We start from the raw sequence: 49,864 nt of genomic DNA, 5'->3' as shown, positions 1-49,864 counted from the left end.
ATGGTCAAGCGCGACGCGAAGCGCGGGCTGGCGTCGCTGTGCATCGGCGGCGGGATGGGCGTCGCACTCGCGGTCGAGCGCGGCTGAGCAGGGCCTCGCGCAGAGGTCTGACGACGATGTCGCGCGCGTGCGGCGCCGGCCTGCGCCGCACGCGCGCGAAACGGTTTTCGCGCGGAACAAGCAACCAACAACAAGCGTGATGTTCCGGTGCACGCCTGCCCGCCAAGGGTGGGCGCGCACCCCAGCGGTGGGGCGACAGCATGTGCCATGTCGTCGCTCCGCGTCATTGACTACTTTCTTTGTCTGTAACTTATAGGATGACTAAGCGAATTGCAGTTGTGACAGGTGGAATGGGCGGTCTCGGTGAAGCGGTCAGCATCCGGTTGCACGATGCGGGTCACCGGGTCGTCGTCACGTATTCGCCGAACAATGCCGGCGCCGATCGCTGGCTGACCGAGATGCACGCGGCCGGCCGCGAATTCCACGCGTATCCCGTCGACGTAGCCGATTACGACTCGTGCCGGCTGTGCATCGAGAAGATCGCCCGGGACGTCGGCCCGGTCGACATTCTGGTGAACAATGCGGGCATCACGCGCGACATGACGCTGCGCAAGCTCGACAAGGTCAACTGGGATGCGGTGATCCGGACCAACCTCGATTCCGTGTTCAACATGACCAAGCCGGTCTGCGACAGCATGGTCGAGCGCGGTTGGGGCCGCATCGTCAACATCTCGTCGGTCAATGGCTCGAAGGGCTCGGTCGGCCAGACCAACTATGCGGCCGCGAAGGCGGGCATGCACGGCTTCACGAAATCGCTCGCACTCGAGATCGCGCGCAAGGGCGTGACGGTGAACACGGTGTCGCCGGGCTACCTCGCGACGAAGATGGTGACGGCGATCCCGCAGGACATCCTCGATACGAAGATCCTTCCGCAGATCCCGGCGGGACGGCTCGGTCAGCCGGAGGAAGTCGCGGCGCTGGTCGCGTATCTCTGCTCCGAGGAAGCGGGCTTCGTGACGGGCTCCAACATCGCGATCAACGGCGGCCAGCACATGCACTGACACGCGGCGGCCCAGGCGGCGTTCGCGCGCGTGTCCGGGCCGCGCTCCCGCTGTATCCAGCGCCGGGGCGGCGCGCACGCGCGCGGCCCCGGCCTCGCATTCCGGAGGACGCATGGGCGACACCTGGATGGGACTCGCGATCGGCGGCTCGGCACTGGCCGTCGCGCTGACGATGGCGATCGCGCTTCACTGGCTGGAGCGGCGCCGCGCGCGGCTGCTGCGCAACTTCGATCATCGCGATTGCTGGTTCGTCGCGTACGGCAAGTGCCTCGCGCGCGGGCCGGCGCGTCGCACCCGCAGCGGCGCGAGATGACGGCGGCGGTGCGGCGGCGCGATTCGCGCGTCGTGCCGCACCTCGCGCATCCGATCGGAGGTGCGCGTACCGCCCGCGTTCAATCGCTCTTCTTCTGCGCGCCGTCGCCCGAATCGCTCTTGTGGAAGATCCGCTTTGTCGTGCGCTTGGTGGCATCCCAGCCTTCGCGCGACGCATGCGCGATGCCGTGGCCGACCGTCTTCGCAGCGCTAGCGGTCGCATGACCGAAGCCGCGTGCGACCTCGCCGGTCTTGTGGGCGGCTTCCTTCGAATCCCGTTTGATGTCCTGCTTCACTTCGGACATGTCCGCGTGCGCGATCGGGCTGATCAGCGCGAGAACGAGCGCGGTGCTAATGAACTGACGTGCTTTCACGACCTGATTTCCCTGGGCAAATTCATCGGGGATCGGCGTCGCCGGCGGGCGACGGACGAAATGCGCCGGCCGCCGATGCATCGAGCATCACGGCGGCACGGCCGCTGAGCAGCATGCGCTCGCCGCAGCGCAGCGTGAAGCCGTACAGCACGGAGCGGCCGTCGCCGCCGATGCGCTCGGCCTCGATGGTCAGCGGCAACTCGAGCGTGTCGAGCCGGCCGACGAATGCGTCGACGTTGCGCACGCTGGCGAGATAGCCGACGCGCGGGCGCGTTTGTTTCGTTTGTTCCGGCTGCTCCGGCTGCTGCGTGCCGAGCAGCGCGCCGTGCACGGCCATTGCCTGCGCGGCATATTCGATTCCACAGACCGACGCGAGCCGGCCTTGCGAACGCAGCGGATTGTGCGGATCGCGATGGCTCGTCGCGCTGCAGCGGATTCGTGCGGCATCCCATGCGTCGACGCGATCGAGCAGGCACATCGCGCCGTCGTGCGGGATATGCGCGGCGATCCACGCGCGATCGGGCGTGAGCATCCGTGTCGATGCGGGCGTGGTCATTGGGCGTGCTCCGCGGCGCCGTCCTGCATCGCGACATCGACCTGCACGCGCGTATCGGGCAGATAGTCGAGCACGATGCGCGCCGGGCGCTGCGTAGCGAGCGCATCGAGCAGCGGCAGCGCGCGTGCGGCCGGATTGCCGGTGCGCAGCGCTTCGAACCCGGCGTTTGCGAGCGTGGTAGCCGGTGCGTCGGTCAACCGCGCGTCGATGCGCGCGAGCGTGCGCTCGGTCGCGTCGGGTGCGAGCACGAGTGCGACGCCGAATGCGTCGACGATCGGCCGTACCGCGTGCAGCGGCTCCGGATAGTCGGTGTCGTACGCGATCAGCAGGACCGGAACGCGGTCGACCACGACCTGACACAGGCTCTCGAGCAGGCCCGCGCAAAAGCTGCCGTCGTGCGCGCACAGCACGTTCGACGTCGCCATCGCGTGCGCCGCGATGCTCCAGTAGCCGGCCGGCGCGTTGTGCACCGAGTTGTGGAACCGCGTGGGCGACAGTTGGCGATCGTCGCCGGAGAGCGTTTCGCAGATCGCGTGGCAATTCTGACCGTCGCCGCCGGATGCGCTGAACACGGTCGCGAGCGCGGCTGCGTCGCGCCCGCTCGCGGCCGCCGCCTCGTGACCCACCGCGAGCGCGACGCGCACGACGGGGCCGGTGCGGCGGCGTTCCGCCGGCGGCAGGCCGGCCGGCGGCGGCAGCACGGTGCGCTCGCTCGCATAGGCTGCGCGGCCCGCGAGCACGTCGGCCGCGTGCGGCCAGTCGTTCAGTCCCGGCCCGATCAGGCCGACGCTTTCGATGAAGGCGGTCAGCATCATGTCGGCTCCCGACGGCTGGCAGGTTCGGCGCGGCCGAGGATCAGGCTGCAATTCGTGCCGCCGAAGCCGAACGAATTGGACAGGACGGCGCGGATGCGCGCGTCGCGGCTGGCGAGCACGTAGTCGGCGCCCAGCGCCGGGTCGGGTTGCGTCGTGTTGACGCCGGCCGGCACGAACTGTTCGCGCAACGCGAGCGCGGCGACGACGGCTTCGAGCGCGCCGGCGGCGCCGAGCGTATGGCCGGTCGCGCCCTTGGTCGAGCTGCACGGCGTACGCGCGAGCAGCGCGCCGACCGCCCGGCTTTCGGCGGCATCGTTGCTGGGCGTCGCGGTGCCATGCAGGTTCACGTAGTCGATCCTGCTCGCGTCGAGGCCGGCCGATGCGAGCGCCTGTTCGATCGCGATGCGCGCGCCGAGTCCTTCCGGATGGGGCGACGACATGTGATGCGCGTCGCTCGATTCGCCGATGCCGAGCAGCAGGATCGCGTCGTCGTCGAGCGCGGCGGGCGAATCGGGTACACGTTCGAGCAGCGCGAACGCGGCCGCCTCGCCGATCGAGATGCCGTCTCGCGCGACGTCGAACGGCCGGCACGGCCGGCGCGACAGCAGTTCGAGCGAATTGAAGCCGTACAGCGTCGTCAGGCACAACGAATCGACCCCGCCGACGACGGCCGCGTCGATCAGCCCCGCGTCGATCATCCGGCGCGCGGAGCCGAACACCTTCGCGCCGGACGAGCACGCGGACGAGATCGCCGTCGCGGGCCCGTGCAGCGTGAAATACGCGCGCACGAACGCGGCGACCGAATACGGATTGTGGGTGTGCGCATAGCGGAACCCGGCCGGCAGCGCGCCGCTTGCCGGATCGCGGTGCGTGTACGCGCGTTCGGTTTCGAGGATCCCGGACGTGCTCGTGCCGATGAACACGCCGACGCGCGCCGCGCCGTAGCGCGATATGGCCGCCGCGACGTGCGCGTCGAAGCCGTCCTGGACGAGGCCGAGTTGCGCGAGGCGGTTGTTGCGGCAGTCGAAATCGGCGAGATCCGAGCGCACCGGCTGCGCATCGACGCCGTCCACGGCGCCGATCCACGTGTCGAGGTCGGCGCGTTCGAAGTGGCACGGCACGAGGCCGCCGCGCGCGTTGCGCAGCGCGTCGAGCGTCGCGTCGAGGCCGCGGCCGATGCAGCTGGTGGCGGTGAAGTGCGAGAGCAGGAGAGGTTTCACGAAGGTCGCATCCGGTGGCCGGAACGGGCGCCGCAGCGAGGCTGGCGGGCGCGCCGGGCATGATCAGATTTTATCAAACGGGGGTGTCGCAATGCCCGTCCGGCCGGGCGGTCCGGGCTCGAGCGCGGCACGCAGCGTGATCCAGTGCAACTGCGCGTCGGCGGCCGCGCGCAGCACCGCCGGCAGCACGTCGAGCACGATCGGCTCGCCACGCGCATCGCGGGCCGCATGGCCGTCGTGCACGAGCAGGATGTCACGCGGTGCGAGGTCTTTCAGCAGGCGGCGCGTGACGGTGCCCGCGTCGAGTGCCCGCGTGTCGAAGCCGCGCCGCGTCCAGCTCGCGAGCTGCAGGCCAAGCTCGCACAGCACTGGTTCGAGAAACGGATTGCGCAGGCCGGCCGGCGCGCGGAAGAACCGCGGGCGCGTGCCGGCGATTTCGGTCAGCGTCTGTTGCGCGGCCGCGATCTCGCGCCGCAGTGCGGCGGGCCCTGACAGCGAGAACGTATGCCGGTGCCGCTGGCTGTGATTTTCGATCGCATGGCCGCGCGCGACGATCGCTTCGATCCACTGCGGGTGGCGGCGCGCGAGATCGCCGATGCAGAAGAAGGTTGCGCGCGCATCGTAGCGGTCGAGCAGGTCGAGCACGCGCGGCGTGACGTCCGGGTCCGGGCCGTCGTCGATCGTCAGCGCGATCCGGCGGCCGGCGCCGGCGGGCAGGCGCGTCCAGTTCGGGCCGAGCAGCGTGCTGCGCGGCCACAGGCCGGCGGCGGTCAGCGCGAGATGCGATGCGACTACGCCGCCGGCGGCCCACGTCCACGCGGCCGGCAGTGCGACCACGGCCGCGAGCGCGCCGACGTGCAGCGCGGCGGTGCCCGTAATCAGCGGCGTCGGCTTCCAGCGGCGCGCGTCGTCAACGGACGACACGGATGAGCGCACGTTCATGCACGACCTCCGGTCGGATGCGGATGCGAGCGACCGGCGTGCGGCGCGAGAATCGCCGCGAACGCGAGCGCCAGCATCGCGCCGGGGCCGACGGTCAGCCCGAAGGTTTCGAGCAGCGGCACGCGCGACAGCGCGAGCAGCCCGAAGCCGGCGACGGTCGCTAGGTTTGCGATCAGCAGCGATACGAGCGTGTACGGCGTGACCGGCTGCGCGTCGTCGCGCTTGCAGAAGAACAGCGCGTAGTTCGAGCCGACCGCGACGATGAGCAGCATCCCGACGAGGTGCAGGATCGTCAACTGCACGCCGGCGAGCGCGAAGCCCGAGGCCACCACCAGCACGGCCGCGACGAGCGGTGCGAGCGCGTGCACGACGCGTCGCGGCGAGCGCAGCGCGATCAGCAGCAGCACGGCGATCGCCGCGAAGCCCGCGAGCGACAGCCGGATGTCCTCGTGCACGTAATTTACGTACAGGCGATCGGCCTCGGCCTTCATGTCGACGAACAGCGCATCGGGCACGCCGGCGCGCGCGACGGCCGTGCGGATCGGCGCGGCATCCAGCCCGGGCGACGGCTGCGTGGCGGTGTGCGCGATGTCCGGTGCGCGCAGCGGCAGCATCGCGCTCCAGCGGCCGGCGTGCTCGGTCAGTAACGCGTCGACGGCAAGCGCCATCGACGTGCCGCGCAGATCCGCTCGCGTGAGCAGCGGCGCGTGACGCGCGGCGTCGACATCGGCGATGAACGGGGCGAACAGCCCGGGCTTGACCTCGATCGGCTGGTTCTCGACCGCGTCACGCATTCTCGCGGCAAGCACGTCGGGCGCCGGCAGGCTTGCCTGGCGCGCGCGCTGCGCGGCGTCGCTCGGCAGATAGCGCGCGGGACTTTCGAAGCCCGCGAGCGCACCGCGATCGACGAGCGGCTGCAATTGTGCGGCGACCCGTTCCGCGCGTTCGAGCGCAGCCTGTTCGGTCGGCGCGGAAATCACGACGAGGTAGCGCACGTCCGGTGCGCCGACGTCGGCACGCAAGCGCGCATCGAGCGCCTGCGCGCGGGCGGGAACGGGGCTCAGCGCGGCGAGCTCTCGGCTCCACAGGCCGCCTCGATGCAGCACGAGCGTCGCGCACGCGGCGAGCACGAGCACGGCGAGCGGCCAGCGCAGCCGCGGCGCTGCATCGGCCGCGCATGCGAGCACGGCGCCCACGCGCGACACGTCGCGAATCGCGGCGTGCTCGCCCCGCAGGTGCGGCAGCACGAAGCGCGTGACGAGCGCGGCGGACGTCAGCCCGGCGATCGAATACAGCCCGAGCTGCACGAGGCCGGGGAAGCCCGAGAACAGCATCGACGCGAAGCCGCACACGGATGTCAGCACGCCGAGCCGGATCGTCGGCCAGTATGCGGCGATCCATGCGCGCGTCGCGTCGGCGGGCCGTTCGGCGCCGCGCGCCGCACCCGGCGCCGATTGCACGAACAGGTAGATCGAATAGTCGACGGCTTCGCCGATCAGCGTCGTGCCGAAGCCGAGCGTCAGCCCGTGGACCGTGCCGAACGCGATGCTGACCGCGGCGATGCCGACCGCAACGCCCGTCAGCACCGGCAGCAGCCCGAGTGCGAGCGTGCGCGGCGAGCGATACAACGTCAGCAGCAGCGCGACGATCAGCACGACGCTCGCCGTCGACAGCCGCTCGACGTCGTGCCGGATCGTGTCGCGCGTCTCGACCGAGAACACGCCGGGCCCCGTCAGCGCGAGCGTGTAGGCGGCCGGGTTCGGCAGCGCCCGCGTCGCGGCGGAGAACGCGCGGCGCACCGCGTCGATCGCGCGTGCCTGCGCATCGGTGTCGGAGCCGGCGGCGGCCGTCTGCACGACGAGCACGGCGCGCGTGCCGTCGCGCGACGCCCACACGCCGTCGCGCATGGCCGGCTGCGCGCCGCTGTCGAACTGGTCGACGAGCGCACTGACTTCGCCGGTCGGGTCGCGCGGCAGCATCGCCTTCGCGACGAGGCCCGCCGACGAGCTCAGCAAATCGAGACTGTTGCCGAGCGCCTGGTGCAGCCCGTCGGCGCTGAAGCGCTGCGGCGTGACCGTCGGGCTTAGCAGGTAGCGATGGTCGAACACGTACTGCTGGTCGCGCGTGTCGTTCACGGCCTCGCCGTTGTTGACCGCTGAGAATTGCCGGTCCGCGCGCAGCGTGCCCGCAACGCGGCGCGACAGCGCGGCGCGCGTGGTCGCGTCGCCGCCGTCGATCGCGACGAGGATCAGCCGCGACACGATGCCGTCGCGCAACTGGTCGACGAGCACGCGCTGCCCGGCGCTCGGCGCGCGCGGCAGAAATGCGGACAGGTCGGCCGTGAAGTTCGCGCGGGCAATGGCGATCCCGCATGCGACGAGTGCGAACAGCCACACGAGCACGGCGCGCCGCTGCCATGCGGGCACGCGGCGAGCGACGGGGGCGGGCGGCCGGGCGCGTTCGTCCATCTCGTCCATCAGTTCGCGGCGACGGGTTGCAGGCGCATCAGCGAATGGTCGCCGTCGGCCTGCCGGATCGCGACGCTGCGCAGCGTGTCGCGCGTGCCTTCGAGCATGATCGTGCTGACCGCCTTCAGCATCCGCGAGTCGAGCGGCGTGAGCGTCAGCGTCCAGTCGTCGCCGCGTCCGGCGAGCGCGACCTTGTAGACCTGCTCGAGCGCGAAGCGGTTGCCGGAGAGCGTCGCGCGAATGCTGTCGATGAACGCGCCGAGTTCCGGGTAGCGTGAAAGCGCGAGCGTGTACTTGTGGTTGTTGCGCTCGACGGTGAGCATGTCGCCGTCGACGACGAGATGTTCGGGCTTCGGGCTCAGCGTGTGCTTCTCGAGATGGTCGGGCGCGACGAACACGAGCTCTCCCGACGATTCGATCGGTTGCGCGGCGATCGACAGGGTCTTCGTCTCGGTGAACGTGGCGCGGCCGGACTTGTGCTGCGCGAGCGTGGACATCAGCCGGTCGAGCGTCCACGCCGAACCGGTGTCGGCGGCATGCGCAGGCATGGCCAGCGCGACGGCGGCCATCACGGCGAACGCGCGCATTGCGCGGCGCAGCGCGAGCGGAAGCAAGGAGCGGTGAACGGCGGTCATGCGTCTAAGTCCCTTGTGGCGGTCAGGTCGGTATGCGCGCGCGCCTCGTCGTGGTGCGCGGCGGTCTCGCCGCTCCGCCAGAAATCGAAATAGTTGAACCAGTTGTACGGCGCCGCGCGGCAGTACCGGTCGAGCATCGCGACGTAGCGCGCGAGCGCCGCGTCGACGGCCGCCGCGCGCGCGTCGCGGTGCACGGCGGAGAAATCAGCGAGCGTCTCGAAGTGCACATCGTAGCGGTTGCCGTCGCGGTAGAGGCCCGTCATGAAGAGCACCGGACGCCGCAGCATCGCGGCCATGTACAGCGGCCCGAGCGGAAATGCGGCCGGCGCGCCGAGCAGCGGCAGCCGCCGCAGCGACGCGGCAGCATCGTCGAGCAGCGTGCGGTCGGCCAGCATGCCGACCATGCAGTTCGCGTCGAGCCGCTCGCGCACCTTCAGCATCGAATCGACCTGTCCGAGCGGAATCACTTCGGGCTTCGCGGCCGGGTTGACGGCGGCGAGCGTCGCGTTGATCTTGCGTGCGTTTTCTTCATACATCGTGACGACGACGCTCAGGTCCGGACGCGTGCGGCCGATCGCGCGCACGACTTCGAAGCTGCCGAGGTGCGCGCCCATCACGAATGCGCCGCGCCCGCCGGCGAGCGCGGCGTCGACGAGCGTTGCGCCGTGCAGCCGGATGTCGAACAGGTCGAAGCGGCCGTTCATCAGGTAGATGCGGTCGTGGATCGTCGCCGCGAACGTGAACACGTGACGGTACACGTCGCGCCAGTGTGCGGGACGGCCGAGCGCGCGGCGCAGGTAGTCGCGCGACGCCGCGCAGGCGGCCGGCGAGAACAGCACGAAATACGCGGCGACGACGTGCAGCACGACGCGCGACGGCCGTCGACCGAAATGCAGCGAGATCCACGTCATCGCGCGCAGCAGCGCGGCGTTGCTGCGCTCCTGGCGCTCGGCCCACGCGGTGCGTTTCATGGCTGCGCGCCGTCCTGCGTGTCCGGCGGCGCGGACAGCATGCCGGTCGCGACGTCGCGCGGGCCGACCCGCAGCGTGAAGCGGATCGCACCGCCGGCCGTCGCATCGAACGCGAGGTCGACCGGTTCGCCGGGCGCGACCGGGCTCAGGAATTTTGCGGAAGCGAGCCGCCACGTGTGCAGCGGGCGGTTCAGCGAAGCGCCGAGCGCCGCGATCGCGTGATCGAGCAGCACGACGCCCGGCACGATCGGATGACCGGGGAAATGACCGGGCAGCGCCGGATGATCGGCGGGAATCGTGAACGCGAGCGGCCGCGCGTTGGTCGCGGCAGTGCGCGCGTGCCGGGCGACGAGTGCGGCGAGCACGTCGCGCGGCAGCTTGCCGGTCTCGTTGCGCGGCAATGCATCGACGAACACGAGCGGGCGCGGCATGAATGCGGAATCGATCCGTTCGCGCAGCGCGCGCTGCAGTTCGGCTGCGGCAAGCGTCGGCGCGACCACGAGCGCAACCAGACGCGTGACGGATTCGCGATCGGCATCGACGTCGGCTGGCACGGTGTCGTCCGGCATGAAGAACACACCGTCGACGACACCGGCAATCGCGTTCAACTGATGATTCAGGTACGCGAGCGACGTGCGCTTGCCGGCGATGTTGACGAGGTCCGCCTTGCGGCCGTGCAGCAGGAACCGGCCGTCGCCGAGCAGTTCGAGCGCGTCGCCCATCGGCACGGGCGTCTCGACGTGCCCGCCCGACACCCATACGGTTGGCCCGCCGTCGTCGCTCGCATGGCCGTGATCCGCAGCGTCATGCGTGTCGCGTGCGTCGAGCCTGATCTCCGGGAACAACGACCACGCCGCGCCCTGCGACGTGCGGCGCGTGGCGATCTGGCCGGTCTCGGTGCTGCCGTAGATCTCGACGAGCGGCGCGTCGAGCGCGGCTTCGGCTTCACACGCGAGCTTTTCCGACAGCGGCGCGGTGGCCGACAGCACGAGCGCGGCCGGCGGCAGCGCATGGCCGGCCGACAGCAGCGCGCGCAGGTGGATCGGCGACGTGACGAGTACACGCGGCTGCGGGATGGCCTGCAACTCCTCGCGAATGTCGACCGGGTAGAACGGCTGGCGGTTGCTGAACGCGAGGCCGCCGATCAGCGCGAGCAGCACCGTCGATTCGAAGCCGTACATGTGCTGCGCGGGCACGGTGCCGATCAGCGTGGCAGCGTCGCCGTCAAGCAGGCCGAGGCGGTCGGCCGCGGCGCGCACGCAGCCGACGAGGAAGCCCCAGGTCTTGCGGTGCGGCACCGGCGCGCCGGTCGAGCCGGACGTGAACACGTACGCCATGATCCGCGCCGCGTCGATCTGCGGCACCACGAAGTGGGTGTCGTCGTCGGCGGCGAGTGCGGCAGGGGCGGCGTCCGGATACGCGAAGCGCGGCAGGTCGATCGTGCAGTCCGGCGCGTCGTGCAGGCAGAACGCATCCGGCGCGAACGACGCGAGCTGGCGCACCGTTTCCGGCGTGTGCGTCGACGGCAGCAGGCTGATCCTGCCGGCGACGAGCGCCGCGCACAGGCTGACGGCGAAGCGGTAGCGGTCGCGGCACACGTTGAATACGTGGCCGCCGGCGGGCAGCGCGGCGGCCACGCGCACGACGTCGGCGACGAACGCGCGCACGGTGACAGGCGTGCCGTCGCGCCAGGCGATCGTCTGGTCCGGCGAGGAATGGAATACCAGCGGGTGAGTCGGCATAAATCAACGGAAACGGAAGGCGGTGACCGGCGCGGTCGCGAGGCGGTGCCGCACCGGTCGTGAATTCATCGTGACGGCTGCGTCGACGCGCGGTACGCACGCACCGCGTCGATCATCCGCGGGCGCGTGTCGTCGGGTAGCGCGAAGCGCCGGCACGCATGCTCGGCGGCGAACATCACGGCGACGAGCGGCAGCGACAGGTAGTTCGCGAAGGTCGACCACGCGACGATCGGCGCAGTCGCGAACATCAGCGTCGACACCGCGGCGATCGCGACGAAGAACAGCGTCCACGCGAGCGTGATGCGCCGCGTATAGCGTGCGACGGCAGGCGTGATCGTGCCGTGGATCATCGTCGCGAAGCGTGTGCAGAGCGGCACCTGGCCGGCCGCGAGCGTGCGGCCGAACAGCAGCGCCATCGCGAGGTTGAAGCTTGTGTGCTCCAGATACAGACCCCATTCGAAATGCCACTCGAGCGGCATGCGTGCGGCCCATAGTGCGGCGGCGACCAGCAGCCACGCCGGCACCAGCCATGCGCGTCGCGGCGAGCGCAACGCGGCACCGAGCGCGAGCAGCAGCGGCGGCACGAGCGCCATCGCGAGGCCGAAGCCGTGTGCGCCGGGCGTTGCGGCCGCATGGTGCGCGCCGATCTGCCAGGCCGTCACCGCACCGACCGCGCCGACGCCGCGTGCGACGTTCGACAGCGTGCTCATTGTCGCGCTCCATGCGTGCCGGGCAGGCGTGCGTTGCCGGCGGTCGCGGCATGGCGGCAACGCGACGAACAAAGCGGCGAGTGAAGCTGGGCGGAACGGTCGAACGGGCGCGGCATGGCGGCTGGGAACATCGGACGGATCGAGGCCCGGACGCAATCGTCGGGCTGTTAAATATCATATGAATGGCGGCCGGGCAGGTGCGTCGCGCGGCTGTCGTGCACGCACATTTTAGGGCCCCGGCACCGCGGTTCGGCGCAGGCGCGGCCGGGTTTTGTAACCGAATGTATGGCAGCGCGTCGAACGTTTCCCGATGACGATTCGTTTACATCCGAAGCGGCTCAAGCGTCTCGTGCGATCCGGTCCCGACAGGGGGCTCGGCGGGGCCCTTCAGTCTGTAACCATTCGCGGTATACGCACCGGTACCCATCGTCTAGAATCCGCGTAACTTTTACAAACGATCCCCAAATTACGCAGGCGGGGAAGCCGGCAGACGCCGGAGGGACGGAGATTTGCACGCGCCGGGCGTGCACGACAGTTGCCGTTTCCGGGCGCCTTCCGCTGCCATGGGCCGCCTGCCCGCAAGCATGATGAACGCACTGGAACAAGAGCTCGCCACGCTGATCATCGGCGAACTGAATCTCGAAGACGTCCCGCTTGATACGGTGACGGCCGGGACCCCTCTGTACGGCGAGGGCTTCGGGCTCGACTCCATCGACATCCTGGAAATCGCGCTGCTGATCTCGAAGAAATACGGCTTCGAGCTGCGCTCGGACAATCCGGACAACAAGAAGATCTTCGCGACGCTCGGCGCGCTTGCCGGGTACGTCGCCGCCCATCGCACGAAGTGACGGCGGCGCGCGCGGTCACGACGCGGTACGCGGAGGATGACGGCATGCGGCGGCGGTCGCCTAGCGACACGCCGCCGCGTCGATCGAGGTGGAATGCGATGAACGGAGCAATTCGATGCGGGCGCTCGTAACGGGCGGCAGCGGCGCACTCGGGCAGGCGATCTGCACGGCGCTCGCGCAGGCCGGCCATGAAGTATGGGTGCATGCGAACCGCAATCCCGCGCAGGCGGAGGCGATCGCGCGGCAGATCGTCGCGGCCGGCGGTACCGCGCACGCAATCGCGTTCGACGTGACCGACGCCGATGCGACGCTCGCCGCGCTCGCGCCGTTCATCGACGATGCGCCGGTGCAGATCCTCGTCAACAACGCGGGCATTCACGACGACGCGCCGATGGCCGGCATGTCGCGCGAGCAGTGGCGCAGCGTGATCGACGTGACGCTCAACGGTTTTTTCAACGTCACGCAGCCGCTGTTGCTGCCGATGATCCGCACGCGGCGCGGACGGATCGTCAATATTGCGTCGATCGCCGGCGTGACCGGCAACCGCGGACAGGCGAATTACGCGGCCGCGAAGGCGGGGCTGATCGGCGCGACGAAGTCGCTGTCGCTGGAGCTTGCGTCGCGCGGCATCACCGTGAACGCGGTCGCACCCGGCATCATCGAATCGCCGATGGCCGAGCATGCGTTTCCCGCCGACCGGATCAAGCAGCTCGTGCCGGCGCAACGCGCGGGCCGGCCCGACGAAGTCGCGGCGATGGTCGCGTATCTGGTATCCGATGCGGCCGCTTATGTGACCGGGCAGGTGTTGTCCGTCAACGGCGGGCTCGCATGACGACGCGCGCAGCGTCGGATTGACGCGACGCAACGGCGCGCAACGCGGCGCGTCGTAACCGTGGTGCCGCAAGCCTGCGCCGCATAGTGAGGAAATCGAAGTGTCAGTGCATCCAGTCGACGCCGAACGGCGAGCGTGTTCCCTGTCGTCTGCCACGACTGCGGTCGTGCGCGGACACATGGCAGCCGGGCGCGCCGCGGACGGCGGCAACCGTGCGTTGCGACTCGTCCAGATCGATCACGCACGGCTGGCGGCGCGCCTGCACGATGCGCAACGGCGCGGCGATGCATTCGATCGGATGTTTCCGGGCGCGCTGGGTGCGGTGTGTATCGGCGCGGCCGGCACGACGACCGACGGGATGGCGCGCCTGCTGACCGATGCCGCGCCCGACCTGCCGCTCGCGCCGGTGCAGATGGCGCTGCTCGACGCCGGCGGCCACGCCAGCACCGGTGCCGTCTGCGAAATCTGGCAGTGCGACGCGCACGACCTGCGCAGCGAACAGCGCGGCGCGCTGCGGTACCGCTACAGCGAAACGGCGGGGCTCGTGTTCGGCAGTATCGTCGTGCAGGAAGCGACCGATGCGACGGATGCGGATCGCGACGGCGGCACGCCGCTCGAACGGGCGACCCACGATGCGTACCGCGCGCTGTTCGACGTGCTCGATACGCTCGGCATCGCGCATCCGCTGCGGATCTGGAATACCGTGCCGGCGATCAACGCGCAGCAGTTCGGAATCGAGCGCTATCGTCAGTTCAATATTGGCCGTCAGCGCGCATTCGACGCGTGTCGCCGTGCGCTGACGGGCGGCGTGCCGGCCGCCTGCGCGCTCGGCTCGGTCGTGCCGGTCGAGGGCGACACGCCGCCGGCTGCGCCGCTTGCGATCCATTTCATCGCGAGCCGCACGCCGGCCGATCCGGTCGAGAACCCGCGCCAGATCAGCGCGTATCACTATCCGGCGGAGTACGGCCCGCGTGCGCCGACGTTCGCGCGCGCGGCAGCATGGACCGACGGCGAGGTGCCGCCGCTGCTGTTCGTGTCGGGCACCGCCAGCATCGTCGGGCATCGCACCGTGCATCGCGGCGACGTCGTCGCGCAAACGCGCGAGACGATCGCGAACCTGGCCGCCGTGCTCGAGCAGGCCGCGCGGCAGGGGCACGGCCCGTTCACGCTCGCGGATCTGAGCTATCGCGTCTACGTGCGCGACGCCACCGATGCCGCGGCGCTCGCCGCGATCGAACGCGTGCTGCGCGATGCGGCCGGCCCCGACGTGCGGCCGCTGTTCGTCCACGCGGACGTGTGTCGCGACGATCTGCTGGTCGAGATCGAGGCGAGCGCCGGGCATCCGCTGGAGCAGTGGTCGTGAAGCGCGCGGGCCTGTCGCTGCGCGAACCGTCGACGCGCGCGGGCGGCGTCGACGAAGCCTGTCCGCGGTCGCCCGCAGGTCATAAACTTTTGTCAGGATCATCGTCTTCGCAATCGGCCGTTCCCATGTCCAAGCTGCACGCTTCGTCCACCCATCTCGTTCTGATTCCGAGCTACAACCCGGGCGCCAAGGTCGACACGACCGTGCGCAATGCCCGTGCGCAGTGGAATCCGGTGTGGGTCGTCGTCGACGGCAGCACCGACGGCAGTGCCGAGCGGCTGCAGGCGATGGCCGAGCGCGATCCGGGGCTGCGCGTGATCGTGCTGCCGGAGAACCGCGGCAAGGGGGCCGCGGTGCTCGCGGGACTCGACGCGGCCGCCGCGAGCGGCTTCACGCACGTGCTGACGATGGATTCGGACGGCCAGCATCCGGCCCAGCTGATTGCCGATTTCATGGCCGCGTCGCAGGCGGCGCCCGAGGCGATGGTGCTCGGCCTGCCGAAGTTCGATGCGAGCGCGCCGCAACTGCGCGTGCAGGGCCGCAGGCTGTCGAACGCGTGGGCCGACCTCGAGACGCTGTGGGCCGGGATCGGCGATTCGTTGTACGGCTTTCGCGTGTACCCGGTCGCGCCGCTCGCCGCGATCATGCACCGGCAGCCGTGGATGCGCGGCTTCGACTTCGATCCCGAAGCGGCGGTGCGACTGTGCTGGGCAGGCGTGCAGCCGATCCGCATAGAAGCGCCGGTGCGCTACTTCGGCGAGCACGAGGGCGGCGTGTCGCATTTCCACTATGGCCGCGACAACGCGCTGCTCGCATGGATGCATCTGCGGCTCTTCGCCGGTTTCGTCGCGCGGCTGCCGATGCTCGTCGCGCGACGGCTGACGCGCCGGTCGCGCGCGCCGTTCAGCCGGTCGCCGGGCCGTGGCGATTGACTGCATTTTCGTCAACAATTCGCCGGACGATCGGGCATGACGTGTCGAATGGGTGAGTAATCAAATTGTCATTGGATGTAAACGACTGGTAATTTTCTGCCGGATTATGCAAAATCGCCGCTCCCAACTACAACTACCGAGGGATCCGGGATGCATATCAAGAAAGCGGCGGCAGCATGTGGCGTGGCGTTCCTGTTGAGCGCGTGCGGCGGGGTACAGAGTCTCGACGCGAACAGCCTGACGTCGGCGGGGACCAGCCTGTTCAAGGCAGCGACGCTGTCGGACGCGGACATCGCCGCCCTGTCGAACGACTCGTGCAAGGCGAGCGACGCGGAATCGAAGATCGCGGCACCGAACAGCGCGTACTCGAAGCGTCTGACGAAGGTGATGAAGGGCTTCGGCGACATGACGCTGAACGGCCAGAAGGTCAACTACAAGGTCTACATGACCAAGGACGTCAACGCGTGGGCGATGGGCAACGGCTGCGTGCGCGTGTACAGCGGCCTGATGGACATGATGAACGACGACGAACTGCGCGGCGTGATCGGTCATGAAATGGGCCACGTCGCACTGGGTCACTCGAAGAAGGCGATGCAGACGGCCTATGCGGTCAGCGCGGCGCGCAGCGCGGCCGGCGCGGCGTCGCCCGGCGTGGCGGCACTGACGAGCTCGCAGCTCGGCGACATCACCGAGAAGTTCATCAATGCGCAGTTCTCGCAGACGCAGGAAAGCGCGGCCGACGATTACTCGTTCGACCTGATGAAGCAGAAGGGCATGAACCAGAAGGGCCTCGTCACCGCGTTCCAGAAGCTCGCGCAGCTCGATGGCGGCCAGAGCTCGATGATGAGCTCGCATCCGTCGTCGGCGAGCCGTGCCCAGCACATCCAGGATCGCATCGCGAACGGTAGCTGATCGCCTCGTGCGGCGCCGGTGCGGTCCGCTCCAGCGTCCGGCACGATGAAGAAAAACCCCACGCTCTTCCGGGCGCGGGGTTTTTGTTTTTCGGGGATGCGTGGAGCGACGGCGCGGCTTACGGCACCATCCCCGGCAGCACGTAGGCCTGCACGAGCGTGATCAGGCCGACGATTACGACGAACAGCAGGCTGTGACGCACCGTGAAGCGGAACAGCTCGGACTCCTTGCCGACGAGGCCGGTCGCCGCGCAGGCTACCGCGATCGACTGCGGCGAGATCATCTTCGCCGTGACGCCGCCCGTCGTGTTCGCGGCGACCGCGAGCGTTTCCGGCACGCCGAGCTGGTGCGCGGTCGTTTGCTGCAGCGAGCAGAACAGCGCATTCGACGACGTGTCCGAGCCCGTCAGGAACACGCCGAGCCAGCCGAGGAACGGCGAGAAGAACGGGAACGCGGCGCCGGTCGCGGCCAGCATCAGCGCGAGCGTCGACGACATCCCCGAGTAATTCGCGACGAACGCGAACGCGAGCACGAGGCCGATCGACAGGATCGGGCGCGTGAGTTCCGAGAGCGTTTCGCCGAACGTGACGAGCGCATCGCGCGGCTTCATTCGCAACAGCACCATCGAGATCAGCGCGGTCACGAGGATCGCACTGCCGACCGCCGACACGAGATCGATCTTCAGCACGGCCTCGAGCGCCTTCGGCGTCGCGGCGATCGGCGCGGTTTTCACGACCAGCTGGTCGAGCCCGGCCACATGGAACTTCAGCACGGTCGATGCGAGCGCGCCGTGCGCGGCGAACAGTGCCTTGAACGGCGCGATGCTCCACACGGTGACGACGGCGGTCAGGATCAGGAACGGCGACCATGCGCGCACGGTCTGCGCAAGCGTGTACGGCGACGCCTGACGGCTCGTGCGCGCACCCGCGCCGTTGCCGCCCGCGCCGAACCCGCCAAGCGCCGCGCCGCCGCCCGAAGCGACGATGCCGCCGGCCGTCTGCTTCGCGCTGCCCGGCTGCCACACCTTCAGGAAGGCGGCGAGCGCGACCAGGCTGACGAGCGACGACGTGATGTCAGGCAGCTCGGGCCCGATGTGGTTCGACGTGAAGTACTGCGTGATCGCGAAGCTGCCGCCTGCGACGAGCGCGGCCGGCCACGTCTGCCGCACGCCGCGCAGCCCGTCCATCATGAACACGAGCCAGAACGGCACCGCGAGCGACAGCAACGGCAACTGGCGCCCGGCCATCGCGCCGATGTGCATCGGGTCGATGCCCGTCACCTGTCCGGCGACGATGATCGGAATGCCCATTGCGCCGAACGCGACCGGCGCCGTGTTTGCAATCAGACACAGTCCTGCCGCGTGCAGCGGCTTGAAGCCGAGGCCGACCAGCAGCGCGGCCGTGATCGCGACGGGCGCGCCGAAGCCGGCGGCACCTTCGAGGAACGCGCCGAACGAGAAGCCGATCAGCAGCATCTGCAGCCGCTGGTCGTCGGTGATCGACAGCACCGATGCGCGGATGACGTCGAACTGGCCGGTCTTCACGACGATCTTGTACAGGAACACGGCCGCGACGATGATCCACGCGATCGGCCACAGGCCGTACGCGAAGCCGAAGCCGGCTGCCGCGAGCGCCTGCGGCACGGGCATCCCGTACGCGAGGATCGCGACGCCGAGCGATAGCAGCAGCGTGATCGCGGCGGCGACGTGCCCCTTCATCCGCAGCGCGGCGAGCGCGACGAAAAAGAAGATGATCGGAATTGCGGCGACGAACGCCGACAGCCCGAGGCTGCCGAGCGGGGTGTAGATCTGATGCCAAACCTGCATGGGTGTCTCCTCCATGGATTTCTATTGGTACGGGTTTGAAAACGGATGGGTCATTCGGGCTGGCCGCGTGCGCGCAGCAGGTCGGACAGGCTGCGCGGCGCGGGCGCGAGCGGCGTGCGGTGCTGGGTCCAGCCCATCTGCTTGGCGGGCGTCAGCGCACGCAGCCGCGTCGCGGTCCAGCGGAATGCGCGATACGCACGCGGATGCGCGAACGCACCCGACCAGAAGCGCCACACGAGGTCTTCCGCGCGGTTGTAGTTCGCGCCCTGGCCGCGCAGCGGATGCGCGACGGGTTCGTCGGGCTTGCGGTTCGCCTCGGTGCGCAGCCGCACGAGCAATTGCGGGATCGGAATCCGGACCGGGCACACCTCGCCGCATGCGCCGCACAGTGTCGACGCGGTCGGCAGATCGGCTGTCGCGTCGAGACCGAGCAGGTGCGGCGAGATGATCTTGCCGATCGGGCCCGGGTAGGTGGTGCCGTATGCGTGGCCGCCGATGCGCGTATAGACGGGGCAGTGGTTCATGCATGCGCCGCAGCGGATGCACTGCAGCGTCGCGCGCAGTTGTTCGTCCGCATACGCCTGCGTGCGGCCGTTGTCGAGCAGCACGAGATGCAGCTCGCGCGGGCCGTCGCGTTCGCCGTCGCGGCGCGGGCCGGAAATCAGGTTGAAGTAGGTCGTGATCGCCTGGCCGGTCGCCGAACGCGTGAGCAGGCTCGACAGCGGCACGACGTGCTCGAGTTTCTCGACGACCTTCTCGATCCCCATGATCGCGACATGCGTGTCGGGCACCGTCGTCGACAGCCGACCGTTGCCCTCGTTCTCGACGAGCCATAGCGTGCCAGTGTCGGCCGCCGCGAAGTTCACGCCGGACAGCCCGATGTCGGCCTCGGCGAACGCGCGGCGCAGCGCGCGCCGGCCGGTCTGGATCAGCTCGTCGACGTCCTCCGTGTAGCGCGTGCCGGGGATATGCTGCTCGAACAGCCCGGCGATGTCGCCGCGCGTCTTGTGGATCGCCGGCATCACGATATGCGACGGCTTCTCGCCCGCGAGCTGCACGATGAACTCGCCCATGTCGGACTCGATGCAGTCGACGCCGTGATCCGCGAGGTAATGGTTCAGCTCGATTTCCTCGCTCGCCATCGACTTGCCCTTGATCACGCGGCGTGCCTTCTTCGCCTGCGCGATGCCGAGCACGATCGCGTTCGCGTCGGCGGCCGTCTCGGCCCAGTGCACGTGGACGCCGGCTTCGGTTAGCTTCGCTTCCAGCCGCTCGAGCAGCGACGGCAGTTGCGCGAGCGCATGCTGCCGCACGGCTTCGCCGAGATCGCGTAATTGCTGCAGCTCGGTGTCGTCGGGGAACTGGGTTGCGCGCTTGCCTTGCAGGAAGTCCATCGCGCCGCGAAAGCTGCTGCGCAGTGCCGGATCGTCGAGCGCGGCGCGCGCGCGGGCCTTGAAGTCGCCGGGGGCGACGAATTGCAGCGGTTGGTCGCTCATCGCGGCAGGTCCTGGCAGGCGGTTGCGGTCGGTTCGGCGGCCGGTTCGGTGACGATCACGACCCAGAGGTTGCGCGGGCCGTGCGCGCCGTACGCAAGGGTCTGCTGGATGTCGGAGGTTTTCGACGGGCCCGACACCAGCACGACGTTGGTCGGCATGCCGGCGTGCCAGCGTTCCGCATGCACGGCCGCATGAAGGTCCGCATGCAGCGTGTTCGCATGCACGAGCGCGACGTGCAGCGGCGGCACCAGCGATACAGTGCGCGGTGTGCCGGGATCGGGGGCGAGCACGACCGTGCCGGTTGCCGCGATGCCCGAGCGCGCGACGGTGAAGCCCGCATCGATCGTGTCGAACAGCTCGGCCTTCCACGTGTCGATCGGACGGTCGAACGGCACCGGCGCAACCGCGTCGGGCAGCGCGCGCGCGAGTGCAGCGGATTCGGCGCGGGCCGGATCGAGCAGCAAGCGGCGCACGCCGGCTTCTGCGAGACGCGCGGCAAGCTGCACGGGCCACGCATCGGCGCTGGCGCACCAGACGTCCGCGTGCGACGCGGCGAGTGCAGCCTGCATCGTCTGCGCGAGCGCGTGAGGGTCGGGGGCGGCCGGCGCACGCCGTGCCGCGTAATGCATGTCGATGCGCGCATCGAGCGTGGGCGCGGCGCTCGCGGCGACGCCGGGAGCCGCGCTGCGCAGGCGCGCGAGGATTGCGTCGCGCGCGCTCATTGCCGATCTCCGCGCAGCGACGTAGCGCCGGCCGTGCGGCGCCACAGAAAGCTCGCGAGATGCTCGACGGGCAGCGCCGCGCCGGCCTTGGTCGCAGCGTGGCCGATGTTCAGCAGGCAGCCGCAGTCCGCCGACACGAGCCGGTCGCAGCCCGTCGCGCAGGCCGACGCGACCTTGTCTTGCACCATCGCGCCGGAGATGTCGGGATGCTTCAGCGAGAACGTGCCGCCGAAGCCGCAGCATTCGGATTCGCGTTCATGTTCGATGCGCGTGACGCCGGGCAGCGCATCGACGAGCGCGACGCCATGCACGCGCGTACCCATCTCGCGGCGGGCCGCGCACGACGTGTGCAGCACCACGCGTTCTTCCGGGCCGATGTTCGGGGGGAGGGCGTCCAGCCGTACGTCGAGCACCTGTACGAGGAATTCCGCGAGTTCGTAGGTGCGCTCCGCGATCGCGCGGGCCTTCGGGCCGTGCACGGGATCGTCGGCGAAGAGGGCCGGCCAATGGTGCCGGATCATGCCCGCGCACGAGCCGGACGGCACGATCACGGGCCATGCCTCGCCGAACAGGTCGAGCTGCGCGGCCGCGACGCGGCGCGCTTCGTCGGGATTGCCGCTGCTGTAGGCCGGCTGCCCGCAGCAGCTCTGGCCGCGCGGATAGTGGACGGTCAGGCCTTCGCGTTCCAGCAGGCGAACCGCGTCGAGCCCGGCTTCGGGGACGAACAGGTCGACCAGGCAGGTCGCGAACAGGTAGACGTGCGCGGGGACGGTGGCGGGGTAGTGCCTTTCGTTCATGTCTCGCTCCAGGGGCGACCGCCCGGCATCCGAATGCGGGGCGACGATTTCGCTGCATAATTCCCGCGACGGCGCCGCAACTCAAATTGGTTGGGCCAATCGGCGCGACGGACATTCCGGATGGAGAGGCGGCGATGGCGGCGATGACGGCACGGGGCAGGACCGAAGTGGTGATGCGCAAGATCGAGACGGCGCTGCTCGACGGCACGTGGCCGGCTGGCGCGCGGCTGCCGGCCGAGCGTGTGCTCGCCGAGCAGTACGGCGTGGCGCGCAATACGGTGCGCGAGGCGACCCAGCGGCTCGTCGCGCGCGGGTTGCTGCAGAGCCGGCGCGGCGCGGGCGTCTACGTGACGGATCAGCTGCGCGCGGGCATCGCGTCGCCGTGGGGCCAGCTGGTTGCCGATCATCCGGCGCTGCGCGACGACATTCTCGAATTCCGCCGTGTGCTCGAAGGCGCGACCGCGTATTTCGCCGCTCTGCGCGCCGACGCGAACGACCGGCGCCGGATCCGCACACTGCTGCGCGAACTCGAAACCGCGCATGCGAATGACGATGCGGCCGTCGAGGCATCGACCGACGCGAAGCTGCACGAGGCGATCGCGCTCGCGTCGCACAACACGATGTTCCTGCACCTGCACACGAGCGTGATCGGGATGCTGCGCGAGCACATCTCGATCAACGTCGCGGGGATGACGACGCACGACGAGCAGGCGTCCGAGCTGCTGTTGCTGCAGCACCGCGTGGTGTGCGACGCGATCTGCGCGCACCGGCCCGAGGAGGCGCGCACCGCGATGCAGACCCATATCGACTACGTGCGCAGCCACTTCGAGAGAAGTGGCGATGTGCCGTGAGATTGGTTGGACCGCCGGCGCTGCAGGCCCGCCTGACGGGCGCGTGCGCTGCGTTCACCTTTTCTGCGGGCCGCCGTGCGTAGTGCGGGCAGCGGCCTGGGGGCGCCGCGCGCGCCGGCCGCGCGATTGACCGGTTCGCCGGGCGCCCACTAGAATCGGCCGGAACCGCCCGTCAGCCGCACGCCGCGGCGATTGCGGACCCATTGATCCGCCTGTCGAGGAAGCTCTCGTGCTCACGTCTTTGATCCGGCGCGCGCCGGCCGCGCTCACGTGGCACGCCGCGTTCCGCCCGGCCCGCGCGCTGGCCGTCTGCGTGCTGCTGTCGCTGGTCGCCGCCTGTGCGACCCATCCGCCCGCCACGTCCCTCGATCGCCCTGTCTCCCACGCGTTGCCGCCCGATGCCGCGACGCCGCTGCGCGACGCGCTGGTCGCGCCGGAAGCCGCGCACCCGGGCGAGTCGGGCTTCCGGCTGTTGCCCGATGGCGCTACCGCGCTGCAGATGCGCATCGCGCTCGCGCGCGCGGCGACCCGGACGCTCGACATGCAGTACTACATCGCGACCGAGGACACGACCGGCAAGCTGCTGCTTGGCGCCGCGCTGTACGCGGCCGATCGCGGTGTGCGCGTGCGGATGCTGGTCGACGACCTGAACTTCCGCGACATCGACCGCGTCATGGCCGCGCTCAATACGCATCCGAACATCGAGATCCGCGTGTTCAACCCGTTCGGCGCGTCGCAGCACGGGATGGTCGAGCGCACGGCCAACTTCCTCACGCGTATCGACAACTTCACGCGCCGGATGCACAACAAGGCGATGATCGCGGACAACCAGATCGCGATCGTCGGCGGGCGCAACCTCGGCGACGAATACTTCAGCGCGAGCCCGACGCTGCAGTTCCGCGATCTCGACGTGCTGGCAGCCGGGCCCGTGACGAACGACATCTCGACGAGTTTCGACGACTACTGGGCGAGCGCGAGCAGCTATCCGCTGCGCGAGCTGAATCATCAGTCGTTCGACCCGAAGGATCTCGACGCGATGCGCGACGAGTTGCGCGACCACTGGCGCAAGTACGCGGACCCGTACAACGCGAAGCCGCTGAACGCGACGCCGCTCGCGCAGCAGATCGCGCGCGACGAGCTCGAGCTCGTGTGGGCGCCGGCCGAATTCAAGGTCGACGCACCGTCCAAGGTCGCGCGGCCGACCGACACCTACGTGAGTCCGCCGATGCGGCGCCTGGTCGAGCTGACGCACACCGCGAAAAAGGAGTTCCTCGTGTTTTCGCCGTACTTCGTGCCGCACGACGCGGGCGTGAAGATTCTCGGCGACATGACCGCGCGCGGCGTGCGCGTCGCGATCCTCACCAACTCGCTCGCCGCGACCGACGCGGTCGCCGTGCAGGCCGGCTACGCGCCGTATCGCGTGCCGCTGCTGCAGCGCGGCGTCGAGCTGTACGAATTCAAGGCGCAGCCGGGCTCGCCGCGCGCGCGCCTGTTCGGTTCGCGTTCGCGGGCGAGCCTGCATGCGAAGGCGTACGTGATCGACCGGCAGATCCTCGTGATCGGTTCGATGAACCTCGATCCGCGTTCCGCGCACCTGAATACGGAACTGGCGCTCGTGATCCACAGCCCGGCGATCGCGCAGCAGGCCGCGGCGATCTTCGCGCGCGCGACGCAGCCCGATGAGAGCTATCGCCTGAGCCTCGTGGCGCCGACGGGCTGGGGCACGCCCGAACTCGAGTGGACCGGGATGGACAACGGCACGTTGACGACCTATCACGTCGATCCGCATGCGGGGCTGATGCGCAACCTGATGACCGGCCTCTTCATCCTGCTGCCGGTCGACGACCAGTTGTAAGGGCCGGAACGGCTCGGGCCAAACCCGCGATACCGGTGCACGGGGAAAGGTGATATGGTTGTGCACGCAACTATATGCGTGTCGTGAAGGCGCCGTCGAACGGCTCGTGCAAGGCGGGCCGGAGCGGCGCGGAACGACACGCCGCATGCGCCGCACGACCCGCGTGCGACGCCAGGAGACGAGGGACGATGTGCGCAGCCGCCCGCGCGGTCGCGCCCGCCCGCAACCGGAGTGCCCCATGCAACGTGTACCGAACCAGCCGTTCACGCGTCCAGCCCGTTTCTCCGAAGCCGAATGGCAGGCGCGCGTGCAGCTCGCCGCCGCCTACCGGATCTTCGACCATCTCGGCTGGACCGAACTCATCTACAACCATATCTCGCTGCGCGTGCCGGGCGAGGACGCCCATTTCCTGATCAACCCGTTCGGGCTCCATTACCGCGAGGTATGTGCATCGAACCTCGTGAAGATCGACATCGACGGCAACGTGATCGGTCATTCCGACTGGCCGATCAACCCGGCCGGCTTTACGTTCCACAGCGCGATTCATGCGGCGCTGCCGGACGCGCACTGCGTGATGCACGTGCATACGACGCCGACGATGGCTGTGTGCTGCTCGCGCGAAGGGCTGTCGTTCACGAATTTCTATTCGGCGCAGCTGTACGGGAAGGTCGCGTATCACGATTTCGAGGGCATCACCGTGCATCTCGAAGAAGGGCGGCGCATCGTCGGGAGCGCGGGTGGGCGGCCCGTGCTGCTGCTGCGCAACCACGGGCCGGTGACGATCGGCGCGACGCTCGCGCAGACGTTCTCGCTGATGTGGCTGCTCAATCGTGCGTGCGAGGTACAGGTCGCGACCCGTGCGATCGGCGATGCGTTGCCGATCGCGCCGGCGGTGCTCGACGCATGCGTGCGCGATTCGCTGAATTTCGATCCGAAGCATGGCGCGGGGCAGGACGCATTCGACGCGCTGCAGCGCGTCGTCGACCGGATCGATCCCGGCTATCGCGCGTGACGCGGACGGCGCGCGCCGGCTAGAAGCGGTAGCCGATGCCGGCCTGGATCACGTCGGTGTCTCGGTTGTAGCGCGTGACCACGCGATTCAACGTGACGCGCGTGAGCCAGCGATCGGAGATCCGGTAGCTGGCCGAGATCGACGCGATGCCGGCGAACCGTCCGTCGCCGGGGCCCGGCTGGCCTTCGCGGTTGTGCTGGTCGACCGTGAAATACGCGCCGGCGCCGACCGACAGCGTGACCCTGTCGTTCAGGAACGCGCGCGTGAGCCAGAGCTCCGATGCGACCCCGTTGCGGCGGATCGCCTCTTTCGCGCCTTCGTACATCCACGTCGCGGTCCAGTCGATCGAGCGCGTGAGGCCGCGCCGGTATTCGAGGCTGCCGCCGAGCGCCGATGGCGACGAACGGCTGTTCAGGATCGTCTCGCCGAGCATCGCGGTGATTTCGTTGTTCGTGACCTTGCGCATGCGCGGCAGCGCGGTGTCGCGTGGGCCGGGCGTATCGGGCGCGTCGAGCTGGTAGCCGACGCCGAACATCACCGACGTCGTGTCGGGGCCGCTGAACACCTGCGCGCGGTTGAGCTGGAGCTGCGCGATCCAGCGGTGCGACGTGTAATATGCGGCGCGCACGCTCATCAGCACGCCCCAGCCGTGCGTGTTCGAGTAGCCGCGGCCTTCGGCGGCCGGCACCGTGTCGAAGTAGCGATACGGGCCCGCGCCGGCCGACAGCACGAAGCGACGGTTGTCGAGCGGCACGCGGCCCCAGAACTGGACTGCCTGGCCATCGCGGTGGTGATTCGGAATGTGTCCCTCGTTGTACCAGGCGAAGCCGAGCGCCGTATGTGCGCTCAGGCCTTCCTGATAGTCGAACGCCCATGAATACGAGCGGTCGCCGCCGCCCCACAGCGAGCCGGCGAACAGCGAGAATTCCTGCGCATCGACGGGCGCGCCGTACAGCGCGGCGACGGAGCAGAGGCCCGCCAGCATCGGGCGGACACGGAAGGGGCGGAGCGGGCGGGGGATCGGGAGACGGGTCGGCACGGTTCACTTTCCAGTCGTGACAACACGCGATCATTTTCCTGCGCGGGCAAGCCCGTGTCGACGCGGGTTTGCACAACAGCCTGTTACGTATCGTGACACCGCGCGGCGCGCGCAGCCTTATCGCATGCGGGCCGGCGGTGCGGGAGCCGGGTCGCGAAAATTGATTCGTCATACTTGGTAATTCGGTGCTGGATGTGCCCGTGACGATGTCGGCGCTGCGCGCATGCCGTGCGCGGCAGGCAAAAAAAACGCGGCCGGATGGCCGCGTAAATACTCGCAGACTCCTTCGGACGAAGGAAACAAGCAACTGTGAGGCGAAGTGTAGCGAAAGGCCGCGAGCGGATTCAGGGCCCGGGCTGCAAAGGTCTCTTCCAGGTTGCGGCAAGCTGCCGGATCCGCGGCGATCGACTACCATCATGGAGCGTCACCGGCCGGGTGGCGTACCACGTCGTACAAGGAGGATTCATGCCGAAGCTGCGTTTGCTCCAGGTGGCGTTACTTGCGGGTGTGCTGGCCGCTGGCAGCGCCGCCGCCGAAACGGTGCGCCTGTCTGCCAACCTGCAACCGTCGAGCGAAGTGCCGCCGACCGCGACGAAAGGCTCCGGCGCGGTCGACGCGACTTACGACACGGCCAGCCACATGCTGCGGTGGACCGTGACTTACGAACACCTCACGGGGCCGGCGACCGCCGCGCACTTCCATGGACCCGCGCCGGTCGGTCAGAACGCCGGCGTGCAGGTGCCGATTCCGAAGGACGAGCTCGCGAGCCCGATCAATGGCTCGAAGGCGCTCACCGACGCGCAGGTCACCGACCTGATGGGCGGCAAGTGGTACTTCAATATCCATACGAAGGAGCATCCGTCCGGCGAGATTCGCGGCCAGGTGATGCCGGCGAACTGACGCCGGCGAAGCGGCGCGCGAACCGGGCGGCGCGTTTGATGTAGAGCCTCCCGTCGAGCGGCGCCGGCGCGATCGCACGTACCATCGTCACACTGTGATGACGGAGTGCGTTCGATGAGTTGGCAAAGCAAGTTCGCGTGCTGGCTGCTGCGCTGGCAGTTTCGTCCCGAGACCACGCGTCCGGTGCTCGATCCCGCCCGTGCGCGGCGCTTCACGGATCTCAGGATGATCGTGCCGCGCCGGGTGCCGTCGGGCTACCGGCTGCGCGAATGCTACGGTCCCGGCGACGCACCGCTGCGCGGCGAGTGGCTCGAACGCATCGACGCGGCGCCCGCGCGCGGGCCGGGCCGCACGCTGCTGTACTTCCACGGCGGCGGCTACTACTTCTGTTCGACGAAAACCCATCGGCCGCTGGTATTCGGCCTGACGAAGCGCGCGGGCGTGCGCGCGTTCTCGCTCGATTACCGGCTCGCGCCCGAGCACCGCTTCCCGGCCGCGCTCGACGACGCGCTCGCCGCGTACCGGCAACTGCTCGCGCTTGGAATGCCGCCCGAATCGATCGTGTTCGGCGGCGACTCGGCGGGCGGCGGCCTCGCGCTTGCGACGCTCGTCGCGCTGCGCGATCGCGGCGAACCGCTGCCCGCCGGCGCGATCCTGTTCTCGCCGTGGACGGACCTGGCCGGCACGGGCGGCACGATGCGCACCAACGACGGCCGCGACCCGATGTTCGCGGGCGCGGCGCTGCCGAAGGCGGCCAAGCTGTACCTCGGGGACGAGGCGGCGACGCATCCGTACGCGTCGCCGTTCTATGCGGATTTCACCGGGCTGCCGCCGCTGTATATCCAGGTCGGCAGCACCGAAGTGCTGCTCGACGATTCGCGCCGCGTCGCCGACAAGGCGAAGGCGGCCGGCGTGCCGGTGGACATCGAGATCTGGCCGGACATGCCGCACGTATGGCAGCTCTATACGCCGATGGTGCCGGAGTCGCGCGATGCGCTCGACCGGGCGGCCGCGTTCCTGCGCCGTGTTGCGGTCGAACGGGCGGTTCAGCGCGTCGGCGAGGCGTCGATCGCCTGATACGCGGCCTTCACGGCCGCCGAGCCGTACTTGCGCTCGAGCCGGCGCACGGTGAAGTGGCCGTGCGCCATTTGCTGGAAGTGGTCGATGAACAGCGTGTTGACGGTCGCGCCGAGCACCGCGCCGATCGCAGGGATCGACTTCGCGGCCATCTGCTCGGTCACTTGCACCGAAAAACGTGACGCCACCGTCTGCACAAGCTTGAACACCGCCGCCGAGCTGTGCGCGGCGATCCCTTTCGTCGTGATGTCCGACGATGCCTTCGAAATCGCCTGCGCGAGCGCGCCGCGCAGCACAAAATAGCCGAGATCGGCTTCGTCGTCGTGCCTGTCCGGGTTGCCGCCCATGCCGAGCACGGCCAGGCATTGCAATTGCGTATCCACCGAGCCCAGGTCCTCGCCCTCGCTGCGCGCGATGTCGCAAACCGAGCGGAAGATCAGCGTGGTCGTCACCGGCAGCTCGACCGGCAGCGCGAGGAAGCCGAACGCGCCGCCTGCCGCACCCGTCGTGGCGACCGCCAGCTTGTGCAGCAGGTTGCTCGGCTTGTCCGGTTCGGCATCCGGCCCCGGCGGCTTGCCGAGCGTGCGCAGTGCGATGTTCAGGCACTTGCGCAGCGCGAGCTGCGTCGCGTCGTTGATCTTGCCGGTCGCGAAGTCGGGCAGCCGCGCGATCATCTTCTCGACCGGCGCGCCCAGCACGCCCGTCAGCTTCATCGTCAGCGACGGGCTTTCCAGTACCTGCTTCGCGCGCCGCAGCGCGTCCCGGTCGTCAGGCGACAGCGTCGTCGCGGGCGTGATTGAAATCGGTTCCATCTTTCTCCTTCGGGGCCGGGGGCCGGTTGAGCCGTCGCCAACCTAGATTACTCCGGCATGCTAGAATTTTGAGATTATTTGACTCGTCAAAAGTTGCATCAACAAAAAATGGCCGTCCATACTGCCGCCCACCATTCGAGCGGGCAAGTCCTGCCGTTCCGCGAATCGCTGCTCGCGATGATCGGGATCTCGTTCGTTACCATGCTCGTCGCGCTCGACCAGACGGTCGTCGGCACCGCGCTGCCGACCATCGTCGCCGAGTTGAGGGGCTTCGACCTGTACGCATGGGTTGCGACGTCGTACCTGCTCAGTTCCGTGATTACCGTGCCGATCTTCGGCCGGCTCGGCGACTATTACGGCCGCAAGCCGTTCGTGATCGCGTCGATCGTCGTGTTCACCGGCGCGTCGGTGCTCTGCGGGATGGCCAACGACATGCTGTATCTGGTGCTCGCACGCGGCCTGCAGGGCATCGGCGGCGGGATGCTGGTCGGCACCGCGTTCGCGTGCATTCCCGACTTGTTCCCCGATTCCGTCGTGCGGCTGCGCTGGCAGGTGCTGATGAGCTCCGCGTTCGGCATCGCCAACGCGGTCGGGCCGTCGCTGGGCGGGATCCTGACCCAGTCGTTCGGCTGGCGCTCGGTGTTCTACGTGAACCTGCCGGTCGGCCTGCTGTCGCTGTTCTTCGTGTGGCGCTACCTGCCGCACCTGCGGCACGTCGAGCACGACCGCAAGATGCGGCTCGACTGGCCCGGCGCGCTGCTGATCGCGCTGTCGCTCGGCGCGCTGCAGCTGTTCGTCGAATGGCTGCCGAAGTACGGCGTGATGAGCTGGGCGTCGCTGCTGCTGGTCGTCTCGGTCGGCGCCGGCGTCGGCTTGTGGCATTGGGAAAAGCGCTGCGCGCAGCCGATCCTGCCGTTCGACATGTTCGGCAACCGCGCGCTGTCCGCGCTGTTCGTGCTCGCGATTCTCGCGGGCTTCTCGATGTTCTCGCTGCTGTTCTATGCGCCGCTCCTGTTCCAGGGCGGCTTCGGGATGTCGCCGAAGGAGGCGGGGCTCGTAATCACGCCGCTCGTCGTGTTCATCACGATCGGCAGCATCATGAACGGACGGGTCGTCACGCGCATCCGCAATCCGAACGCGATGCTGCACGTCGGTTTCGTGCTGTTCGCGATCGCGTGCGCGGGCATCGTCGTGTCGACGCATGCAACGCCGACCTGGGTGCTGATGGCGCTGATGGTCTCGGGCGGCATCGGCCTGGGCTTCGTGCTGCCGAACCTCACCGTGTTCGCGCAGCAGACGGCCGGCCGCGAGCACCTCGGCATCGCGACCGCGCTGCTGCAGTCGCTGCGGATGGTCGGCGGGATGATCGGCACCGCGCTGACGGGCACGCTCGTCAACCAGCTGTATTCGAGCGGCGTGCGCGATGCGCTGTCGGGCGACCACGCAATGCAGTGGCATGCGCAGCTCGCCGATCCGCAGATCCTGATCGATCGCGCGGCGCAGGGCGGTCTCGTCGCCGCGCTCACGCGCGCCGGGCATAATGGCGCGCTGCTGCTGGAAGCGGCCCGCGAATCGCTGGTCGGTGCGATTCACCTGGGCGTCGCGATGGCGGCCGTCGTTGCCGTCGTGTCGGTGTGGCAGTGCCGCCGCGTGCCGCCGGTCGCGCTGCGGCACAAGATCGAGCCGCATGTCGCGGCCGATTGATCGATTGAATGAATAGAACTCAGCGCATGGAAGAACAGGACCGCGTCGCGATCTTGCAGCAATTCGGACGCACGTATCGCGCGTTCATGACCGCGTTCGAAACGCACGTCGGGCAGCCGATGCCGCGCTGGCGGATCATGGTCGCGCTGCACACGCTGGGCGGGCATTCGTCGCAGAAGAAGCTCGTCGAGGTGCTGCGCATCGATCCGGGCGCGCTCACGCGCCAGCTGAAGTCGCTCGACGCGCTCGGCTGGATCGAGCGCGCGTCCGACGCACGCGACAACCGCGTGACCAACGTGACGCTCACAGCCGACGGCCGCGCCGCATTCGACGCGTGTTTGCCGCGCCGCAAGGCATTCCTCGATCAGACGATGGCGCAATTGCCGGACGACGTGCTCAGTGCGCTGTCGGGCGCGCTGGCGATGCTGGAGTCGCGTATCGCGGACGTCGCGTCCACGCCGGCGTCGCACTGAACGGCGCGGCGGGAACGGGCAGGAAGCAGGGGCGGGCTGGAGAAGGCGCGGCACGGAGCAGCACGCCCCGGCTGTGAGCGACCGGAGCACGGGTCGCGCGAACCCGCCGCCGGCCGGCCTTTCATTTCACTTCGTTTACAGCTCGATGCGCGTGCCCAGCAGCGCGAGGAACTGCGCGATCCATGCCGGATGCGCGGGCCACGCGGGTGCGGTGACGAACGGCGCATCGGTCACGGCTGCATCGACCGGGATGTCCGCGTATTCGCCGCCTGCGAGCTTCACTTCGGGCGCGCAGGCCGGGTAGGCCGAGATGCGCTTGCCGCGGATCACGTCGGCGGCCGCGAGCAGTTGCGCCGCATGGCAGATCGCGGCGATCGGCTTGCCGGCCTGCGCGAACGCGCGCACCAGCGCGATCACCTTCGAATCGAGCCGCAGGTATTCGGGCGCACGGCCGCCCGCGATCGCGAGCGCGTCGTAGCCGGACGCATCGACGTCGTCGAACGTTGCGTTCAGCGTGAACTGGTGGCCGGGTTTTTCGGTGTAGGTCTGGTCGCCTTCGAAATCGTGGATCGCGGTCTTGACCTTGTCGCCCGCGCGCTTGCCCGGGCAGACTGCATCGACGTGATGGCCGACGGCCTGCAGCGCCTGGAACGGCACCATCGTTTCGTAGTCTTCGGCGAAATCGCCGGTCAGGAACAGGATCTTCTTCGCGGCCATGGCTTTCTCCATTGAACAGCGTTGAGGGCCCGTTCGCGTCGTGTGCGGCAGACGGTGCAACGGCGGCGAAGCGGCCCCGAGGACGAAAGCGCAGTGTACTCCGGCAGATTGAAGCGCGCGTGACGGCCGCCCCGTGCGGCGGCGGGGCGGTGGCGTGGCGCGTGCGGCGCGTCAGAAGAAGGTTTCGACGACTTCCGTCACGCGGAACTGCGGATCGAGGACGAGCAGCTGGCGCCACTTGTCGAATGTCAGGCACGGGTGCGAGATGTCGAACGCGACCATGTCGCCGACCTTCACGTCCGCGCCCGGCGGGATCTGCAGGTACGCGTGCTGGTCCATCATCCCGGTGACCGCCCAGCCTTCGCTCGCGGCGACTTCACGCGGCGCGCTGTCGCGGCCCGGACGGAAATGCCGCGCCGGCTCGGGCAGGCCCGCGTCGAAAGCGGCGTCGCGCTTGCCGAGCGCGATGATCGCGCGATCCTGCTCCGGCACCGACTGCACGTACGCCCACAGTTGCAGCGCCGGCAGCAGCCCTTCGCCCATCTTGCGTGCGATCGGGTTGCGCGCGAACACGTCGGTCTGTGCCTTCTTGTAGATGCCGACGTCGTGCGTCAGGTAGCAGCCCGGACGCAGCACGACTTCCGCGAAACCCGCGTCGGATGCCTTCGCGAATTCCTCCGCGACCACGTCGTACCAGGCCGAGCCCGCGCCCGACAGGATCGCCGGCGTGCGCGCGAAGCGGCCTGCTTCGGCCAGCTCGCGCGTGAGCGCGACCGCGCCCTGCAGGAACGCGCGGATCTCGCCTTCCTCCTTCAGCACGCCTTCGTAGAGTTCGATGCCGGCCAGCTTCAGCGTGTCCGGATAGCGCGCGATCGCATCGAGCACCGCCTGGCGCTGCGCGGCATCGCGCACGCCCGCGCGGCCGCCCGGCACGCCGAGTTCGATCAGCACGTTCAGCGATTTCTTCGCGTCGCCGAAGAAGCGGCCGAGCTGGTCGACGCTGTCGGCAGAATCGACGAGGCAGAAAAACTCGAAATCGGGATCGGACAAGAGCCCCGCAATGATCGTCATGTTCTGGCGGCCGACCAACTGGTTCGCGAGCAGCACGCGCCGCACGCCGCCGTGATACGCGGCCTGCGTCTGATGCGCGGTCGCGAGCGTGATGCCCCATGCGCCGGCGTCAAGCTGGCGGCGGAACAGTTGCGGCGCCATCGTCGTTTTGCCATGCGGCGCGAACTGGACACCGTACTGCTGGACAAATGCCTGCATCCAGTTCAGGTTGTGTTCGATGCGATCCGCGTACAGCACCGCGGCCGGCAGGCTGACGTCTTCCGCGAGCAGGTTCCACTCGAGACGGCCCGCGTCGTCGAGCCGCACGCTCGCGCTCGGGACGTTGCCGAGACCCTTGCCCAACGGATCGATCGTCGGCTCCTGATAGTTTGTAACTTTCATGTAATCGCGCTCCATCATCACTGTGCATTGCATTGAAGTTGACACGCAGATGGTACAGAAAGTAGCATCTGCGCGGTAATGTTATTTAGTAACATCAAGCTCCGCATCCCTTTCGGCAGATGAATACGCCCGCTATCCCGTCCGTTCCGTCCGGCGCCGAGCAACCGGCTCCGGTCGCCCCGCCGGTCCTCGACATCGTCGCGCGGATCGCCGAATGCGCGCCCGAGTTGCGCGAGGCCGAGCGCAAGGTCGCCGCGTTCATCCTCGCCGATCTCGCGCGCGCCGCGCATGCGAGCATCGGCGCGCTGGCACGCGACGCGGAAGTCAGCGTCGCGACGGTCACGCGTTTCGCGAAGGCCGTCGGCTGCCGCGACGTGCGCGAACTCAAGGTGCTCGTCGCGCAGGCGGCGGCCGTCGGCCAGCGCTTTCTGGTGCCGTCCGACGACGGTCCCGCGGAAGACGCGAGCCCCGCGTCGGTCGTCTACGACGAAATCCGCGTGGCGCTCGCGCACAACCATCAATTGCTGCGCAACACGTCGTTCGACGCGGCTGCTGGCCTGCTCGCCGGCGCGAAGATGATCTATGTGTACGGGCAGGGCGGCGGCTCGACCGCGCTCGCCGACGAACTGCGTTTCAGGCTCGTGCGTTTCGGCCGGCCGGTCGCGAGCTACCAGGACAGCCTGCTGCAGCGGATGGTGTCCGCGACGCTGTCGCGCGACGCCGTGGTCGTCGCGCTGTCGGTCAGCGGCCGCGTGCCCGAGCTGCTCGAGAGCTGCCGGCTTGCGAAGCGCTACGGCGCGAAGCTGATCGCGATCACCGCGCCGGCGTCGCCGCTCGCGAAGCTCGCCGACCACCTGATTCCGGTCGTCGCATTCGAAACCGATTTCATTTACAAGCCTTCGACATCGCGCTACGCGATGATGATGGCGATCGACGTGCTCGTCACCGGAGTCGCGCTGCGGCTCGGCGATGCGGGCCGGGAATCGTTGCGCCGCATCAAGCATGCGCTCGATGCGCATCGTGGCGGCGGAGACCGTCAACCGGTAGGAGACTGACCATGCATTCGCATCCCGAAGCCGCCGATACGCTGATCGTCGGCGCGCAGCTGTACGACGGCACCGGCGCGCCGCCCGTCACGCGCGACGTCGCGATCCGCAACGGCGTGATCGCGGCGATCGGCAACCTGTCGAACTGGCTCGCCGAGACCGTCGTCGATGCGAACGGCCGCGCGCTCGCGCCGGGCTTCGTCGACGTGCACACGCATGACGACACGCACGTGATCCGTGCACCCGAGATGCTGCCGAAGATCTCGCAGGGCGTGACGACCGTGATCGTCGGCAACTGCGGGATCAGCGCGTCGCCCGTGACGCTCGCGGGCAACCCGCCGGACCCGATGAACCTGCTGGGCGAGCGCGACGCATTTCGCTACCCGACCTTCGCCGACTACGTCGCCGCCGTGAACGCCGCGCGTCCGGCCGTCAACGTCGCGGCGCTCGTCGGGCACACCGCACTGCGCAACAACCAGATGGACCGCCTCGACCGCGCGGCGACCGACGGCGAAATCGCCGGGATGCGCGCGCAGCTTGAAGAGGCGCTCGCGAACGGCGCACTCGGATTGTCGTCGGGCCTTGCGTACGGCTCCGCGTTTGCGGCACCGGCCGAGGAAGTGATGGCGCTTGCCGAGCCGCTCGCGAACGCGGGCGCGCTGTACACGACTCATATGCGCACCGAGTTCGACGCGATCCTCGACGCGATGGACGAGGCATACCGCGTTGGCCGTCACGCGCAGGTGCCGGTCGTGATCTCGCACCTGAAGTGCGCGGGCCCGTCGAACTGGGGGCGCAGCACCGAGGTGCTCGCGTCGCTCGAAGGCGCGCGTCGCTACCAGCCAGTCGGTTGCGACTGCTATCCGTACAGCCGCAGTTCGTCGACGCTCGACCTGAAGCAGGTGACGGGCGACATCGACATCACGATCACGTGGTCGGAGCCGCATCCGGAAGTTGCCGGCAAGCTGCTGAAGGCGATCGCGGCCGACTGGGGCGTGACCGAGCAGGAGGCCGCCCAGCGGATCCGCCCGGCCGGCGCCGTGTACCACAACATGTCCGAGGACGACGTGCGCCGGATCCTGTCCCACCCGGCGACGATGGTCGGCTCGGACGGCCTGCCGAACGATCCGCTGCCGCATCCACGGCTGTGGGGTGCGTTTCCGCGCGTGCTCGGCCATTACGTGCGCGACACGAACCTGCTGCCGCTCGAGGAAGCGATCCGCAAGATGACGTCGCTGTCCGCGCGCCGCTACGGGATCGCGCGGCGCGGCGAAGTGCATGTCGGCTACCACGCGGATCTCGTGCTGTTCGATCCGGCGTGCGTGATCGACGCCGCGACGTTCGAGAAGCCGCAGCAACCCGCGCACGGGATCGACGCCGTGTGGGTGAACGGCGTGCTGACTTATGAGAACGGCCAGCCGACCGGCGAGCGCGCCGGCGGTTTCGTCGCGCGCGGCGAGCGCGTGCCGGCGAGTGCCGACGCCGCGTTCTGAGCGCGGTCTTGATTCGATCTGCCGCGCGCGCCAGGGTCGGTGCGCGCATCCGCAACCGTGCGTTGCATGGGGCGGGAGCAGGCGCCGATGCGCCGGCTCCGGCCGACAAACAAGGAGTGAAGCGATGAAGCGATATGGTGTAGGCGAAGCGAAGGGTACCGGCGGCCAGGTGATGCCGTTTGCGCGTGCGGTCGAGGCCGATGGCTGGCTGTACGTGTCGGGCCAGACGCCGATGGTGAACGGCGAGGTCGTCGAAGGCGGGATCGTCACGCAGTCGAAGCAGACGATCGAGAACGTGATCGCGATCCTGAAGGAAGCCGGTTACGGCCTCGAGCACGTCGTGCGCTGCGGCGTGTGGCTCGACGACGCACGCGATTTCGCGTCGTTCAACAAGGTGTTCGTGTCGTACTTCGGCGAGAACCCGCCGGCACGCGCATGCGTGCAGTCGAGCATGGTCATCGACTGCAAGGTCGAGGTCGATTGCATCGCGTATAAGGCGCCGGCGAAGTAACGCGCGAGGGCGAATGGTTGTGTGACGAGGCCGGCGCATTGATGTGCGCCGGCCTCGTTGCGTCTGGGCGGAGCCGATGCGTGGACGAGGGCGATCGGATGGGCGGCGGCGTTCAAATGCAGCGAGGTTGACGCGGGGTACGAGAGGCACCGGAATTTTGCATTGCGTGACGAAATTTTTTCGATGAGGCTCGACGTGACATGCCTGTCTGGCGGGCTGCGTCGGTGATCGGCACGGGTGCACGGCGCGATCGCCAAATACAATCGCCTTGTCGAACCGGACGGCAAGGTGTTTTGCTGGAAAGCATGCGTTGGGACGAGATCGAGGTATTTGTCAGATCGGAGGTCGGGCTCGGTAAATCGATGCCGCTGTCCGCTGCCATGAGGCTTTGGGAGGATCTTGGCCAGACCGGCGACGAGGCCGACGATTTCATGGGCCATTTTTTTGAGCGCTTTTCCATCGATACCGGCGACTTCGATTTTCACCGGTATTTCCTGATGGAAGGCGAGGGGCCGCTCTATTCGCTGTTTCGGAGATGGGTACTTCGGAAACCGCACGATCTCAAACGGGAACCGATCACACTGGCGATGCTCTACCGCGCGGTGGTTGACCGGAAATGGGGCACCAGACGATTGGCCGAGCTGCCGTGAAAGGCCGGATGAATGGCGTGCGTGACGGGGGAGGGCCTGAACGCAAGCGATTGGGCGGAAAGATTGCGGCGATATGACGTGGGGCGGGTATTGAATGCTTTTGATTGATTCCAATGGGATGGTCGTGAGTCCGCGCGTAGTGCGAGTCAGAAAAGCCCAGATCGAGCGCGGCGCCATGCAGAGGATTAGTGGGGTTATCGTTCATCAAACGGGCGGTTCAACGGCGGCCTCTGCGCTCAATAGCTATCAGAATGCATATGCTACCGGGGCGCATTTTCTGATTGAAAAAGACGGGACGATTTACCAGACGGCATCTTTGAAGAAGCAGACTTGGCATGTAGGCGCGAATCAAGGCGCGCTGCGTTGCCGAATTGCGTTGCACGCCAGTCGAACTGCAGCAGCTTCGCCGTTTTGACCCGCGCGGCGAAAACCGGCGGGAGATGCGCAAGGCGGTCCCGGACCGTTACCCTTCCAATACAGACAGCATTGGCGTGGAATTGGTCGGGGAGGCGCTACCGCTCATTGAACCCAACCCTGATCGACAGACCTACATCGCGGCGCCGGACGCTCAGAACGACTCGCTTCGATGGCTCATCCATGAAATTTCGATAACGATGAATGTTCCGATGACAGAGGTTTTTCGCCACCCGACAGTATCGAGGAAGAACCGGACGGAGGCGGCGAGGGCGCAATGGTGATTCGGATCGCGGTTTTGATGTTGGCGTTCTTGCTCAACCTCAGTGCGGTTGCGGGCCCGCTGTCCGGCGGGGAGGTTCCCGCTGTCGGACCGAAGTCAGTCGAAATCGTGAGGAACGGCGCGTGGTCGGCTGACATCAGCGGGGACGAAACGCCGGATATGTGTCGTGCATTCGTTCTTCGGCAGGCGGATGTCAGCGCGTTTTTCAAGCGTGCGAGCCGTGTAACGGCACGGGCGTACAGCCATGATCTGGACGCCGCGAATTGCTATGCGGAAGGCAGTGTACGTCTCGCGGGCGGTGGCGCGGCGAAGTGGCGGATAGACCAGGCAAGGCGCGGCTTCATTTCGATGCCCGATGGTCGAACACTCTACCTGTATTGCCCAAAGTGCCGAGCCGACGTGTTCGCACCGAATTAGAGCGACGCTTCGTCCGCAAGCGGTTGGTGTTGGCGGCCCGAAAAGTGCCCGCCAACACCGCTTCATTTACTGCCGAGCCGTCCGCGCGTTATCCGGCATCGGCTGGTTGTAGTTCGTGCGGAACGGGTTGATGTCGAGCCCGCCACGGCGCGTATAGCGCGCATACACCGCGAGCTTCACTGGTTTGCACGCGTGCATGATGTCGAGGAAGATGCGCTCGACGCACTGCTCGTGAAAGCCCGTGTGATTGCGGAACGAGATGATGTAGCGCAGCAGCCCCGCATGATCGATCTGCGGGCCGACGTAGTGGATCTGCACGCTGCCCCAGTCGGGCTGGCCGGTGACCGGGCAGTTCGAGCGCAGCAGGTCGGACACGAGCGTCTCCTCCACCGGCGCTTCGTCCTCGGCGTCGGCCGCCGACAGGAGCGACGGATCGGGTTCGTACACGTCGGTGTCGAGGTCGAGCCGGTCGAGCGAGAGCCCGTCGAGTTCTTCCATCCCGAGCTTCGCGAAATCGTGCGGCGACACGAGTTGCACCGACACGCTCGCGCCGCACGCGGCCGAGACGTCGCGCTTGAGCGCGTCACGCACCGCGTCGACCGAGTCGAACTTCGATTGCGCGAACGAGCCGAGATACAGCTTGAACGACTTCGATTCGACGATGCTCGGCGATTCGGCCGGCACGTAGAACGTCGCGACCGCGACCTGCGGCTTGCCGCGCGCATTGAGCCACGACAGCTCGTACGCGTTCCAGATGTCGGTGCCGAAGAACGGCAGCGCCGACGTGATGCCGAGTTGCTCGCGCGCGCCGGCGCGCGGGATCGGGAACAGCAGCGACGCGTCGTACTGCGTGGCGTAGACGGTGGCCTTGCCGAGCGGGGAGTGTTCGGGATTCATTGCGTGACGCCTTTACGACAGGAAGAGGCGGTAAGCCGGATTGGCGCTCTCTTCGACATACGGATAGCCGAGCGCCGCGAGGAAGCGTTCGAACTCGGTGCGATCGGCCTGCGGCACTTGCAGCCCGACGAGGATCGAGCTGTAGTCCGCGCCCTGGTTGCGGTAGTGGAACAGGCTGATGTTCCAGTCCGGCGCCATCGACGACAGGAACTTCATCAGCGCGCCCGGCCGCTCCGGGAATTCGAAGCGGAACAGGCGTTCGTCCAGCGCGAGCGGCGAGCGGCCGCCCACCATGTAGCGAATATGTTCCTTCGACAGCTCGTCGTGCGTCAGGTCGACGCTCTGGAAGCCGTGCGACTCGAAGTTCGCGGCGATCTCGGCCGATTCGCCGCGGCGCTTGATCTGCACGCCGACGAAGATGTGCGCGGACTGCGCATCGGCGATCCGGTAGTTGAACTCGGTCACGTTGCGGTCGCCGACGAGCGAGCAGAAGCGCTTGAAGCTGCCGCGCTCCTCGGGGATCGTGACCGCGAACACGGCTTCGCGCGCTTCGCCGACTTCCGCTCGTTCGGCGACGAAACGCATCCGGTCGAAGTTCATGTTCGCACCGGACGTGACCGCGACGAGCGTCTGGTTTTCGATGCCTTCGCGCTCCGCGTAGCGTTTGGCGCCCGCGACCGCGAGCGCGCCCGACGGCTCGAGCACGCTGCGCGTGTCCTGGAACACGTCCTTGATCGCCGCGCACAGTGCGTCGGTGTCGACCGTCACGACACCGTCGAGGAATTCGCGGCACAGCCGGAAGGTTTCCTCGCCGACGAGCTTCACCGCGGTGCCGTCCGCGAACAGGCCGACCTCGCTAAGCTCGACGCGCTCGCCCTTCTGCAGCGATTGCGCCATTGCGCACGAATCCTCGGCCTGCACGCCGAACACCTTGATCTCCGGGCGCACCGCCTTGACGTACGCGGCCACGCCGGCCGCGAGCCCGCCGCCGCCGATCGGCACGAAGATCGCGTGGATCGGGCCCTGGTGCTGGCGCAGGATCTCCATCGCGATCGTGCCCTGGCCGGCGATCACGTACGGATCGTCGAACGGGTGGACGAACGTGAGATCGCGCTCGGCCTGCACCTTGACCGCATGCGCATACGCATCGCTGTACGATTCGCCCGCCTGGATCACCTCGACGCTCGGGCCGCCGTGCGCGCGCACGGCGTCGACCTTCACCTGCGGCGTCGTGACCGGCACGACGATCACGGCCTTGATGCCCATCCGGGCCGCCGAGAACGCGACGCCCTGCGCGTGGTTGCCGGCCGAGGCCGTAATCACGCCACGCGCGAGCGCGTCGGCCGGAATGTGCGCCATCTTGTTGTACGCGCCGCGCAGCTTGAACGAGAACACCGGCTGGTTGTCCTCGCGCTTCAGGTAAACGGGGTTGCGCAGCCGTGCCGACAGGTTGCGGGCGGGTTCGAGTTCCGTCTCGAGCGCGACGTCGTAGACGCGCGCCGTGAGGATTTTCTTCAGGTAATCGTGGGATGCCATGGACGCTCGCGTGCAGTGCGGAAAGCAGACGGTAAAGGATCAATGATAGCGCCAAGGGTCCGTCCGCACGCAAGCGGCATGCCGGGCGCGCCGTCGCGGCGTGGCCCCGAATGCCTATTTGACGGGCAGGGCGCCATTTTTTACCGGTTTAACTGCGCGGTTACCGACCGGACGGATGGCGAATGCCGCAGCAAAACCGCGCAGGCCCAGGCGTGGCGCGGGTTGCGGGGATAGCCCCACGACCTGTCCGGCGTGCCACGGACGGCCCGATCATGGGTTAGAATTCCGTTTTGAATCAAGGATCGGAAGATGCAGAGGCACCCTCGGATCGCCCAATTGAAGCCGACGCCGCGCGCAGCCAGCCCCGCGGCGGAACGGCATGCGCGCCGCGCGCGATCGTGCTGATGGCTCCGAGTGCCGCCAGGCCCTGCCGACCCGGAACGGTGAGTCCAGACCCGCTCCGGCCCCATGCGAGATAGTCGCACGCCTGGCACCAGAACAGATTTCCCCAAGATTGCGCGTACGCGCTTGCCGACGCCCGTTCACGGTGTATCGGCCCTCCGAGTCGTCCGAACATGAACGCACCACAAGTTTTCGATCCGCATGGCGCGGCTGCCACCGTCGCCGCCGACCCCGCGCCCCGGCTGCGCGAGATTCCCTATAACTACACGTCCTTCTCCGACCGCGAGATCGTGATCCGCCTGCTCGGCGAGGAGGCGTGGTCGGTGCTCGACGAGCTGCGCGCCGAACGCCGCACGGGTCGCTCGGCACGGATGCTGTACGAGGTGCTCGGCGACATCTGGGTCGTGCGCCGCAACCCGTACCTGCAGGACGACCTGCTCGACAATCCGAAGCGCCGCGCGCTCCTGATCGAGGCGCTGAACCACCGCCTGACCGAGATCGGCAAGCGCCGCCGCGCCGACCTGACCGAGCACCACGACGACGCGGGCCGCGAGCGCGCATCGCGTGTCGAGATGCTCGAGACGGCCGCGCAACGCGCGGTCGACGAGTTCGCCGACGAATTCGAGAAAATGGCCGACCTGCGCCGCCGTGCCACCAAGGCGCTCGGCCGCTGCACGCAGAAGGACAACATCCGCTTCGACGGGTTGTCGCGCGTGTCGCACGTGACCGATGCGACCGACTGGCGTGTCGAATACCCGTTCGTCGTGCTGACCCCCGATACCGAAGCCGAGATCGCGGCGCTGATCAAGGCCTGCTTCGAACTCGGCCTGACCGTGATTCCGCGCGGCGGCGGTACCGGTTACACGGGCGGTGCGGTGCCGCTCACGCCGTTCTCTGCAGTGATCAACACCGAGAAGCTCGAACAGCTCGGCGCGGTTGAACTTACCGAGTTGCCGGGCGTTGCGCACAAGGTGCCGACGATCTTCTCCGGCGCGGGCGTCGTCACGCGTCGCGTGACCGAAGCGGCCGAGGCGGCCGGCTACGTGTTCGCGGTCGATCCGACCTCGCTCGACGCATCGTGCATCGGCGGCAACGTCGCGATGAACGCGGGCGGCAAGAAGGCCGTGCTGTGGGGTACCGCGCTCGACAACCTGGCCTGGTGGCGGATGGTCGACCCGGACGGCAACTGGCTCGAAGTCACGCGCCACGAGCACAACCAGGGCAAGATCCACGACATCGCGGTCGCGCGTTTCGAGCTGAAGTGGTTCGACGGCGCGTACGCGCCGGGCGAGAAGCTGCTGCGCACCGAGATGCTCGAGATCGAAGGCCGGCGCTTCCGCAAGGAAGGCCTCGGCAAGGATGTGACCGACAAGTTCCTCGCCGGCCTGCCGGGCGTGCAGAAGGAAGGTTGCGACGGGCTCATCACGTCCGCGCGCTGGGTGCTGCACAAGATGCCCGCGCACACGCGCACCGTGTGCCTCGAATTCTTCGGCCAGGCGCGCGAGGCGATCCCGAGCATCGTCGAGATCAAGGACTACCTGTTCGAAACGTCGAAGCAGGGCGGCGCGATTCTCGCGGGCCTCGAGCACCTCGACGAGCGCTACCTGCGCGCGGTCGGCTACGCGACCAAGAGCAAGCGCAACGCATTCCCCAAGATGGTGCTGATCGGCGACATCGTCGGCGACGACGCCGATGCGGTCGCGCACGCGACGTCCGAAGTGATCCGGATGGCGAACGGCAAGAGCGGCGAAGGCTTCGTCGCGGTCAGCGCGGAGGCGCGCAAGCGCTTCTGGCTCGACCGCAGCCGCACGGCCGCGATCGCGAAGCACACCAACGCGTTCAAGATCAACGAAGACGTCGTCATCCCGCTGAACCGGATGGGCGAGTACACCGACGGCATCGAACGGATCAACATCGAGCTGTCGCTGAAGAACAAGCTGCAGCTGGTGGACGCGCTCGAAGCGTTCTTCAGGGCCGGCAACCTGCCGCTCGGCAAGACCGACGACGCGAACGAGATCCCGAGCGCCGAACTGCTGGAAGACCGCGTGCAGCAGGCGCTGGAGTTGCTCAAGCGCGTGCGCGCGCGCTGGGAATTCGTGCGCGACCGGCTCGACCAGCCGCTGCGCGAGGCGCAGCATTACCTCGTGCAGCTCGGTTACGAGGCGCTCGCCGAGAAGTTCGCGGATCGCGCGGACGAGCAGCCGGGCGCGACAGTGTTCCACATCACTCAGGACCGCACGGTCCGCATCTCGTGGAAGCAGGAGATCCGCGCGGAACTGCGCGCGATCTTCAACGGCGGTGCGTTCAAGCAGATCCTCGACGAAGCGCAGGCGATCCACAAGCAGGTGCTGCGCGGCCGCGTGTTCGTCGCGCTGCACATGCACGCGGGCGACGGCAACGTCCACACGAACCTCCCGGTCAACTCCGACAACTACGAGATGCTGCAGGATGCGCACGCGGCGGTCGCGCGCATCATGACGCTCGCGCGTTCGCTCGACGGCGTGATCTCCGGCGAGCACGGGATCGGCATCACGAAGCTCGAGTTCCTGACCGACGACGAGATCGCCGAATTCCGCGCGTACAAGCAGCGCGTCGACCCGAACGGCCGCTTCAACAAGGGCAAGCTGCTCGACGGCGCGGACCTGCGCAACGCGTACACGCCCAGCTTCGGGCTGATGGGTTACGAGTCGCTGATCATGAAGCAGTCCGACATCGGCGCGATCGCCGATTCGGTGAAGGACTGCCTGCGCTGCGGCAAGTGCAAGCCGGTGTGCGCGACCCACGTGCCGCGCGCGAACCTGCTGTACAGCCCGCGCAACAAGATCCTCGCGACGTCGTTGCTGGTCGAGGCGTTCCTGTACGAAGAGCAGACGCGCCGCGGTGTGTCGATCAAGCACTGGGACGAGTTCAACGACGTGGCCGACCACTGCACGGTGTGCCACAAGTGCGCGACGCCGTGCCCGGTGAAGATCGACTTCGGCGACGTCACGATGAACATGCGCAACCTGTTGCGCAAGATGGGCAAGAAGAAGTTCAATGCCGGCAATGCGGCGGGCATGTTCTTCCTGAACGCGACCAATCCGCAGACGATCAACGCCGCGCGCAGCGTGATGATGGGCGTCGGCTACAAGGCGCAGCGCTTCGCGAACGACATGCTGAAGAAGGTCGTGACGAAGCAGACGCAGCACCCGCCCGCGACGACCGGCAAGCCGCCCGTCATCGAGCAGGTGATCCACTTCGTCAACAAGAAGATGCCGGGCAACCTGCCGAAGAAGACGGCGCGCGCGCTGCTCGACATCGAGGACAACAAGATCGTGCCGATCATCCGCAACCCGAAGTCGACGACCGTCGATTCGGAAGCGGTGTTCTACTTCCCCGGCTGCGGTTCCGAGCGCCTGTTCTCGCAGGTCGGCCTCGCGACGCAGGCGATGCTGTGGGAAGCAGGCGTGCAGACCGTGCTGCCGCCGGGCTACCTGTGCTGCGGTTATCCGCAGCGTGGCTCGGGCCAGTACGACAAGGCCGAGAAGATCGTCACCGACAACCGCGTGCTGTTCCACCGGGTCGCGAACACGCTCAACTACCTCGACATCAAGACGGTGGTCGTGTCGTGCGGCACTTGCTACGACCAGCTCGCGGGCTACGAATTCGACAAGATCTTCCCGGGCTGCCGGATCATCGACATCCACGAGTTCCTGCTCGAGAAGGGGATGAAGCTCGACGGTGTGACGGGCACGCGTTACATGTATCACGACCCGTGCCACACGCCGATCAAGACGATGGATCCGGTGAAGCTCGTCAACGAGCTGATGGGCACGGAGAAGGACGGCTACAAGATCGAGAAGAACGAGCGTTGCTGCGGCGAATCGGGCACGCTCGCGGTCACGCGTCCGGACATCTCCACGCAGGTTCGCTTCCGCAAGGAAGAGGAGATCCGCAAGGGTGCCGCGAAGCTGCGCAGCATTCCGGTCGTGGCCGGCAGCGCACCCGCGCCGGCTGCCGCGGCCGCGAACGGCCCGGACGTGAAGATCCTGACGAGCTGCCCGTCGTGCCTGCAGGGCCTGTCGCGCTATAGCGAGGACGCGAACATCGAGGCCGACTACATCGTGGTCGAAATTGCGCGCCAGGTGCTCGGCGAGAACTGGATGGCCGACTATGTCGCACATGCGAACAATGGCGGGATCGAGCGCGTGCTGGTCTAATGCGGGCATGACGACCGCCCGGCGGGGCCTGGGATGAGAGCGGGCGCCGGCGCTGAAACGCCGGCGCCCGTCCACATGGGAGCGACGATGGAATGCGTGTTTTGCCGTGAAGACGGTGGCGAGGTGCTCTGGCAGGACGACATGCTGCGCGTCGTCCTTGCGACGGGCGAGCACGAGTACCCGGGCTTCTGCCGGGTGATCTGGGGCGCGCACGTGGCCGAGTTCTCCGATCTCGGCGAACCCGAGCGGGCACATCTGATGCGCGTGGTGTGCGCGGTGGAGCGGGCCGTGCGCCGCGTGATGCAGCCGAACAAGGTGAATCTCGCGAGCCTCGGCAACATGGTGCCGCACGTGCACTGGCACGTGATCCCGCGCTTCTCGAACGACGCCCATTTCCCGCAGCCCGTCTGGGCGCCGCGCCAGCGCAGCGTGTCCGGGGCGCTGCTGCGCACGCGCGCGGCGCAGGCCTCGCTGCTGCACAATGCGGTGCGCGAGGAAATTCAACGAACGACCGATCCGAGGCAGCCATGAGCGGTTTGACTTCCACGACGCCGATTCCGTCCGGCGTCGTCGTGCACGCGGTGTCGCGCGTGCTCGAATTGCAGTACCCGAACGGCGAGAGTTACCGGATTCCGTTCGAGCTGATGCGCGTGTATTCGCCGTCGGCCGAGGTGCGCGGCCACGGGCCCGGCCAGGAAACGCTGCAGACGGGCAAGCGCGAGGTGACGATCACCGCGCTCGAGGGCGTGGGCAACTACGCGCTGCAGCCGACGTTCTCCGACGGCCACTCCACCGGTATCTACTCGTGGGATCTGCTGTACGAGCTGGCGACGCAGCAGGACGCGCTATGGCGCGACTATTTCGACAAACTGAAGGCGGCGGGCGTCGAGCGTGACGCGCCGATGCAGGCGGCCCCCGCGCCGCACGGCCACTGCCACTGAAATCGACGGCGCCCGCTCGGCGCCGTCTTGCCATTTACTGAGGATCAACGCGATGAGCAAAACCCACTTCGGCTTTGAAAGCGTCGAGGAAAACGAAAAAGCGAAGAAAGTGGCGGGCGTGTTCCATTCGGTCGCGAGCAACTACGATCTGATGAACGACCTGATGTCGGCCGGCATGCACCGCGCATGGAAGGCGTTTACGATCGCGCAGGCGAACGTGCGCCCCGGTTTCAAGGTGCTCGACATTGCTGCCGGCACCGGCGACCTGACCAAGGCGTTCGCGAAGGCGGCCGGCCCGACGGGCGAAGTCTGGCACACCGACATCAACGAATCGATGCTGCGCGTGGGCCGCGACCGGTTGCTCGACAAGGGCGTCGTGACGCCGTCGCTCCTGTGCGACGCCGAGAAAATTCCGTTTCCGGACAATTACTTCGACGTGGTCACGGTCGCGTTCGGGCTGCGCAACATGACGCACAAGGACGCCGCGCTCGCCGAGATGCGCCGCGTGACGAAGCCCGGTGGCCGTGTGATGGTGCTGGAATTCTCGAAAGTCTGGGATCCGCTGAAAAAAGCCTACGATTTGTATTCTTTCAAAGTATTACCGTGGCTTGGCGACAAATTCGCGAAAGATGCTGAAAGTTACCGGTATCTTGCTGAATCTATCCGGATGCACCCCGATCAGGACACCCTGAAGACGATGATGGAACAAGCAGGCCTCGATGCCGTCAAATATTACAATTTGTCAGGTGGCGTGGTAGCTTTACACCTAGGAACCAAGTACTAAGGGGTTCTTTCCATACATTCGCCTTACATCTGGAGAAACTGATGGCCGAATCGCGTTCGTTGTTCAACCGTAGCAAGCCGTCGAAGCCGTGGGCTCGACGGGTCGGCACGCTGCTGATGGTCGGCCTGCTCACGGCCGGCACGTTCGCATCGCTCGACGCTGAAGCCAAGCGCATGGGCGGCGGGCGCAGCATCGGCCGCCAGAGCTCCACCGTCACGCAGCGCCAGGCCACGCCGCCGGCGCAGCCGATGCAGCAGGCCGCGCCGTCGCAGGCGCAGCGCGCGAACCCGGCCGCTCCCGCGCCGGCCGCGCAGCCGAACCGCTCGCGCTGGCTCGGGCCGATCGCCGGTCTCGCGGCCGGCCTCGGCATCGCGGCGCTGCTGTCGCACTTCGGCCTCGGCGAAGCGTTCGCCGGCATGATGTCGAACATCATCGTGATCGCGCTGCTCGCGATGATCGGCATCTGGCTGGTCCGCAAGTTCATGAACCGTCGCCGTCCGCAGGAGCCGGCGTACTCGGTGGGTGGCTCGGCATCGTCGTCGGGCAGCTACTCGCAGGGTCCGTCTTTCCAGCAGGGCAACACCGGCAGCAATTATGCGGGCAGCGGCAGCAGCTACGCGAACGAAGCGCAGGGTGTGTTCGGCGGCGGTGCGCCGGCTGCCGCAGCGGCGGGCGCGATGGCGGCCGCGCCGCTGCAGGTGCCGGCCGGCTTCGACACCGAAGCGTTCCTGCGCAGCGCGAAGGTCTATTTCGTACGCCTGCAGGCGGCATGGGACCAGGGCAACCTGGCCGACATCCGCGAGTTCACGACGCCCGAAATGTTCGCCGAGATCAAGATCGACCTCGATTCGCGCGGCAACGAGTCGAACCAGACCGACGTCGTGCAGCTCGACGCGGAACTGGTCGCGATCGAGGATCGCGGCATCGAGCAGTCGGCGAGCGTGCGCTTCCACGGCCTGATCCGCGAATCGGCGAATGCGTCGGCCGCGCCGTTCGACGAGGTGTGGAACCTGTCGAAGTCGGGCAGTCAGGGCTGGTTGCTCGCGGGTATCCAGCAGATCAACACGCACTGAACGTGGCTGGCGGCCCCGCCCGCCGGTTTCCCGGACGACGGCTTCCCGGGCGACGGCTTCCCGGGCGACGGCCGCCGCGCTGCGACCGGTTGCCGCCCGGATGTGCGGTTGGCCGCGGTCTGCCGATGATCCGACGTTACAATAGAAACCCGCGCGGGCGCCCGGCCCGCGCGGGTTTTTTCTTCCCCAGCCCGATGACCTTTGCCGCCAAGCCTTTTGCTGCTGCTGTCAATCACCTGCTCGCGCGCGAATCGTGGGCGCGCGACCGCCTGACCCCCTACGCGGGCAAGACTGCCCGGCTCGACGTGCCGCCCGTCACGCTCACGCTGCTCGTGCAGCCCGACGGCTACCTGTCCGCGGTCGAAGCCCACGATGCGCAACACGTCGACGTGTCGATCGCGCTCGCGGGTGATACGGTCGCCGCATTCCTGCAGGGCGGCCAGGCTGCCGTGATGAAGCAGGTGAAGATCGAAGGCGATGCGGAGTTCGCGGCGCAGATCGCGAAACTGGCCGAGCATTTGCGCTGGGAACCCGAAGAAGATCTCGCGAAGCTGGTAGGCGACGCGGCGGCGTACCGGATCGCGACGGTCGTGCGCGACGCCGGCGCGCGCGCGCGCCGCACCGGCCGCAACGTGCTCGATTCCGTCGCCGAATACTGGCTCGACGAAAACCCGCAGGTCGTCCGGCGCACGGCGCTCGGCGGCTTCGACGCCGAGCTCGCGCGCGCGCGCGATGCGCTCGCGCGGGTCGAAAAGCGGGTCGAGCGACTCGAACAAAAAATCGGCGCGCGCACGGGTTCCGGCCCGCGCGGCGCGCACTGAGGGCAGCAGGGCATGCGCATTTTTCGTTTCATCAAGATTGTCTACACTGTCATCCGCTTTGGCCTCGACGAGGTGATGCTGTCCCGGATCGACGACCGGCGCGTGAAGTTGCTGCTGCGCGTCACGACGATCGGTCGCCGTTATTCGTCGCCGCCCGCGGTTCGGCTGCGTCACGCGCTCGAAAGCCTCGGTCCGATCTTCGTGAAGTTCGGCCAGGTCCTGTCGACGCGCCGCGACCTGCTGTCCGTCGATTTCGCGAACGAACTCGCGAAGCTGCAGGACCAGGTGCCGCCGTTCGATTCGGCAGTCGCGATCGCGATCATCGAGAAGTCGCTCGGCGCGCCGGTCGACGAGCTGTTCGACGAATTCGAGCGCGAGCCGGTCGCGAGCGCGTCGATCGCGCAGGTGCATTTCGCGAAGCTCAAGCAGGGCCCGCACGCGGGCAAGGCCGTTGCGGTCAAGGTGCTGCGCCCGAACATGCTGCCGGTGATCGATTCCGACCTCGCGCTGATGCGCGACATTGCGACGTGGACCGAGCGGATGTGGGCCGACGGCCGGCGCCTGAAGCCGCGCGAAGTCGTCGCCGAATTCGACAAGTACCTGCACGACGAACTCGACCTGATGCGCGAGGCCGCGAACGGCAGCCAGCTGCGCCGCAACTTCGCGGGCCTCGACCTGCTGCTCGTGCCGGAGATGTTCTGGGATTTCTCGACGTCGCAGGTGCTCGTGATGGAGCGCATGACGGGTGTGCCGATCAGCCAGGTCGAAACGCTGCGCACGGCGGGCGTCGACATCAAGAAGCTCGCGCGCGAAGGCGTCGAGATCTTCTTCACGCAGGTGTTCCGCGACGGTTTCTTCCATGCGGACATGCACCCGGGCAACATCCAGGTGAGCCTCGATCCGAAGACCTTCGGCCGCTACATCGCGCTCGATTTCGGGATCGTCGGCGCGCTGTCCGATTTCGACAAGAAC

Annotated in this window: 47 protein-coding genes (1 of these 47 cut by a window edge); 27 read left to right on the top strand and 20 right to left on the bottom strand. The window is 68.0% G+C overall.

Annotated elements, in window-relative coordinates:
• Positions 1-317: 317 nt before the first annotated feature.
• A complete protein-coding gene (gene phbB, locus DIE13_RS21580; RefSeq protein ID WP_124829087.1) occupies positions 318-1,061 on the top strand; it encodes an acetoacetyl-CoA reductase in 744 nt (247 codons plus the stop codon).
• Positions 1,062-1,173: 112 nt separating this feature from the next.
• Complete coding sequence (locus DIE13_RS21575; protein WP_059465802.1) at positions 1,174-1,374, top strand: hypothetical protein; 201 nt, start codon at positions 1,174-1,176, stop codon at positions 1,372-1,374.
• A 79-nt stretch (positions 1,375-1,453) separates the two neighbouring features.
• Here DIE13_RS21575 and DIE13_RS21570 read toward each other — a convergent pair whose 3' ends face one another.
• The 10 genes from DIE13_RS21570 to DIE13_RS21525 form a co-directional block, all read right to left on the bottom strand.
• A complete protein-coding gene (locus tag DIE13_RS21570) occupies positions 1,454-1,747 on the bottom strand; it encodes a hypothetical protein (RefSeq protein ID WP_124829085.1) in 294 nt (97 codons plus the stop codon).
• Between the two features lie 22 nt (positions 1,748-1,769).
• A complete protein-coding gene (locus tag DIE13_RS21565; RefSeq protein ID WP_124829083.1) occupies positions 1,770-2,303 on the bottom strand; it encodes a hotdog family protein in 534 nt (177 codons plus the stop codon).
• Positions 2,300-3,118, bottom strand: coding sequence for a beta-ketoacyl synthase chain length factor (locus DIE13_RS21560; protein WP_124829081.1), 819 nt, complete (start codon positions 3,116-3,118; stop codon positions 2,300-2,302). Before DIE13_RS21560 ends, DIE13_RS21565 begins: the two co-directional genes overlap by 4 nt.
• Positions 3,115-4,338, bottom strand: coding sequence for a beta-ketoacyl-[acyl-carrier-protein] synthase family protein (locus DIE13_RS21555; RefSeq protein ID WP_124829079.1), 1,224 nt, complete (start codon positions 4,336-4,338; stop codon positions 3,115-3,117). The genes DIE13_RS21560 and DIE13_RS21555 overlap by 4 nt, the downstream gene beginning before the upstream one ends.
• A 63-nt stretch (positions 4,339-4,401) precedes the next feature.
• Positions 4,402-5,280, bottom strand: a complete 879-nt coding sequence (locus DIE13_RS21550) for a polysaccharide deacetylase family protein (RefSeq protein WP_124829077.1) — start codon at positions 5,278-5,280, stop codon at positions 4,402-4,404.
• On the bottom strand, positions 5,277-7,748 hold the full coding sequence (locus DIE13_RS21545) for an MMPL family transporter (protein WP_124829107.1): 2,472 nt from the start codon (positions 7,746-7,748) through the stop codon (positions 5,277-5,279). Before DIE13_RS21545 ends, DIE13_RS21550 begins: the two co-directional genes overlap by 4 nt.
• Before the next feature lie 8 nt (positions 7,749-7,756).
• Positions 7,757-8,383, bottom strand: coding sequence for an outer membrane lipoprotein carrier protein LolA (locus DIE13_RS21540; RefSeq protein WP_124829075.1), 627 nt, complete (start codon positions 8,381-8,383; stop codon positions 7,757-7,759).
• Positions 8,380-9,354, bottom strand: coding sequence for an acyl-CoA synthetase (locus DIE13_RS21535; protein WP_124829073.1), 975 nt, complete (start codon positions 9,352-9,354; stop codon positions 8,380-8,382). Before DIE13_RS21535 ends, DIE13_RS21540 begins: the two co-directional genes overlap by 4 nt.
• Positions 9,351-11,096, bottom strand: coding sequence for an AMP-binding protein (locus DIE13_RS21530; protein WP_124829071.1), 1,746 nt, complete (start codon positions 11,094-11,096; stop codon positions 9,351-9,353). The genes DIE13_RS21535 and DIE13_RS21530 overlap by 4 nt, the downstream gene beginning before the upstream one ends.
• Positions 11,097-11,161: 65 nt before the next feature.
• Complete coding sequence (locus DIE13_RS21525) at positions 11,162-11,806, bottom strand: hypothetical protein (RefSeq protein ID WP_124829069.1); 645 nt, start codon at positions 11,804-11,806, stop codon at positions 11,162-11,164.
• A gap of 563 nt (positions 11,807-12,369) precedes the next feature.
• Between DIE13_RS21525 and DIE13_RS21515 the strand changes: the two genes are divergently transcribed.
• The 5 genes from DIE13_RS21515 (at position 12,370) to DIE13_RS21495 (ending at position 16,693) form a co-directional block, all read left to right on the top strand.
• Entirely contained in the window at positions 12,370-12,654 is a 285-nt protein-coding gene (locus DIE13_RS21515) for a phosphopantetheine-binding protein (protein ID WP_124829065.1), read from the top strand.
• A gap of 115 nt (positions 12,655-12,769) precedes the next feature.
• The gene (fabG, locus tag DIE13_RS21510; RefSeq protein ID WP_124829063.1) at positions 12,770-13,486 is read left to right on the top strand and encodes a 3-oxoacyl-ACP reductase FabG; all 717 of its coding nucleotides are present in this window, start codon (positions 12,770-12,772) and stop codon (positions 13,484-13,486) included.
• 100 nt (positions 13,487-13,586) lie between these two features.
• A complete protein-coding gene (locus DIE13_RS21505) occupies positions 13,587-14,849 on the top strand; it encodes an endoribonuclease L-PSP (RefSeq protein ID WP_124829061.1) in 1,263 nt (420 codons plus the stop codon).
• A 125-nt stretch (positions 14,850-14,974) separates the two neighbouring features.
• Complete coding sequence (locus tag DIE13_RS21500; RefSeq protein ID WP_124829059.1) at positions 14,975-15,781, top strand: glycosyltransferase family 2 protein; 807 nt, start codon at positions 14,975-14,977, stop codon at positions 15,779-15,781.
• A gap of 150 nt (positions 15,782-15,931) precedes the next feature.
• The gene (locus DIE13_RS21495; protein ID WP_124829057.1) at positions 15,932-16,693 is read left to right on the top strand and encodes a M48 family metalloprotease; all 762 of its coding nucleotides are present in this window, start codon (positions 15,932-15,934) and stop codon (positions 16,691-16,693) included.
• A 118-nt stretch (positions 16,694-16,811) separates the two neighbouring features.
• On the opposite strand, the gene DIE13_RS21490 is transcribed toward DIE13_RS21495, so the two are convergent.
• The 4 genes from DIE13_RS21490 to DIE13_RS21475 are packed head-to-tail and all read right to left on the bottom strand — an operon-like array spanning position 16,812 to position 21,533.
• The gene (locus DIE13_RS21490; protein WP_124829055.1) at positions 16,812-18,518 is read right to left on the bottom strand and encodes a lactate permease LctP family transporter; all 1,707 of its coding nucleotides are present in this window, start codon (positions 18,516-18,518) and stop codon (positions 16,812-16,814) included.
• Positions 18,519-18,568: 50 nt separating this feature from the next.
• Positions 18,569-20,014 (bottom strand): LutB/LldF family L-lactate oxidation iron-sulfur protein, encoded by a 1,446-nt coding sequence (locus DIE13_RS21485; RefSeq protein WP_124829053.1) that lies wholly within the window; start codon positions 20,012-20,014, stop codon positions 18,569-18,571.
• Positions 20,011-20,736 carry an LUD domain-containing protein gene (locus DIE13_RS21480; protein WP_124829051.1) on the bottom strand — a complete coding sequence of 242 codons (726 nt, stop codon included), beginning with the start codon at positions 20,734-20,736 and terminating at the stop codon, positions 20,011-20,013. The genes DIE13_RS21485 and DIE13_RS21480 overlap by 4 nt, the downstream gene beginning before the upstream one ends.
• Positions 20,733-21,533: a (Fe-S)-binding protein gene (locus tag DIE13_RS21475; RefSeq protein ID WP_124829049.1), complete on the bottom strand. Its 801-nt coding sequence runs from the start codon at positions 21,531-21,533 to the stop codon at positions 20,733-20,735. Before DIE13_RS21475 ends, DIE13_RS21480 begins: the two co-directional genes overlap by 4 nt.
• 134 nt (positions 21,534-21,667) lie before the next feature.
• Between DIE13_RS21475 and DIE13_RS21470 the strand changes: the two genes are divergently transcribed.
• The 3 genes from DIE13_RS21470 to DIE13_RS21460 all read left to right on the top strand — a co-directional run bounded on the left by DIE13_RS21470 (position 21,668) and on the right by DIE13_RS21460 (position 25,251).
• On the top strand, positions 21,668-22,384 hold the full coding sequence (locus DIE13_RS21470) for a FadR/GntR family transcriptional regulator (RefSeq protein ID WP_124829047.1): 717 nt from the start codon (positions 21,668-21,670) through the stop codon (positions 22,382-22,384).
• A gap of 229 nt (positions 22,385-22,613) precedes the next feature.
• Positions 22,614-24,239 carry a phospholipase D family protein gene (locus DIE13_RS21465; protein ID WP_124829045.1) on the top strand — a complete coding sequence of 542 codons (1,626 nt, stop codon included), beginning with the start codon at positions 22,614-22,616 and terminating at the stop codon, positions 24,237-24,239.
• Positions 24,240-24,477: 238 nt separating this feature from the next.
• Positions 24,478-25,251: a class II aldolase/adducin family protein gene (locus DIE13_RS21460; RefSeq protein WP_124829043.1), complete on the top strand. Its 774-nt coding sequence runs from the start codon at positions 24,478-24,480 to the stop codon at positions 25,249-25,251.
• A 19-nt stretch (positions 25,252-25,270) separates the two neighbouring features.
• On the opposite strand, the gene DIE13_RS21455 is transcribed toward DIE13_RS21460, so the two are convergent.
• Positions 25,271-26,236, bottom strand: coding sequence for a hypothetical protein (locus tag DIE13_RS21455; RefSeq protein WP_124829041.1), 966 nt, complete (start codon positions 26,234-26,236; stop codon positions 25,271-25,273).
• Between the two features lie 519 nt (positions 26,237-26,755).
• On the opposite strand from DIE13_RS21455, the gene DIE13_RS21450 reads away from it, so the two are divergent.
• Entirely contained in the window at positions 26,756-27,190 is a 435-nt protein-coding gene (locus tag DIE13_RS21450; RefSeq protein ID WP_124829039.1) for a CHRD domain-containing protein, read from the top strand.
• A 114-nt stretch (positions 27,191-27,304) separates the two neighbouring features.
• Positions 27,305-28,267 (top strand): alpha/beta hydrolase, encoded by a 963-nt coding sequence (locus DIE13_RS21445; protein ID WP_124829037.1) that lies wholly within the window; start codon positions 27,305-27,307, stop codon positions 28,265-28,267.
• Here DIE13_RS21445 and DIE13_RS21440 read toward each other — a convergent pair.
• Positions 28,237-29,079, bottom strand: a complete 843-nt coding sequence (locus DIE13_RS21440) for an EcsC family protein (protein ID WP_124829035.1) — start codon at positions 29,077-29,079, stop codon at positions 28,237-28,239. The genes DIE13_RS21445 and DIE13_RS21440 overlap by 31 nt on opposite strands.
• A gap of 108 nt (positions 29,080-29,187) precedes the next feature.
• On the opposite strand from DIE13_RS21440, the gene DIE13_RS21435 reads away from it, so the two are divergent.
• Both DIE13_RS21435 and DIE13_RS21430 read left to right on the top strand, forming a co-directional pair.
• Positions 29,188-30,783 (top strand): MDR family MFS transporter, encoded by a 1,596-nt coding sequence (locus DIE13_RS21435; RefSeq protein ID WP_124829033.1) that lies wholly within the window; start codon positions 29,188-29,190, stop codon positions 30,781-30,783.
• 26 nt (positions 30,784-30,809) lie between these two features.
• The gene (locus DIE13_RS21430; RefSeq protein WP_124829031.1) at positions 30,810-31,256 is read left to right on the top strand and encodes a MarR family winged helix-turn-helix transcriptional regulator; all 447 of its coding nucleotides are present in this window, start codon (positions 30,810-30,812) and stop codon (positions 31,254-31,256) included.
• Positions 31,257-31,391: 135 nt separating this feature from the next.
• Here DIE13_RS21430 and DIE13_RS21425 read toward each other — a convergent pair whose 3' ends face one another.
• Entirely contained in the window at positions 31,392-31,973 is a 582-nt protein-coding gene (locus DIE13_RS21425; protein WP_124829029.1) for a DJ-1/PfpI family protein, read from the bottom strand.
• 171 nt (positions 31,974-32,144) lie between these two features.
• Entirely contained in the window at positions 32,145-33,425 is a 1,281-nt protein-coding gene (locus tag DIE13_RS21420) for an amino acid deaminase (protein WP_124829027.1), read from the bottom strand.
• A gap of 119 nt (positions 33,426-33,544) precedes the next feature.
• Between DIE13_RS21420 and DIE13_RS21415 the strand changes: the two genes are divergently transcribed.
• The 6 genes from DIE13_RS21415 (at position 33,545) to DIE13_RS21390 (ending at position 38,239) form a co-directional block, all read left to right on the top strand.
• Positions 33,545-34,480, top strand: a complete 936-nt coding sequence (locus DIE13_RS21415; RefSeq protein WP_124829025.1) for a MurR/RpiR family transcriptional regulator — start codon at positions 33,545-33,547, stop codon at positions 34,478-34,480.
• A gap of 2 nt (positions 34,481-34,482) precedes the next feature.
• Complete coding sequence (locus DIE13_RS21410) at positions 34,483-35,964, top strand: amidohydrolase family protein (RefSeq protein ID WP_124829023.1); 1,482 nt, start codon at positions 34,483-34,485, stop codon at positions 35,962-35,964.
• Between the two features lie 124 nt (positions 35,965-36,088).
• Positions 36,089-36,475, top strand: a complete 387-nt coding sequence (locus tag DIE13_RS21405; protein WP_057926573.1) for a RidA family protein — start codon at positions 36,089-36,091, stop codon at positions 36,473-36,475.
• A 200-nt stretch (positions 36,476-36,675) separates the two neighbouring features.
• The gene (locus DIE13_RS21400) at positions 36,676-37,125 is read left to right on the top strand and encodes a DUF1493 family protein (RefSeq protein ID WP_233409928.1); all 450 of its coding nucleotides are present in this window, start codon (positions 36,676-36,678) and stop codon (positions 37,123-37,125) included.
• Positions 37,126-37,219: 94 nt separating this feature from the next.
• Positions 37,220-37,540, top strand: coding sequence for a peptidoglycan recognition family protein (locus tag DIE13_RS33470; protein ID WP_233409927.1), 321 nt, complete (start codon positions 37,220-37,222; stop codon positions 37,538-37,540).
• A gap of 276 nt (positions 37,541-37,816) precedes the next feature.
• Positions 37,817-38,239: a hypothetical protein gene (locus tag DIE13_RS21390; RefSeq protein ID WP_124829021.1), complete on the top strand. Its 423-nt coding sequence runs from the start codon at positions 37,817-37,819 to the stop codon at positions 38,237-38,239.
• Between the two features lie 66 nt (positions 38,240-38,305).
• On the opposite strand, the gene queF is transcribed toward DIE13_RS21390, so the two are convergent.
• Positions 38,306-39,136, bottom strand: coding sequence for an NADPH-dependent 7-cyano-7-deazaguanine reductase QueF (queF, locus tag DIE13_RS21385; RefSeq protein ID WP_124829019.1), 831 nt, complete (start codon positions 39,134-39,136; stop codon positions 38,306-38,308).
• A 12-nt stretch (positions 39,137-39,148) separates the two neighbouring features.
• Positions 39,149-40,672, bottom strand: coding sequence for a threonine ammonia-lyase, biosynthetic (gene ilvA / locus DIE13_RS21380; RefSeq protein WP_124829017.1), 1,524 nt, complete (start codon positions 40,670-40,672; stop codon positions 39,149-39,151).
• Positions 40,673-41,247: 575 nt separating this feature from the next.
• Between ilvA and DIE13_RS21370 the strand changes: the two genes are divergently transcribed.
• The 7 genes from DIE13_RS21370 to ubiB form a co-directional block, all read left to right on the top strand.
• Positions 41,248-45,273, top strand: a complete 4,026-nt coding sequence (locus DIE13_RS21370) for a DUF3683 domain-containing protein (RefSeq protein WP_124829015.1) — start codon at positions 41,248-41,250, stop codon at positions 45,271-45,273.
• An 87-nt stretch (positions 45,274-45,360) separates the two neighbouring features.
• The gene (locus DIE13_RS21365) at positions 45,361-45,804 is read left to right on the top strand and encodes an HIT family protein (protein ID WP_124829013.1); all 444 of its coding nucleotides are present in this window, start codon (positions 45,361-45,363) and stop codon (positions 45,802-45,804) included.
• Entirely contained in the window at positions 45,801-46,214 is a 414-nt protein-coding gene (locus DIE13_RS21360) for a gamma-butyrobetaine hydroxylase-like domain-containing protein (RefSeq protein ID WP_011886002.1), read from the top strand. Before DIE13_RS21365 ends, DIE13_RS21360 begins: the two co-directional genes overlap by 4 nt.
• A 52-nt stretch (positions 46,215-46,266) precedes the next feature.
• Positions 46,267-46,998 (top strand): bifunctional demethylmenaquinone methyltransferase/2-methoxy-6-polyprenyl-1,4-benzoquinol methylase UbiE, encoded by a 732-nt coding sequence (gene ubiE / locus DIE13_RS21355; RefSeq protein WP_124829011.1) that lies wholly within the window; start codon positions 46,267-46,269, stop codon positions 46,996-46,998.
• 41 nt (positions 46,999-47,039) lie between these two features.
• Positions 47,040-48,071 carry a Tim44 domain-containing protein gene (locus DIE13_RS21350; protein ID WP_124829009.1) on the top strand — a complete coding sequence of 344 codons (1,032 nt, stop codon included), beginning with the start codon at positions 47,040-47,042 and terminating at the stop codon, positions 48,069-48,071.
• A 194-nt stretch (positions 48,072-48,265) separates the two neighbouring features.
• A complete protein-coding gene (locus DIE13_RS21345; protein ID WP_124829007.1) occupies positions 48,266-48,892 on the top strand; it encodes an SCP2 domain-containing protein in 627 nt (208 codons plus the stop codon).
• A gap of 12 nt (positions 48,893-48,904) precedes the next feature.
• Positions 48,905-49,864, top strand: partial view of a ubiquinone biosynthesis regulatory protein kinase UbiB gene (gene ubiB / locus DIE13_RS21340; RefSeq protein ID WP_124829005.1) — the 5' portion only. The gene runs 618 nt beyond the window's last position; 960 of the gene's 1,578 nt are visible here — the first part of the coding sequence; its start codon is at positions 48,905-48,907; the stop codon falls past the right edge of the window.

The organism is Burkholderia sp. Bp9016, from assembly GCF_003857765.1.
Lineage (GTDB): Bacteria > Pseudomonadota > Gammaproteobacteria > Burkholderiales > Burkholderiaceae > Burkholderia.
Note: the sequence above shows the minus strand (reverse complement) of the source record. Positions and strands in the feature narration are given on the sequence as shown.

What these genes read in the sequence shown, in the direction of transcription:
- DIE13_RS21565 (WP_124829083.1), bottom strand. Translation starts at nt 2,303, where the DNA reads ATGACCACGCCCGCATCGACACGGATGCTCACGCCCGATCGCGCGTGG.
- DIE13_RS21500 (WP_124829059.1), top strand. Translation starts at nt 14,975, where the DNA reads ATGTCCAAGCTGCACGCTTCGTCCACCCATCTCGTTCTGATTCCGAGC.
- DIE13_RS21440 (WP_124829035.1), bottom strand. Translation starts at nt 29,079, where the DNA reads ATGGAACCGATTTCAATCACGCCCGCGACGACGCTGTCGCCTGACGAC.
- DIE13_RS21470 (WP_124829047.1), top strand. Translation starts at nt 21,668, where the DNA reads ATGGCGGCGATGACGGCACGGGGCAGGACCGAAGTGGTGATGCGCAAG.
- DIE13_RS21420 (WP_124829027.1), bottom strand. Translation starts at nt 33,425, where the DNA reads ATGAAAGTTACAAACTATCAGGAGCCGACGATCGATCCGTTGGGCAAG.
- DIE13_RS21370 (WP_124829015.1), top strand. Translation starts at nt 41,248, where the DNA reads ATGAACGCACCACAAGTTTTCGATCCGCATGGCGCGGCTGCCACCGTC.
- DIE13_RS21515 (WP_124829065.1), top strand. Translation starts at nt 12,370, where the DNA reads ATGGGCCGCCTGCCCGCAAGCATGATGAACGCACTGGAACAAGAGCTC.
- ubiE (WP_124829011.1), top strand. Translation starts at nt 46,267, where the DNA reads ATGAGCAAAACCCACTTCGGCTTTGAAAGCGTCGAGGAAAACGAAAAA.
- DIE13_RS21575 (WP_059465802.1), top strand. Translation starts at nt 1,174, where the DNA reads ATGGGCGACACCTGGATGGGACTCGCGATCGGCGGCTCGGCACTGGCC.
- DIE13_RS21360 (WP_011886002.1), top strand. Translation starts at nt 45,801, where the DNA reads ATGAGCGGTTTGACTTCCACGACGCCGATTCCGTCCGGCGTCGTCGTG.
- DIE13_RS21490 (WP_124829055.1), bottom strand. Translation starts at nt 18,518, where the DNA reads ATGCAGGTTTGGCATCAGATCTACACCCCGCTCGGCAGCCTCGGGCTG.
- ilvA (WP_124829017.1), bottom strand. Translation starts at nt 40,672, where the DNA reads ATGGCATCCCACGATTACCTGAAGAAAATCCTCACGGCGCGCGTCTAC.
- DIE13_RS21475 (WP_124829049.1), bottom strand. Translation starts at nt 21,533, where the DNA reads ATGAACGAAAGGCACTACCCCGCCACCGTCCCCGCGCACGTCTACCTG.
- fabG (WP_124829063.1), top strand. Translation starts at nt 12,770, where the DNA reads ATGCGGGCGCTCGTAACGGGCGGCAGCGGCGCACTCGGGCAGGCGATC.
- DIE13_RS33470 (WP_233409927.1), top strand. Translation starts at nt 37,220, where the DNA reads ATGCTTTTGATTGATTCCAATGGGATGGTCGTGAGTCCGCGCGTAGTG.
- DIE13_RS21530 (WP_124829071.1), bottom strand. Translation starts at nt 11,096, where the DNA reads ATGCCGACTCACCCGCTGGTATTCCATTCCTCGCCGGACCAGACGATC.
- DIE13_RS21400 (WP_233409928.1), top strand. Translation starts at nt 36,676, where the DNA reads ATGCCTGTCTGGCGGGCTGCGTCGGTGATCGGCACGGGTGCACGGCGC.
- DIE13_RS21350 (WP_124829009.1), top strand. Translation starts at nt 47,040, where the DNA reads ATGGCCGAATCGCGTTCGTTGTTCAACCGTAGCAAGCCGTCGAAGCCG.
- DIE13_RS21545 (WP_124829107.1), bottom strand. Translation starts at nt 7,748, where the DNA reads ATGGACGAACGCGCCCGGCCGCCCGCCCCCGTCGCTCGCCGCGTGCCC.
- DIE13_RS21435 (WP_124829033.1), top strand. Translation starts at nt 29,188, where the DNA reads ATGGCCGTCCATACTGCCGCCCACCATTCGAGCGGGCAAGTCCTGCCG.
- DIE13_RS21480 (WP_124829051.1), bottom strand. Translation starts at nt 20,736, where the DNA reads ATGAGCGCGCGCGACGCAATCCTCGCGCGCCTGCGCAGCGCGGCTCCC.
- phbB (WP_124829087.1), top strand. Translation starts at nt 318, where the DNA reads ATGACTAAGCGAATTGCAGTTGTGACAGGTGGAATGGGCGGTCTCGGT.
- DIE13_RS21365 (WP_124829013.1), top strand. Translation starts at nt 45,361, where the DNA reads ATGGAATGCGTGTTTTGCCGTGAAGACGGTGGCGAGGTGCTCTGGCAG.
- DIE13_RS21535 (WP_124829073.1), bottom strand. Translation starts at nt 9,354, where the DNA reads ATGAAACGCACCGCGTGGGCCGAGCGCCAGGAGCGCAGCAACGCCGCG.
- DIE13_RS21525 (WP_124829069.1), bottom strand. Translation starts at nt 11,806, where the DNA reads ATGAGCACGCTGTCGAACGTCGCACGCGGCGTCGGCGCGGTCGGTGCG.
- DIE13_RS21560 (WP_124829081.1), bottom strand. Translation starts at nt 3,118, where the DNA reads ATGATGCTGACCGCCTTCATCGAAAGCGTCGGCCTGATCGGGCCGGGA.
- DIE13_RS21485 (WP_124829053.1), bottom strand. Translation starts at nt 20,014, where the DNA reads ATGAGCGACCAACCGCTGCAATTCGTCGCCCCCGGCGACTTCAAGGCC.
- DIE13_RS21425 (WP_124829029.1), bottom strand. Translation starts at nt 31,973, where the DNA reads ATGGCCGCGAAGAAGATCCTGTTCCTGACCGGCGATTTCGCCGAAGAC.
- DIE13_RS21390 (WP_124829021.1), top strand. Translation starts at nt 37,817, where the DNA reads ATGGTGATTCGGATCGCGGTTTTGATGTTGGCGTTCTTGCTCAACCTC.
- DIE13_RS21415 (WP_124829025.1), top strand. Translation starts at nt 33,545, where the DNA reads ATGAATACGCCCGCTATCCCGTCCGTTCCGTCCGGCGCCGAGCAACCG.
- DIE13_RS21460 (WP_124829043.1), top strand. Translation starts at nt 24,478, where the DNA reads ATGCAACGTGTACCGAACCAGCCGTTCACGCGTCCAGCCCGTTTCTCC.
- DIE13_RS21455 (WP_124829041.1), bottom strand. Translation starts at nt 26,236, where the DNA reads ATGCTGGCGGGCCTCTGCTCCGTCGCCGCGCTGTACGGCGCGCCCGTC.
- DIE13_RS21430 (WP_124829031.1), top strand. Translation starts at nt 30,810, where the DNA reads ATGGAAGAACAGGACCGCGTCGCGATCTTGCAGCAATTCGGACGCACG.
- DIE13_RS21540 (WP_124829075.1), bottom strand. Translation starts at nt 8,383, where the DNA reads ATGACCGCCGTTCACCGCTCCTTGCTTCCGCTCGCGCTGCGCCGCGCA.
- DIE13_RS21450 (WP_124829039.1), top strand. Translation starts at nt 26,756, where the DNA reads ATGCCGAAGCTGCGTTTGCTCCAGGTGGCGTTACTTGCGGGTGTGCTG.
- DIE13_RS21410 (WP_124829023.1), top strand. Translation starts at nt 34,483, where the DNA reads ATGCATTCGCATCCCGAAGCCGCCGATACGCTGATCGTCGGCGCGCAG.
- DIE13_RS21445 (WP_124829037.1), top strand. Translation starts at nt 27,305, where the DNA reads ATGAGTTGGCAAAGCAAGTTCGCGTGCTGGCTGCTGCGCTGGCAGTTT.
- DIE13_RS21405 (WP_057926573.1), top strand. Translation starts at nt 36,089, where the DNA reads ATGAAGCGATATGGTGTAGGCGAAGCGAAGGGTACCGGCGGCCAGGTG.
- DIE13_RS21345 (WP_124829007.1), top strand. Translation starts at nt 48,266, where the DNA reads ATGACCTTTGCCGCCAAGCCTTTTGCTGCTGCTGTCAATCACCTGCTC.
- DIE13_RS21495 (WP_124829057.1), top strand. Translation starts at nt 15,932, where the DNA reads ATGCATATCAAGAAAGCGGCGGCAGCATGTGGCGTGGCGTTCCTGTTG.
- DIE13_RS21550 (WP_124829077.1), bottom strand. Translation starts at nt 5,280, where the DNA reads ATGAACGTGCGCTCATCCGTGTCGTCCGTTGACGACGCGCGCCGCTGG.
- queF (WP_124829019.1), bottom strand. Translation starts at nt 39,136, where the DNA reads ATGAATCCCGAACACTCCCCGCTCGGCAAGGCCACCGTCTACGCCACG.